Genomic DNA, 57,671 nt, shown 5'->3' with positions numbered 1-57,671 from the left:
TGTGATGCACTCACTTATGTAGAACGCTTCAAGCCGGCAGCGGTGATTGATGTTGCGACCTTAACGGGCGCTTGTGTGATTGCCTTGGGTCATGTGCATAGCGGCTTGTTCTCTGATGATGAGAACTTGGTGAGTGGGCTTACTAAAGCAGGTCATGCCTCGCTCGATACCGTATGGCGCTTGCCTTTGGATGCTGCTTACCATGAGCAACTCAAATCCAATTTTGCGGATGTGGCCAATATTGGTGGGCGTCCTGCTGGCAGCGTTACTGCAGCTTGCTTCTTGTCCCGCTTTACTGAGAAATACAAATGGGCTCACTTGGATATTGCTGGAACTGCATGGAAGAGTGGCGCTGCTAAAGGCTCTACCGGTCGCCCGGTACCGCTGCTAGTGAACTTCTTGCTTGAGCGCAAGTAAGCGTTCTCGTTACCCCTGGATATATATTGAATGGCTCGAATTGATTTTCATAGCAATGTGAGTGACAAGCTGGAATATGCCTGTCGCCTCACGCGCAAGATTTGGAGTGCTACGTCTGAGGGTGAACCGGTGCGCAACATTGTGATGGTGGGCGAGAAGGCTGATTTGCAAAAGTTAAATGAATTACTTTGGTCTTTCAGCGCTACTGATTTTTTACCGCACTGTTTTATTGATGATGAAGCTGCAGCAGAGACGCCGATTGTGTTGATGGATGATTTTGCTTCTTCAGCTCTCCATAATGTTCCGCATGCTGATGTCATGATTCATTTGGGTATGCGCATGCCGGCCGATGTGCCGGCTTTAGTGGTACGCTTTCCTAGAATCGTTGAGGTCGTCACAGTCAATGAGGCAGAACGCTTGGCAGGGCGTGAGCGTTTTAAAGCCTATCGAGAATTAGGTCATGAGTTGCATAACTTTGACCAATCCAAAAGTTAAGATCTATGATGATTCATCCCCAGTTTGACCCTGCAGCTATTCGAATTGGATCGTTTGCGATTCATTGGTATGGCTTGATGTACTTGATGGCCTTTGCTCAATTCTTGCTATTAGGCCGCTTGCGCATTCAATCACCTCGTTATCAAGCATTGGGTTGGACTTATAAGGATCTGGAGGATCTACTCTTTGCAGGTGTGCTTGGGGTGGTGCTTGGTGGACGTTTGGGCTACACCCTGTTTTATATGCCAGGCTTTTACTTATCTCATCCATTGAGTATTTTCAAAATCTGGGAAGGCGGTATGTCTTTTCATGGCGGCTTGCTGGGTGTTCTGGTGGCGCTCTATTGGTTTGCCAAAAAACGCAAAACCACTTTTTTTGTTGTTAGCGATCTAGTTGCTCCTTTGGTCCCATTTGGTTTGGCTTTTGGACGATTGGGAAATTTTATTAATGGAGAGCTATGGGGCAGGCCCACTGATTTACCTTGGGCTATGGTGTTCCCATTGGTGGATTCTGTACCCCGTCACCCATCGCAGATTTATCAGTTGCTTGGTGAAGGTATCTTGCTAGGTATTGCATTGTGGGTTTATGCAGGTAAACCAAGAAGGGTGGGGCAAGTTTCTGGATTCTTCTTGTTGGGTTATGGTATGTGCCGTTTCTTGGCTGAATATGCGCGTGAGCCCGACTCCTTCTTAGGTCTTCTGGGTTTAGGTTTATCTATGGGTCAGTGGTTGTGCGTGCCGATGATATTGTTTGGCATCTATCTCATGACGGCATTCAAATCCAAGAGTAAGTAAGTCATGCTGAATGAAGAGCTCACTTTACGTAAGCTAGAAATACTCTGCTCATTTGTTCGTACTGGCAGCCTATCTAAAACAGCAGAAGAATTACATTTAAGCTCAGTCAGTATCCATAAGGCCTTGCACTCACTTGAGTCTGGTATCGGATGTCCTTTATTTGTCAAAGAAGGTCGCCAATTAAAGGCTTTGCCTGCTGCCATCTATTTGGCAGAAGCAAGCGCTGATTTATTGGGTGATGTAGAGCGCATCCTGAAGAAGACACGGTCTAAGGCTGGGGTAGAGAGCGGGCAAATTCGTTTGGGTTCGATGTACTCTTTGACTGCCAATATTATTCCTAGAGTAATTATGGGCACCAAAATTCGTAGACCTGACTTAGATATTGATTTGTATCTTGGGTCCAACGAGGATTTAATGAAGAAGCTTGGCGAGGGAAATGTAGATGCGGTGGTGATGGCCGTTCCTGTCAGAGATCTTCCTGAGGGCGTCCAGGTAGTGCCTCTCTTTGAGGATCAGTTATTTTTAGCCTCCTCAAAAAACAATAAGCCAGCCGAAGCAAATGTGGATCTGTCTGAATATCGGAATGAGAAATTTCTAACCCTACAAGATGGCTTTGCTACTACTTCGGGGTTTTATGAGGCCTTTCAGCTTGCTGGCTTTAAGCCTGATGTAGTGATGAAGGTTGGGGATATCTTTTCCCTTATGAATATGGTCTCAGGCGACCTGGGAAGATCGCTGTTGCCGGGTAGGGTAAAGGCCTTAATGGGTAATGCAATTGAATTTACCCCCTTGCTGCCAAAATATCAGGTGACCCAACATATCGGCCTCATGTACCTTCAGGCTAATGAATCAAACCCCAATATCCTCGCTCTAGCGGCTGAAACCCGCATGTTGCATCGCAATAATATTTAGACATCAAAATAGATTTATGTTATTCATTAACTTAAAGTTAATGAAATTACACTTTCATTAATTGATTTGACCTTTGCCTGGCTATAAATTAGCTCTCAATCCTTCAGTTTTGGGGACGAATTCTTTGAGAGATATACATGCTTGAAAAGCTAGCAAAAGCCCGTTACTTTTCCCGCGTTACAGGCGCGGTCAATCGACTGATTTCTGAGCGCGGCGAGTCCAATGCTGTGAGCATGGCTGACGATGTCATCAATAGCTACCGCAAACTCTCTAAAGATCAGCATTCAAAATTTTTCAATTTTCTTTTTGAAAAACTCAACCCTGATCCTACTGCAGTCATGGCTGCTGCACAAAACTTTTCAGCTGAAGCTAGCGCGCGTAATTACATTAAATTGCAACGCGTGACAGAGCCGCCAAGGCAAGAGTTGTTTCGTCGCCTCAATCGCGCAACCAATGGAACTGCGGCGCTTGTTGGTATGCGCCGCGACCTCTTGCAAGTGCTTGAGAAGCAGCCTGAGTTAACGGCAGTTGATTTTGACTTACGCCATCTTTTGTCTTCTTGGTTTAATCCAGGATTTTTAAAGATGCATCGAGTGGATTGGAAGTCGCCTGCAGAGATTTTAGAAAAGCTCATTCAGCACGAAGCTGTTCATGCAATTGATGGCTGGGATGACCTGCGCCGCCGCCTGCAGCCTGATCGCAGATGCTTTGCATTCTTTCATCCGCAACTTCCGAACGAGCCCTTAATATTCGTTGAGGTAGCTCTTTTGCCAGAAATTCCAGCGGTTATTACACCGTTGGTAGATAAGAAGGCTGAGACAGTTCATCAAACATCTCAATACAAGGTTGCTGCTTTTTATTCCATCAGTAACTGCGAGCCTGGATTGCGTGGTGTATCCATGGGTAACTTCTTGATTAAGCGCGTTGCTGAACAGTTACATGCGGAATTCCCTGGCATTAAAACCTTTGTAACGCTCTCCCCAATTCCTGGATTTATTGACTGGGTTGCTGCTGGTGCAGATATTGGCGGCGAAAAGACAGGTACCCAGCTCAAGCCGGCGGTTCGCACAGCTCGCGAGCAATCCTTGGAAGTTCTTGGTCTTGTTAATCGCTCTTGGCCTGAACGCTTGAGTGGTGGTTGGCATCCGGACAACGCTACTGAAAAAGAGAAGGCTGCATTACTGTGCCTAGCCAGTATTTACCTAGGCTTAGGTTCTGCTGGTCGTAACGGTAATCCGGTTGCTAAGTTTCACTTGGGCAATGGTGCAAAGTTGCATCAGATTAATTGGGCCGGGGATTTATCCCGCAAAGGTTTAAGGCAATCTGCAGCCCTGATGGTGAACTATTTATACGATCTTTCCGCTGTTGAGGAAAACCATGAGCGCTTTACCCATGGGGAGATTGATTATTCACGTGCTGTAGGCCGTTTAATGCAGGCTTAGAAATATATTTTGGAGGAGAGGCTCTAAAAGCAGAATTCAGAGAGTATTCGCTTTAGAGTATGTGGCAAGGAACCAGGCGCTAAGATCTGGCCATAACAAGAAGTACATAAAAACACTATTAGGAGAACTATATGAGTAATGAATTCAATTCTGGGTCTGATGCGCTCAAGCCAAATGCTTTGCGTCGCCAATTATTGGCGGGATCTGCAGCGCTGCCTTTAGCGGGTATTGTGGGCTATAGTCCTGCATCAAGCGCTCAAGGTGCAACTAAAACCTTGAACATCTCACATCAGTTTCCTGGTGGAACCATTCAGGCGGGCGACTTCCGTGATCGTCTTTGCCGTAAATTTGCTGAGTCAGTTGAAAAGCGCACTAAAGGCGCTTTGAAGTTCCAGGTATACCCAGGTTCATCATTGATGAAAACCAATGCACAGTTCAGTGCAATGCGTAAAGGCGCTTTGGATATCTCATTATTCCCAATGCCATATGCTGGTGGAGAAGTGCCTGAGTTAAATATTGGCTTGATGCCAGCATTGGTTACTAGTTATGAGCAGGCTGCTAAATGGAAGACTGCTGAAGTTGGCAAGATGCTGACCAAAATTTTAGAAGACAAAGGAATTGTTCTCTTAAGTTGGGTTTGGCAAGCCGGTGGTGTGGCAAGCAGAAGTAAGTCAATTGTTCTCCCAGAGGACGTTAAGGGCATGAAGATTCGCGGCGGTAGTCGTGAATTCGACTTGATGCTTAAGGCAGCAGGGGCTTCAGTAATCTCGTTACCTTCAAATGAAATCTATGCAGCAATGCAAACTGGTGCGATGGATGCGGCTTACACATCTTCCACAAGCTTTATGTCATTCAAGTTGGAAGAGTTGGCAAAAGCATTTACTAGCGCACGTCAAAAATCCTATTGGTTCATGCTTGAGCCATTGATGATGTCTAAGCAAATCTTTGATACGTTGCCAAAAGATCAGAAAGATGCCCTTATGGCAGCTGGCGCAGAGATGGAGAAGTTTGGTCTTGAAGCTGCAAAGGATGATGACAAGACGGCGGCCTTGGCATATGCAAGAGCTGGCAGCAAGGTGACTGATGTTGATACAGCGATTGTGGATAAGTGGAGAGCGATTGCTCGAGATAGCGCTTGGAAAGACTACGCAGAGAAGAATGAAAGCTGTGCGGCATTGTTAAGAGCAGCAGAAAAAGTAATCTAAATCATGAATCAACTTTTACAAGCGACAGACCGCTTAATGTCTGGAATGAATAAGCTAATGGTGTTATTTGGATCATTGGCATTGGTAGCTGCTTCAGTCATCTTGAGTTATAGCGTTGCTTCAAGAGCATTTTTCGGAGCAACGACTGATTGGCAAGATGAGGCTGCAGTATTTTGTTTGGTAGGTGCTACTTTCTTGTGTGGTGCTTACGTTCAGCAAATCCGTGGGCATGTAGGCATTTCAGCAGTGTCTACTATGTTGCCTAAAGCAATTAATCGTCTCAGAGTGTTGATTATTGATATTGCCTCTTGCGCTTTCTGTGCATTTTTTGCATGGAAGTCTTGGACTTTATTTCATGAGGCGTGGGTAGACGGTCAAGTGACTTCATCTTCATGGGCTCCACCCCTGTGGATTCCATACATCATGATGTCTATTGGTATGACCTTGTTGGCGTTTCAGATTTTGCTCCAAGCGTTTGGAGATGTTGTTAATCCAGGCGAAGGGGAATAAGTATGTCTATCACAGTACTCGGATTATTGTTTGCAGCGGTTACGTTGCTGGTTATGTTTTCAGGGATGCCCATCTCATTTGCATTGGGCTCAGTAGCAGTTATCTTTATGGTGTTCTTTATGCCTGCATCCTCATTGGATACAGTGACTCAGAACGTCTATGAAGAAATGGCGAGCATCACCTTGCTCTCGATCCCGCTATTTATCTTAAAAGGGGCGGCGATCGGACGTTCGCGCGCCGGCCAAGATTTATACGAAGCTTTGCACGTTTGGCTTGGTAAAGTTCCGGGCGGCTTAGGTGTTGCTAACGTGTTAGCTTGTGCACTTTTTGCTGCAATGGCAGGCTCTAGTCCTGCAACTTGTTCTGCAATTGGTAGTGCTGGTATTCCAGAAATGCGTAAGCGTGGCTATTCACCAGGATTGGCAGCGGGCATTATTGCCGCTGGTGGCACTCTCGGTATTCTGTTGCCGCCATCAATCACAATGATTTTGTACTCAGTTGCTGCAGAACAATCATTGGGACGTTTATTCCTTGCTGGCATTGGCCCTGGCTTGATGTTGGTATTGTTCTTCTCGATTTACACTGTTTACCGCTTCCGCAAGGAATACAACATGGCATTAGAGGCAGTTAAAGTAGGTGCCCCTAGCCAGCCGATCCTTGAGCGTCAAACATACACCATGCAGCAGAAGATGAGTTCTTTGCCGCGCGTATTGCCTTTCTTGGTATTGTTGATTGGCGTCATGATTGCGCTCTACGGCGGCTATGCAACCCCTTCTGAAACTGCAGGCCTTGGTGCAATATTGGCCTTTGCATTAATTGCCGGTATCTACAAAATGTGGCGTATCAAAGATTTGTCGCCATTGCTCAATGCCACCATTAAAGAATCCACAATGTTGATGTTCATTATTGGAATGTCTTTATTGTTTTCCAATGTGATGAGCCATTTGCACCTTAGTCAGTCAGCTGCACAAGCGATTGTTGACCTCGGCTTTGGGCGTTGGGGATTGTTGGCGGCTATTTTGGTTTTGGTCGTGATCTTGGGCTTCTTCTTGCCGCCGGTTTCAATCATCTTAATGACTGCACCAATCTTCTTACCACCACTAAGAGCGGCTGGATTTGATTTGGTTTGGTTTGGAGTGGTGATGACCATCGTGATGGAGACGGGTTTGATACATCCGCCAGTCGGTCTCAATATCTTCGTGATTAAAAACATCGCGCCGGATATTTCTTTGAATGAAATTATTTGGGGTGTATTCCCATTTGTGATCATCATGATTCTCTCTGTAGTGCTGCTCTGCTTCGTGCCAGAAATTGCTACAGGCTTATCTGACCTTGTGATGGGTGTAGCTAAGGTCCATTGATTGCAACATTGATAAAAATATTAGTCTTATAGGAACTTTCATGAATTTATATTCGCTCTTGGAAAAAGGTTTTCCAAAAGATAAAAAAGCATGTGCCCTTGAAACGCATGATGGTCTTTATTACTCTTGGGGTGACCTAGAGGCAGCTACAGCAAAATTCGCTAATTTATTGGCAAGCCTGAAGCTTCCAAAAGGAGCTAGGGTTGCAGTCCAGGTTGAGAAGTCTCCTGAGGCACTTTTTCTGTATCTAGCAACCATTCGTGCGGGCTATGTGTATTTGCCGCTGAATACTGCTTATCAGTCAGCTGAAATTCAGTACTTCCTAGAGAATGCTGAGCCAGCAGTGGTTGTGTGCAGCAGTAAGAACCTCTCTTGGGTTTCTAAGGTAGCTTCTAAGGCTGGTACTAAGCATGTATTTACGCTGGATGAGAACCGTACAGGCACTTTATTAGAGCGCGCAGGAAACCTGAGCGACAAATTTAAAACTGTTCCGGCAAAAGATGATGATCTTGCGGCGATTCTGTATACCTCTGGTACAACAGGACGTAGCAAAGGCGCAATGCTTACTCATAAAAACCTTGGCAGCAATGCACAAGTACTGCAAAAGTTCTGGGGTTGGAAAAAAGGCGATGTATTGCTGCACGCTTTGCCGATCTTCCACGTGCATGGATTGTTTGTAGCAGCACACGGCGCCTTGATTAATGGCAGCAAGATGATTTGGTTGCCGCGTTTAGATACAGCGCAGTTGATTAAGCACATGCCACAGTCCACCGTGATGATGGGTGTACCTACATTCTATGTACGTCTATTGGCTGACAAAGGATTTACTAAAAAAGTAGCAAGCAATATGCGCCTATTTGTTTCTGGCTCAGCACCTTTGCTGACAGAAACATTCAATAGCTTTAAAGAAGTGATTGGTCAGCCGATTCTTGAGCGTTATGGCATGAGTGAGACCGTGATGTTGGTTTCCAATCCATACAAAGGTAAGCGAGTAGGTGGTTCTGTTGGTTTGCCATTGCCTGGCGTTAAGGTTCGTGTAGTTGATGAAGATAACAAGCCATGCAAAGTAAATGAGATTGGCAGTATTCAAGTGAAGGGTCCAAATGTATTTGCGGGCTACTGGCGCATGCCTGAGAAGACTGCTGAAGAGTTCACAAAAGATGGTTGGTTTAAAACTGGCGACGTCGGTCGTTGGGGCGGCGATGCCAATGGTGGTAAAGCACCAAATGATTACTTATGCATTGTTGGCCGCAGTAAGGATTTAATTATTTCTGGTGGCTACAACGTTTACCCGAAAGAGATTGAAAGTTTTATCGATGACATGACTGGCGTTGATGAAAGCGCTGTGATCGGAATTCCACATCCAGATTTTGGTGAGGCAGTGATGGCAGTAGTGGTGCCTAAGGCTGGCGCAAAACTCAATGCAGAAGCAATGATTGCAACTTTAAAAACACAAATTGCAAACTTTAAGATTCCAAAGCGTGTTGAGATTGTTTCTGATTTACCGCGTAATGCTATGGGTAAGGTACAAAAGAATATCTTGCGTCAGCAGTACACGGCTTAATTAAAAACCGAATGCCTTGCGGCTTTCATTAAACATGAAGGCTGCAAGGAAAAACAGCATGATGCCAAAGACTCGTTTGAGTTGACCAATATCGAGTTTTCTGGCCATCTTTGCACCTAAAGGTGCAGTAAAGATACTGACGGTTACGATGCATGCAACCGCAGGTAAATAGACAAAGCCTAAAGAACCTGCTGGGAGATTAGGATTTCCCCAGCTCCCATACATATAGCCAATCGTAGCCGCGGCAGCAATAGGAAAGCCCAGGCCTGATGAGGTCGCCATTGCAGTGTGGGGTTTGACATTGCACCAAAGCATAAACGGCACAGTAATGAATGCGCCACCCGCACCCACAAGACTTGCCAGCGCTCCAGCAAATGTCCCAAAGGAAAATAATCCGAACGCGCTTGGTAATTCTCTGCCTGCCTTGGGCTTCTTATTGATCAGCATCTGGATTGAGGTGTAAACAATAAAGACTGCGAAGAAAAGTGAGAGCCATGAGGTCTTGAGTGCTTCGAATAATTCGCTGCCACCAACCAGTCCACCAAAAATCATTCCGGGACTTAAAGAGGCAACTAGTTTCCAATCAATTGAGCCATGTTTGTGATGTGCCCAGATTGCGGAAGTGGTGGTAAACAGAATGGTGGCCATTCCTGTGGCAATCGCCATGTGCACAATCACTTCTTGGCTAAATCCGAGATGATTAAAAACTAATATCATGAAGGGCACCAGAATCATGCCGCCACCAATGCCCAGTAATCCAGCCAAGTAGCCAGAGATGGCGCCACACAACATCAACATCAAGATATCGCTTAGTAACATGAATTCCCCGCCTTAGCCGCTAGGCCGTCATCCTGAACCCTAAGGTTCAAGGTGGAACGGCTACTCTGTTTCGGGTGCATTAAGAGGCTCAGGGAGTAACCAAGTCTAAGTTGGCACTGTGAACCGTCAAAACGCTCACGCCCACAAGGTAAAGATCGTTCCTGATGCTTGCGCATCGGTTCAAGGAACTATTGGCCTTGGCGAACCAGGCAGGGAAAGGGTTTGCATCAAAGAATCCACTTGATCCTCAAGCTCTCGAATCCGACCCTGAAGACGAGTGACTTCATCAGAGCTCATGTTGGAGGGGGTGCTTTGCTGCGAAGAATTTTTTTGTAAGGTGATGAGGTCACCAGCAATTTTAAGTGCAGCCATCATGCTGGCACGTTCAATGCTGCGATTGCCGCCACTGATGGCCAGTTGAATTTGCTCATCTACCAATACGCATGCTGCACGAAGTAATGGCTCATGTTCTGCACTTGTTGCCAGAGTAATTTTTTGACCGGCGAGACTTACTTCAATGCGTTGTTGGCTCATTGTCATCCTCTAGATTATTTGTTGGAACAACTTCGCCAAGTAGATTGAGTTGGCGACCATCACTCTGCTCAGGCAGGCGACTCAAAATGTGCTGAATACGCTTTTGCGCATCTTCAATCTTATTTTCGAGCTGTACTCGATTTTGATTTAAGTTCTGAACTGCTTCGGCAATCGCCTGAATTTTTCCAGCCAAACGATTGATGGATGCGCATAGCGCATCCATATCTGAGGCTTGGTTGCCAGTGGAAAGAGGTGAGGTCTCATTCATACTGGCATTGTAGTCTGAAAAAAGGGCTTATTTCATGGCGTAACGCAGGCCCACAAATACGTTTGAGCCTGGGGTGTTGTAGCCATAGCTTAATTGGTAGTTCTTATTCAAAACGTTATTCCAGCGGGCAAATACGCTCAGATCTTTCATCAAATCGTAGTTGGCATAGAGATTAAAGATGGTGTAGCCGCCCATGCCAGTGCTTGTGCCCTGAAAATCATCCCTTCGCCCAGAAAAAGTAGCGCCAATACCGGTGGTGAGTTTGAGGTACATGTATTCAGCTGCTAAATTGCCATATTGCTTAGCTTGCTTCACCAGGGTGCTATTGGTACTCTCATTTACTGGATTCTGTTGAGTAAAGGAACCTTTTAGATTAAGCGCAGAAAATTGTGTGGCCCCACTCAAAGTGCTGCCCGTGATTTTGGCGCTAGCTACGTTTGATGCGCAACCAAAAATACCTGTTCCCACCGGGCAGGTGTCAGAGTTGCTCACCTGAATCAAATTGGAAATCGAGTTACTGAAGACAACAATGTGTCCTTCGAGCCCCGATTTCTCATAATGAAGTCCGGCTTCCGTATTCTTGCTTTTCTCAGGAAGAATGGCGGTATTTCCATAGCCTGGATAGTAGAGGTCATTAAATGTTGGCGCCCTGAAACCAGTACCATAGTTCATGTTTGCTCGCCATTCTTTGCTGAAGAAATAGCCATAAGCAGCTGCGCCCGTAGTTTGCGGTCCATAGCCAGTAATACTGTCATTGCGCAGTGAGAAATTGGCGATGTGAGCATCTCTTTTGAGCTGATAGGCAATTGCACCTGAATTGGTATTGCGTGTTTGACTAAAACCTAAAAAAGAGTAGGGCGCCGTCAGGTTATTGAAGTCACCGTTGTTGTAGTCAAGTTGATTGCTTGAAACTTTTTGCGTTTTGCGCTCAGCTAACACTTGCAAGATATCAGCGCCAATCGCGAAATCATTTTGCCAGGTATAAGTATTTTGTCTCTGATTTAGAGTACTGTCATAAGCCGGGTTATCCGGTGTACTGGGTGCGTGATTTAAAGCGGTTCCGGTTTGTGCGGATGCTTGCAGGAGGCTGTGCCAGTTTTCCATTACTTGATTTTTGGAATAAAGGGAATAAGTCCCTAATTGCGAAACTTGGTTTTGAGTTTGTTGATATAAAAACTCTTGCGGGTCAAAGCCAGGTAACTGATTGTTAAGACGGCTATTTAGAAACTGCAAACCAATCTCTTGTCCTTTGCTCCACTCTTGCGATAGCCTGCCAGTAACGCTGTCTTGAACGTAACCCGTTCTGCCGGATGCAGTAAGTCCATCTTTGTTGTTGGGTGCTATGGTATTGAAGCCCATGGAGAGGGTTTGACTAGCTGCCAGAGAGTAGCGAATTTTTTGATTGCCTTCGGTGGAGCCGTTAATACTGGCTTCGCTAATACTGGTGCCGTAGCTACCGTAACCAATAGACGCGCCTACCTTAGCAGGTCCATCGCCTTTCTTGGTGAAAATTTGTACTACACCACCAATAGCATCAGAGCCATAAAGACTACTCTGAGGGCCAAAGACGATTTCAATATGATCGATGATCGTGAGTGGAATCACTGACCAGTTAGTGCCGCCATTAATCGCATCATCAATGCGAATGCCGTCGATTAATACGAGAGTCTGATTATTGGTGGTGCCTCGTAAGAAAACGCTGGCATTAGACCCACCAGTTCCGTAGCTGGAGATAGTTACTCCTTTTTGCCGTTGGAGTAATTCCACTAAGCTGGTTTGCCCGGCTTGCTCAATTTCTTCTGGGCCAATGTAAACGTTATCGGCCAGTACATCGCTGGCTTTGGTTGGCGTCCTAGTGGCAGTGACGATGATGGGGTTAACGGGGTTATAGGTGCTTGCTAAAACTGTTGGTGAGTTGTTTTGCGCAAAGGCACTAATACTAGTAAGTGCGCCCAAAAGGAGGGCGACTTGAGTCTTGCTGAACTGCTGATTCATGATTCACTTTCTGTTATCGATTGCCCAGCTAACTTCCCCGTTAGCTGGGTCGAACAGAATTTCACGTGCAAGAGTTCAGGCGTCAATTGGGCGCAGTATCGAAAAACTCAGCGCTTTCTTGGCGCGCGAAGATCCCCGTCCGCAAAATTCCACCTGTCTTGGCCGGTATCCGGGCTAGTAAATATCAGAATCTGGCCTTCCCATGCGATTGACGCGCACAGTGGCTTTGTCAGATTCCTGACGCCCCAAATAAACCAAAAAGGGCGCATTTACCTACCGTTGCGGGGGCAGCACACGTTTAGTGTTTCCCGTTTAACTTTATTGCACTGCAATAAAGCACCACGACCCTGTCATTCTAGCGGAATAGGAATGCCTGGAGCAGGAATGCACGGCTTTTGGGAGTAAAAAAGCCTACAATAGACGGTCTTGGAGCAAGGATTTATGACCGCATTAGATAAGCACCCCGAAAAAAACCTGATTCGCCTGCAGTTGAGTCAAAACTCGGTCTTAAAAAGCTTGGATACTGCGGCAATGGCTGATTTAGAGCGCCATTTAGAGATTGCCGACCTCAAGAAATCCGAAATTTTGCTCCACCAGGGCGACCACCAGATGGAGCAGTACTTCGTTTTGGATGGCATTCTGAAACGGATTGTTTCGAGCGCGGATGCCAAAGAGATGATTTTGCGTTTTGCCATCGAAAAAGATATTGAAACGAGCTATGCGGCATGGCGCTTGAAGACGGCGGCTCCTTACAGTATTGCCTGTGTTACCAAGGCTCGTGTGGCACGGATGCCGATGAAGAAGTGGGCCGAATTCCTTGAGGAGCACAAGCCCCTTAAGGAGAGCTTTGAGTTTGAGGTAATGCGTCTGATGAGTGAAATCATGGCACACACCATTACCTTGCATATGCTTGATGCCCCAGGCCGAGTAGAGCGTTTCTTGCGTAAATATGAGGATTTGTTCGAGCTTCTCCCAAAGAAGGAGCTGGCCGCCTACTTAAACCTCTCTCCTGAGACTTTAAGTCGCCTCAAAACGAAGCATAAAGAGCTTTTCGTTTAAGCCCTAAAACCTCCGTAATTACAGGATTTAGAGGGAAATTGACCGAAGTCAATGATGATCCTTCCCCCCAAGCCTAATATTCAGTTCAGCCTATGCGGGACACAAAACCCGTTGTGCGATTTATAACTACATTGGAGACGTTAGCGAAAGCTAAATTGCATTAGCTCTACAAGAGCAGACCCGCAATTTTTATACAAATTTCTATGACAACAGATAATCAAAACACACAATTAACCGATGGCTTTCACCTCGTCATTGACGCTTTGAAAGCAAACGACCTCGATACGATTTTCGGCCTCGTTGGTATTCCAATTACTGACTTATGTCGTTTAGCGCAAGCAGAAGGTTTGCGTTTTATTGGTTTCCGTCATGAGCAACACGCAGGTAATGCTGCAGCGATTGCTGGTTACATGACACAGAAGCCAGGTATCTGTATGACTGTTTCTGCTCCTGGATTCTTGAACGGTTTGACAGCACTTGCCAATGCAACTGTGAACTGTTTCCCAATGATTTTGATCTCTGGTTCAAGCGAGCGTGAAATCGTTGACTTACAGCAGGGTGACTACGAAGAGATGGATCAGCTCAACGCAGCTAAGCCATATTGCAAAGCCGCATATCGTATTAATCACATCGAAGATATCGGCATCGGTTTTGCTCGTGCAATCCGCGCTGCTGTTTCTGGTCGTCCAGGTGGTGTTTATTTGGACTTGCCGGCTCAGTTGCTCGCGCAAACAATGCCAGCTGAAGAAGCTAAGAAATCCATTTTCAAAGTAATCGATCCAGTGCCACGTCAAATCCCAGCAGCTGATGCAGTTGCTCGTGCATTAGATGTGTTGAAGGGCGCTAAGCGTCCATTGATTCTTTTGGGCAAGGGCGCTGCTTATGCTCAAGCTGACAAAGAAATTCGTGACTTGATCGAGAAATCAGGCATCCCTTATTTACCAATGTCGATGGCTAAAGGTTTATTGCCAGATAATCACCCGCAATCTGCTTCTGCAGCGCGTTCATTTGTATTAGCTGAGGCTGATGCAGTGTTGTTGGTTGGTGCGCGCTTGAACTGGTTGCTTGCACACGGTAAAGGTAAAACTTGGGGCAAAGAGCCTAAGAAATTTATCCAAATCGATATTCAAGCAAACGAAGTGGATAGCAACGTACAAATCGCTGCACCATTGATTGGTGATATCGGTTCATGCGTTGGTGAGTTGTTGAAAGGTATTTCTGCTGTTCCGAAGCCCAGCGCTGAGTGGATTGCTGCAATCACCGAGAAGAAAGACAAGAACTTAGCCAAGATGGCAGAGACATTGGCTAAAGAAGCAAACCCAATGAACTTCCATGGCGCGTTGCGTGTGATTCGTGATGTGATTAAGAAGAACCCAGATGTGAACTTGGTAAACGAAGGTGCAAACACGCTCGACTATTGCCGTGCGATCGTTGATATGTATAAGCCGCGTAAGCGTTTTGACTCTGGTACTTGGGGCATTATGGGTATCGGCATGGGTTACTCCATCGGTGCCGCAGTAACCAGCGGCTTGCCAACAGTTGCAGTTGAAGGCGACAGTGCATTTGGCTTTAGCGGCATGGAATTGGAAACGGTTTGCCGTTACAACTTGCCAATCACGACGGTTGTATTCAATAACAACGGCGTATACCGCGGAACTGACGTAAACCCAACCGGTGGCGCTGATGTTGCACCGACTGTGTTCGTTAAAGATGCTCGTTACGACAAAATGATTGAAGCGTTTGGTGGTGTTGGTTACTACGTAACTACCCCAGCAGAATTAGAAGCAGCGTTAACAGAAGCGATTGCTGCCGGTAAACCAGCCCTCATCAATGCTGTTATTGATGAAACAGCAGGTACTGAGAGTGGACGTTTAACAAACTTAAACCCATCCACAGCAGCCGCTAAGAAGTAATTAAAAATTAATTAGAAACAAACAAGAAAGACTTAAGGAGAAACACACATGACTAAACCATTAGACGGTATTCGCATTATTGACTTCACACACGTACAAGCAGGTCCTGCATGTACTCAGTTGTTGGCATGGTATGGCGCTGACGTAATTAAAGTTGAGCGTCCAGGCTCTGGCGACGTAACTCGTAGCCAATTGCGCGATATTCCAGGCGCAGATGCTTTGTACTTCACTATGTTGAACGGCAATAAGCGCTCTTTGACCTTGGATACTAAAACTCAAGAAGGTAAAGAAGTTTTAGAGAAGATGATCAAGACTTCTGACGTGATGGTTGAGAACTTTGGCCCAGGCGCTTTGGATCGCATGGGATTCTCTTGGAAGCGTATTCAAGAATTGAATCCAAAAATGATCATGGCTTCTGTAAAAGGCTTTAGCGATGGCCACTCATACGAAGACTTAAAAGTGTATGAGAACGTGGCTCAGTGTGCTGGTGGTGCTGCTTCCACAACTGGTTTCTGGGATGGTCCTCCTACAGTTTCTGCTGCTGCATTGGGTGACTCTAATACTGGTATGCACTTGGCAATCGGTATCTTGACAGCGTTGATGCAACGTCAAAAAACTGGCAAAGGTCAAAAAGTATCTTGCTCAATGCAAGACGCTGTATTGAACTTGTGCCGTGTGAAGTTGCGTGATCAACAACGTTTGGACAAAATTGGTTACTTGGAAGAGTACCCACAGTACCCACACGGTTCATTCACTGACGTAGTTCCACGTGGCGGTAACGCTGGTGGTGGCGGTCAGCCAGGTTGGGTGTTGAAGTGTAAGGGTTGGGAAACAGATCCAAACGCATACATCTACTTCACTATTCAAGGTCACGCTTGGGAGCCAATTACTCGTGCGATTGGTAAGCCAGAGTGGGCAACTGATCCAGCGTACATGACTGCTGAAGCTCGTCAAGACAAGATTTTTGACATCTTCGCAACAATCGAAGACTGGCTCAAAGACAAGACTAAATACGAAGCCGTGGACATTCTCCGCAAGTTCGATATTCCATGTGCTCCAGTTCTCTCAATGAAAGAATTGGCTGCTTCACCAGACTTGCGTAAGAGCGGTTCTATCGTTGAAGTGGACCACAAAGTACGCGGCAAGTATTTGACAATCGGTAGCCCAATCAAGTTCTCTGATTTGGAAATCGAAGTTGGTCCATCACCAGTATTGGGTGAGCACACTGACGAAGTATTGGCTGATCTTGGCTATAGCGCTGATGACATCGCTAAGTTGCATACAGCTAAAGCGGTTTAATAAAAATAATTGTCTGCTTAACTGCAGTTACTTTGAAGGCGCTCCTTGTGAGCGCCTTTTTTATTTCTCAAAAACCCTATAGACTGACTTCATGAAGACAAGTATTGACTTACACCAATTAGTAGAGTGCGTGGGCGATGCCATTATCGTTGCAGATGCTCATGAAAACATCGTGCTGTGGAATCCTGCTGCTACTCGCATCTTTGGATATTCCGAACAAGAGGCTCTTGGTCAAACATTGGATCTCATCGTTCCCGAGCGTCAACGCCAAAAACACAACGAGGGTTACAACCATTCGATGGAGACGGGTACGACCCGTTATGGAACGTCTCTATTAAGGGTGCCTGCGAAACATAAAGATGGGGGCACTATATCTATCGCCTTTACTGTAGGAATGCTATTTGACCCCTCTGGCAAGGCCAATGGGGTGGTGGCCATCATCCGGGATGAAACAGCTCGCTTTGCTGAGGACAGGGCTCTTAAAAAGCGCATTTCCGATCTTGAAAATCCCCAGGCTTAGCCGCATTTAGTCTTGAAGTGATACCAATACAGGCTTAGATGCTGACTGTGCCCAAAAATTGGGCACGCCCTGATTTTCCCTATTTCCCGCTGGTAAAATTGCCTCAATTCAAAATTTCATTCTTATTAGGACTTAAATCATGGCAAAAGCACTAGAAGGGGTCAAAATCCTCGACTTTACGCACGTTCAATCAGGCCCAACCTGTACTCAGTTACTGGCTTGGTTTGGTGCGGACGTAATCAAAGTAGAAAAATCTGGCGAAGGCGATGCGACACGCGGTCAATTGCGTGATATTCCCGATGCGGATAGTTTGTACTTTACGATGTTGAACCACAACAAGCGTTCTATTACCGTGAATACCAAAACTCAAAAAGGTAAAGAAATTCTGGAGCGCTTGATTAAAGAGTGCGACGTATTGGTTGAGAACTTTGCACCGGGCGCGCTCGATCGCATGGGTTTTTCTTGGGAGCGTATTCAAGAACTCAATCCTATGATGATCATGGCTTCTGTAAAAGGCTTTGGTCCTGGCCCATACGAAGATTGCAAAGTGTATGAGAACGTAGCGCAATGTGCTGGCGGCTCTGCATCAACAACTGGTTTTGATGATGGCCCTCCAATGGTGACCGGTGCACAAATCGGTGACAGTGGCACTGGTTTGCATTTGGCATTAGGTATCGTTACTGCACTTTATCAGCGTACACACTCCGGCCGTGGCCAGAAGGTATTGGCAGCAATGCAAGATGCGGTATTGAACTTGTGCCGTGTGAAGTTGCGCGATCAACAGCGTTTAGAGCGTGTTGGCCTGATGCAGGAGTACCCACAGTTTCCGAATGGCGAGTTCGGCGACTCTGTACCCCGCGCAGGCAATGCCTCTGGCGGTGGTCAGCCAGGTTGGATTGTGAAGTGTAAGGGCTGGGAAACTGATCCAAACGCCTATATGTACGTAATCGTTCAAGCTCCAGTATGGGAAGCAATTTGTAAAGTAATTGGTCGTGAAGATTGGATTACCGATGTGCGTTTTGCATCACCAATGGCACGCTTGCCACACCTCATGGAAATTTTCGGCGAGATCGAAAAGTGGACGATGACGATGACTAAGTTTGAAGTGATGGATGTGTTGAATAAGTACGACATTCCATGTGGCCCAATTCTTTCTATGAAAGAAATCGCTGAAGAGCCAGCATTACGTGCAACTGGTACTGTCGTTGAAGTGGATCATCCGATTCGTGGCAAGTACCTTACTGTTGGTAACCCAATCAAGATGTCTGATAGCCCAACCGATGTGACTCGTTCACCATTGCTCGGTGAGCATACTGATGAGATTCTTAGTGAGTTAGGTTACTCAACCGATGAGTTGATTTCTCTTCGTCACGATAAGGTGATCTAAGATGCGGGTTGCTTTGATTGGAAGTGCAGATTTTGGTAAAGCGGCTTTAGATGCTTTTTTAGATCGTGGCGATGAAGTCGTTGCTGTTTTCTGTCCACCTGATAATCCCAAATCAAGCAAACCCGAAGTCTTAAAAGAAGCAGCGCTAGCGAGGGGCTTAACCCCCTTGCAGTTCGCATCACTAAAGGGTCCAGAGGCTGCACAGGCCATGATTGATGCCAATGCAGACATCTGCGTGATGGCTTACGTCATTCAGTTTGTGCCGCAAGAGCTCTGCAAGATTCCAAAGCACGGCACTATTCAGTACCACCCATCCTTGTTGCCTAAATATCGCGGTCCAAGTGCCATTAACTGGGCAATCGCATTAGGTGAAGAGAAAACTGGCCTCACTATTTTCCGTCCATCCGATGGTTTAGATGAAGGCGAAGTAATTTTGCAAAAAGAAGTAGTCATTGGGCCTAACGACACATTAGGCAAGATCTACTTCGATCATTTATTTCCAGTTGGTGTTAAAGCGCTACTCGAAGCTGCTGACTTAGTAGTGGCAGGTAAGCATCAAGAAATCGTTCAAGATGAATCACAAGCCAACTACGAAGGTTGGTTTGATGCAAACGCTGCGCAGATTCATTGGGCAACGCATATCAGTCAAATTTATAACCTGATTCGTGCATGTAATCCAGCACCTGGTGCGTGGACGAAGTTTGGTGAACAAAAAGTACAGATCTACGATTGCCATAAGCATGTTGCTGCTACATTCGGCGCCGTCAAAGGCAAGCCTGGAGAAGTAACTCAGATCACACTAGATTCATTCTTCGTCACCTGCCACGGCGGACAGATTGAAGTCCTCAAAGCTAAAGGCGCTGCAGGTAAGGTCACTGGCGCTGAGTTGGCTAAAGAGTTAAATCTAGAGGTAGGGCAGTTCTTTACGCTTTAAATCCTGTCGCATAGGATTACTTTTGTTGGTTTTGTAAAGACCAAGACCTTCTGTTTTGTATAATTTCGAACAGAAAATATCGCCATAAATTACAAAATGATTAAATATATTAAAGCCTTGCTCCTTCTTTCAATTGGCTTGCTTGGAGCAGCTTCTAATGCTCAGTCCACAAATCAATGGGCAGGCTTTACTGCGAGCGGCGGAATTATTGGTACAAATTCATATGGCGAACAATATTATGGTGCTGCCACCGGTTCTGTTGTAGATCCAATTCTGAATAACACTGTTAGCGTTAACTTAACTGGTGAGGTTGTAGCGCCTTACAGCTGCCTTGGTAATAGTAGTTGTTCACGATGGTCTATAGGGGCGGGCGCTCCTGCAAGTTATATTTCTTCCCCATACGTTACCGTGGCTCCATCTACATCAACGAATCTCATTGCGCAAACTGGTGGAGGTGTTGGCTCTTACGCTTCTCACACACTCTCGTTTAGTCGTCCAGTCTCAAATGTGGTGATGTCAATTTATTCATTGGGTCAGCCGGGTTCACTATCCGCATATACATTTACACAGCCATTCACTATTCTTAATACCGCAGCTTGCTCCTCCGGAAATAACTGTTTATACGCAACAAATAATAATTTGACGCTAAACGGCCAAGAGGGTGCTGGTACTATTTTATTTAAAGGGCTGTATTCAAGTATTAGCTGGACCGTAACAGTACCCGAGGACTTTAGCGGTTTTAACTTTGGAATCTCGGGCGTTCCTTATGTATTTCCACCAGCAATATATACAGTGGCGCCCGGCTCAACTACTACAGTTACCACCCCGATCACTGATGACACAGCCTCAGGAGGTCTCGGGGTGCAGGGCGGCGGCACATTAAATTTAAGTGCTGTTAATACGTATACCGGGCCTACCGCTGTAGATGCTGGTTCTACATTGGCTATTGCTGGGTCAGGCTCGATTGCAAACTCTACTAGTGTGACCAACAATGGCACTTTAGATATTACGAATGCGACAAGCAGGGTTAGCGTTCAGACATACACCCAAGGGTCTTCAGGCAAGTTATTGATGACAGCTAACCCAAATAGCTTTCAGCAATTAAATATCAACGGCAACGCAACATTGGCTGGTTCTTTATCACTCAATGCTTCACCAGGAAAGTATGTCGTCGGCAAATACACTCTACTAACTGCTACAGGTGGAGTTGTGGGGGCTTTTGGCAGTTTAAGTACCAACTTATCGGCTTATACCAATTCAGCATATGGATTAACTTACGATGCTAATGATGTGTATCTCACAATCGCTGCTGGCCCAAATGCAATTGATACTCAGCTCTCACTTGTGAATAGCGTCTCAGCCCTTCAGAATATCTACACTCTTCAGAACTCAGTCATTGCCAATAGTTTTTTTTATGACTGTAAGGAATTTGGCGCTAATAATATTTGTATCTCTGCCGGTGGTCGCAATACTGCTGTGCAAGCAGCGAATGGGCTAAACAACACCAGCGGTCTATTGATTGCGGCTTATCGTCCCTATCAAAACTATCGTTTAGGCGCCTATATTGACCAAAATCTTTCTGTTAATAACGCAGGCTCGGTAGTGAGTCTAGGTAATAACACGCCAGTGATTGGCTTGTTTGGCGCATGGAATCAGCGCTTAGATGGCACTGGGACAGAGATTAAAGTTGCAGCAGCCTATGGCCAAAAGAACACCACTATTACAAGACAAATTGTTGGTGCTTCAGAACCAGGTTCAGGATCATCGCAATTAAATAGTCAAGGCGCGCAAGTCACTGCTAAATATGGATTTGCAGTATTGCCTGAGGTCATTGTTTCACCTTATGTTGGTATGCGTTACACCCAAAATAATATGGGGGGCTACACAGAAGGCACATCAGCAACAGTCACCACGCCATTAACTTACAGCGCTCTCAATACAAATGCCACTACGGCATTAGCAGGAGTGGGAGCTTCATATCGTTTTATTCCTAAGGCCACACTATTTGCAAGCGCGGGCGTCGAATCGGATACCAATACCGCTAATGGCACTTACTCTGCTTCTGGACTAAATGGTCTGACACCAATTAACTTTAATGCTAATCCAGTTAAAACAAGGCCTACTGCTACGTTAGGTGCCTACTACGATGTCGAAAAGAATCAGCGCATTGGTATCACCGGCATTTATCGTCAGGAGCCATTTCAGACTGTATCCACTACGACCGTTATGGCGACTTATACAGTTGGCCTTTAAAAAATGAAGTTAATCAGCTCTGCTAAGCGCGCTCTATGAAGTGCGATTGGATTGCTGAATGTGGCATCACTAATAACAATAAATCCATTGGTGCCACCAATTCTGGGGTCTGATTATGATGCCATTAATTTCTATGCTGGCAATGCAGTTTTGACGATCCCAGCAGGTATATTTATTTCGTCTGTTTTGCTACAAAGCTCGAATAACCAAGTATTCATTATTGAAGATTGAGTATCCGAGTGAGTAGGTAATCCGTTTTTATCTACCGGAGTAGATGAGTTACTTAGATTTTTTGAATGCCCACATAAGTATAGGTAATAAAAAGCCCCGCAGTGCGGGGCTTTTTTGACAGCATTTTTTAATGCGATTACGGGAATACGGCAAGGTAAGGCGTTGTTGGTGCTGGTCCCTTGTATACGCCCAAGACATTCTTTTCAAATACAGTATTCGCAGAGGTAATCTCAGCGCCCGGGAAGGCAAAGTTTGTCCACACCGGTGTGCCAAAGCCTCCAGAGGAGTTGCGACTTACTTGAGCTAGTGCTGCACCAGTTGGGTATGTTGAAGCGGTTTGAGCCCAGTCAATTGAAAGATAGTAACCACCCGCGTTATCTGTGGTGATACCTTCGACGTGTGAAACCTTGGAGGTGGTCAAATCATTGTTATAAAAGAGCGGGGTGAAATTAGAAAACCCAGCGCTTGGACTCCAGTCAACTATGTAGCCCGTCGATAAACCATTCTCCCCAATCACCTTGCTATATCCACCGACGATGGTGTAATTATTGAGGCTGGAGTTATACCAAATACCATATGCAGTAATGCTTGCTGCACCACCGGTAACTACGCTAAGTGGAATCTCGGTATAGGTATAGGTACTCGGGTTGGTTGGGTTGCTACCTATAGCCATAATAAATGCATGACTAGCGAAATCCAGTGTGGTGTTGTAGTTTCCGACAACATAGCCATTCATATTGCTATGTGCAATAGTGCTGCTGACCGTTCCTCCTGCTGGAGCAGTAGGCAAAATTTGAGTGTAAGTCCCGGATCCATCTAGGGCGCCTTGGTAAAGCAGACCGTATGCTGTAGTTACGCCAGGTAAATTGTAGTTTCCAACCACTACGATAGTTCCAGGACTTGTCCCACCATTGGGGCCGTAAAAGTTCAGACCTGAAGAAGTATCGCTTCCTCCACCTGCTTTATTAATTGTCTTGGCTGGACCAATTTTATTCCAGCTATTTACGCCAGGGATCAATAGAGGGCCGCGATAGAGTAAGCCGTAATTGGTTGTGGGTGTAGTAGTGGTATCCATATTGATACCTGTAAGGAAGACATCGGTAGAGTTGCCAACACCTCTTACGCCGGTAATTTCAGTGGATCCCGCTGGCATATATGGCTCGGTGAAGTATTGAATGCTTGCGGTTGCTGGGGTTGAAGATGAAGAGCTTCCGCCACCACATGCAGTAAGCGCTCCAGTAGCTCCAAGTACGCCAATGCCTTTGAGTGCGAGACGGCGATTTACGTTAATAGTATTCATATTGACCTTGTAGAAATTATTTAAGGAGGATATAGACTATCGCCCCATTGGAGTTGGGAGACCCAGAGATTAAATCTCTAGGTTATCAATCAAACGTGTTTTGCCAAGCTTAGCGGCTGTCAGAATGACGAGTGGCTCACCAGCTTGCAATTGCTCGTTTGATGCTGGCGCTAAATCGCATTGTTGACGAATGGCAATGTAGTCTGGTTGCCAGCCACGTTTCGCTAAAGAAGCAACAGCAGCTTTTTCGATCTCGGAAATAGATTGGCTGTTGCGATCCTTTAGTTGGATGACTCGCTCCCGAACTTCTTTGAGCGCCTTCATTAACTCTGGTGCTTCAGCGCGCTCTTCCACAGAGAGGTAGCCGTTGCGGGAGGAGAGGGCAAGGCCATCTTCTGCGCGAATGGTTTCACCAGGAATAATTTCTACTGGCAAAGCAAATTGCTTGGCCATCTGACGAATAATCATCAACTGCTGGTAATCTTTTTTACCAAACACAGCAACCTTAGGCTGCACACAAGAAAAGAGTTTGAGAACAACGGTACAAACGCCTTTAAAGAATCCAGGGCGGAACTCGCCTTCGAGAATGTCGCCCAACTGCTGCGGTGGATCAACTCGGTACTCTTGCGGTTGTGGGTAGAGATCTCGCTCAGTCGGTGCAAAGAGGATGTAGACACCTTCTTTTTCCAGCTTATCAATATCCGCCTGCATCGTGCGCGGGTAGCTGTCAAAATCTTCATTAGGACCAAACTGCAAACGGTTCACAAAGATACTGGCCACTACAGGGTCGCCATGTTGTCTTGCCAAGCGCATCAAAGATAGGTGACCTTCATGAAGGTTGCCCATAGTCGGCACAAATGAAGCGCGGTTTTGACCTCTTAGATGGTCGCGTAATTCTTGTATGTCGCTAATGATTTTCATGCAACAGGGGTATAGGCGAGGCGCACATAAATTGGCGCATACGGCTCGGCTTGAGTAATTTCTACCAAGGCTTCGCGTGAGAGCTCAAGCATCGCAATGAAGTTTACGATCACTACGGGGATGCCTTTGCCAGATTTAATAGCATCTTCAAATAACTCACTGAACTCTACAAATTTAGTGCTTTGCAGGCGACGCAAGATACGTGTCATGAAGTCGCGCACAGATAATTCTTCGCGCGTAATAGTGTGATGCTGAGTCAGTTTGGCACGGTGGAGCACATCACGCCATGCCATCTGCAAGTCTTCTACGTTGACATCTGGCCAAGCAATCGCAATGGTGGTATCTACGTAGCCGTGCGCAACCTGGAAGTCGCGACCTTGTTGTGGAATTTGATCGAGCTCTTGAGCAGCAAGCTTCATGCGCTCATACTCTAAGAGGCGACGCACTAATTCTGCGCGTGGATCTTCAACTTCTTCCTCGCTATCTGCTTTCTTCATTGGCAGGAGCATGCGAGATTTAATTTCAATCAACATGGCAGCCATGAGCAAATACTCAGCAGCCAGCTCTAGATTGTGATGACGAATTTGATCGATGTAGCTAAGGTACTGTTGAGTAACCTGCGCCATCGGAATGTCGAGAACATTAAAGTTCTGCTTACGAATCAAATACAGCAATAGATCTAAAGGACCTTCAAAAGCCTCTAGAAAAACTTCTAGAGCATCTGGTGGAATATAAAGATCGGTGGGGAGCTTAAAAAGCGGCTCGCCATAAAGTTTGGCGAACGCTTCCGACATGCCATCGGTAACCGATGGGGTGCTGTCTAGCAAATCTGAGATTGGCTGAGCGCTAGGCTCATTGCCTTGATTAGTCATTCGAGTACACGTAAGCGCGTTGCTTGAGTTTTGCCTCTTTGGCGCGACGCTGGTCTTCAACGCTCAATGGCTCTTTATCCCAAAGGAGGGCGCGACCGGCTTGCTGTTCAGCCTCGAGGTTTGGATGCTCGGTTTTGAGTTCAGTTAAGAACTGGGTGATTTCAGATTGATATCTTGCCATAGCATTTCCTATAATACTCAATAAATTCAATAACTTATGAAATTAATTCGAAAAGTTATCTAGGGACTACAACCGCCATTATAGGTGCTTTTTAGGGGGCTTTTTACAAGTTTGCAGCCAGCAAAGCCTCAATTTGAGGTGCTTCCACTCGGGTCATCAGGTGCTTGTAAGGCTTGATGGGGTTCTTGCTGGAAAGCGGAGTATTGATGTCCGTCCAAGAAAGGGGAGGCAAGGCGAAGAATTCTTCAACTCCAGCTGCTACCTGAGGAATAACCGGCTTCAGATAGAGACTCATCATCCGGAAGGCTTCTAAAGTGATGCTGCAGACTCTTTGCAAATCCGCTTCACGTTCCGGATCTTTGGCGATTTCCCAGGGCTTATTCTCATCCACAAAGCCATTTACTTTATCGGCGAGTTCCATTACGGTGCGCAGTGCTTTTGCGAATTCGCGTCCCTCATAGAGTTCTGCAATTTTTTCACTACTTGCTGCAATTTCTTTGAGGAGTGGATCGTTCATCGCCTCATCAGAAACAACGCCACCAAATCGTTTTACCAAGAAGCCAGCGCTGCGGCTTGCAATATTGATGTACTTGCCGAGTAGATCGCTGTTTACGCGTGCAACAAAGTCCTGAAGATTTAAATCTAAATCTTCCATACTGTCATTGAGTTTGGTTGCAAAGTAATAACGGAACCACTCTGGATTAAAGCCGCATTCGATCACGCTGTTTGCGGAAATCAAAGTACCACGTGATTTACTCATCTTCTCACCATCAACGGTCAAGAATCCATGAGCAAATACATTGGTCGGAGTGCGATAGCCAGAAAACTTTAGTGTTGCTGGCCAAAATAAGGTGTGGAAATATAGAATATCTTTACCAATGAAATGGTATTGCTCAGTGGTGGTATCTGGCTTAACCCACTCGTCAAAATTAAGACCTTTAGACTGGCAATAATTGAGAAAGCTAGCGTAGTAACCAATCGGGGCATCAAGCCACACATAGAAGTACTTGCCTGGCGCATCGGGGATCTCAAACCCGAAATACGGGGCGTCGCGGGAGATATCCCAGTCGCCCAACTTGCTTTCACCGGGCTGACCAACCCATTCTTTCATCTTATTGCGAGCTTCAGGCTGCAAGGGTGTTTTTACTTGAGTCCACTCGCGTAAGAACTCTTCGCAGCGTGGATCAGATAACTTAAAGAAGTAGTGATCTGAAATCTTTTTGATTGGTGTTGCACCGCTCACTACCGAGAAGGGATTCTTTAAATCCGTAGGTGAATACGTCGCACCACATTTTTCACAGTTATCACCATATTGATCTTTAGCGCCGCACTTAGGGCATTCGCCTTTGATAAAGCGATCCGGCAAAAACATTTCTTTAACGGGATCGTAAGCTTGCTCAATCGCGCGCTTCTCAATTAAACCTGCATCGCGAAGCTTGATATAAATATCTTGCGACAGCTTTTCATTCTCAGGGCTATCGGTCGTGTAGTAGTTATCAAATGAGATGAGGAAGTTATCAAAGTCACGCTTATGTTCTTTCCAAACATTAGCGATCAGTTCCTTTGGTGTGAGGCCTTCTTTTTCAGCACGCAACATGATGGGGGTGCCATGGGTGTCGTCGGCGCCAACGTAGTGCACTTCATGGCCACGCATTCTTTGAAAGCGAACCCAGATATCAGTCTGCACGTATTCCACCAAATGACCGATATGGATCTGACCATTGGCATACGGTAGGGCGGAAGTAACAAGAAGGCGGCGTTCAGAACTGCTCATGTAATGCGGACTTAAATAAGAAGGTTGGTAAGAAAGTTAAATACGTTAAATAGGGTGCAGAGCTCAATTATGCTGGCTTATGCAGTGATTTTAGTCTGCGGTTAAAGTAAAGCTCCCCGGAGTCTTACTAAACCCCGATAAACTTCAGTTCAGCCCGATTTTAGAGAGTATTTATGGCAGCAAAACCGACCATTCAGATGTCCTGTGCCTCCGTGCCCGTGGTGCATGAGGTTGAGGTCATGGATGAAATGGGGCGCCTTAAAAAGACCCATATTCCTGGTGAGCGCCCCTTAACCATTTATCTGGACAAGCGCGAGGTTGTGACACTCATGACCTTGGGAAGCGCTCCAGAAGCCTTGGTCCTGGGTTATTTGCGTAACCAGCGCCTCGTGGAGTCGCCGGATGATATTGAGAGCATTCAGGTGGATTGGGAAACGGATTCAGCAGCGGTGAAAACCCGCCGGAGTACCGTCGATATTGATGCGCTGACCAGCAAGCGGGTAGTGACGACTGGTTGCGGCCAGGGAACGATGTTTGGCGGCTTGATTGAAGAGATGGATGAGATCCAGCTTCCTGATGGGCCGGCACTATCCCAGGAGGCAATAGTTGCTTTAATTGACTCGATTCGGATGCATGACACGATCTATAAGAAGTCCGGCTCAGTCCATGCCTGCGCTGTCTTTGAGCGAGACGGTAATGAAGGGGTCCAACTTTTACATTTCATTGAAGATGTGGGTCGACATAATGCGGTCGACTCGATTTCTGGCCTGATGTGGCTCGCCAATAAACCGGGTAAGGATTTGATTTTCTTTACCACCGGTCGCCTGACCTCCGAGATGGTGATTAAGGGGGCTCAGATGGGCGTCCCTTTCCTCCTAACCCGCTCTGGAGTGACCTTGATGGGTCTTGAGCTGGCACGCAAAACCAATCTCACCATCCTCTCCCGCTGCTCCGGTAAACACTTTGAGATCTATAACGCCCCGGAGAGGGTCATTTTTACCCAAAAACCCCAATAAATTCGTGGGCAGGTGAGGGCGAAGGTTTTACAATTCGGCCATGACTATTAAATCTGACCACTGGATCCGCCGCATGGGCGAGCAAGGCATGATCAGCCCATTTGAACCTGGGCAAGTTCGCCAAGACGCCGCCGGTAACAAAATCGTAAGTTATGGCACATCAAGCTATGGCTATGACATTCGTTGTGCAGACGAATTCAAGATCTTTACCAACATCAATAGCACCATCGTTGATCCAAAGAATTTTGATGAGCAATCGTTTGTCGACTTCAAGGGCGATGTTTGCATCATTCCACCAAACTCATTTGCATTAGCAAGAACAGTAGAGTATTTCAAGATTCCTCGTAGCGTATTAACCGTTTGCGTTGGCAAGAGTACTTATGCACGCTGCGGAATTATTGTGAACGTGACTCCATTTGAGCCTGAGTGGGAAGGTTATGTCACTTTAGAGTTTTCAAATACCACGCCATTGCCTGCAAAGATTTATGCGGGTGAAGGGTGTGCGCAAGTACTCTTCTTTGAGAGTGATGAAGTGTGTGGAACATCATATAAAGATCGCGGTGGTAAGTATCAAGGTCAGCGGGGCGTTACCCTGCCTAAGACCTAAGCTATTACGGTAGTGCGTAAATTTCTATTTAATCGCCGTCCTGCACGGATTAATTTAGAAGATTATCGCGCCACACTCTCGCGCTCCGAAATGGCGCGCCCAGAGAATAATTTCTATCATTGGCTGCTAGGTACCACCTGGACTAGCTTTATGTTGCTAGTTGTTTTTGTATATCTCGGTACAAACCTTTTATTTGCTTTTGCTTATATCGCATGTGGGGATGGCGCTATCACTAATGCTCGACCGGGCTCATTGTTGGATGTCTTTTTCTTTAGTGTGCAAACGATGGCAACCATCGGATATGGCCGAATGACTCCGGTTGGTAGTTGGCCTAATGCGATTGTGACTTTTGAAGCGTTCTTTGGAATTGTCTACTCTGCATTAACCACTGGTTTGGCGTTCGCACGCTTTACCCGGCCGACTGCAGGAGTGCGCTTCTCTAAAGTAGCTGTAGTGGGTAACCATGACGGCGTAAAAACATTTAAGTTTCGCGTGGCTAATGATCGTAGTTCACATATTGTTGAGGCGCAGCTACGATTGTGGCTCATTGCAGAAAGTATGACTAGCGAGGGTGAGCGTTATCGTAGATCTGTGGAGTTGCAGCTCCATCGTTCAGAGAGTCCAGTATTTTCTTTAACTTGGACAGCGATGCACAGTATTGATGAGTCAAGCGCATTAAAGGACTACTTAGGTAAAACAGTACTTGAGCGCCAATGGCATTTGCTCATTACCTTTACGGGCTACCATGAGAGCTTAGCCAACCAGGTTTATGCGCGCCATGTTTACTTGCCTAAAGATGTACAGCAAAATGCGACATTCATCGATATAGTCACAGCATTACCAGGCGGCGATCGAGTAATTGATCTAACCAATTTTGATAAGTGGGTTCCGAATACATCGGACAAGTTAGCAGGGGAGTATTTATGAAATTTCGTTTCCCAATCATCATCATTGATGAGGACTTCCGCTCCGAAAATATTTCGGGTTCGGGAATTCGTGACCTCGCTGAGGCGATTGAGAATGAAGGTATGGAGGTTATTGGCTTAACTAGCTATGGTGACCTGACTTCGTTTGCGCAGCAAGCTTCTCGTGCATCCTCATTCATTGTCTCAATTGATGATGAAGAGTTTGATTCTGACTCTGAAGATAATGATCTTCCAGCCTTAAATAACTTGCGTGCTTTTATTACTGAAGTACGTAAGCGTAACGAAGATATTCCGATCTTCTTGTATGGCGAGACACGCACATCACGTCATATGCCAAACGACATCTTGCGCGAGTTGCATGGCTTTATTCATATGAATGAAGACACCCCAGAATTCGTGGCACGTCACATTATTCGTGAAGCTAAGGTTTATTTAGATTCATTAGCGCCGCCATTCTTCCGCGCATTAACTAACTACGCTTCTGAAGGCTCGTATTCATGGCATTGCCCAGGCCATTCCGGTGGCGTGGCTTTCCTAAAGAGTCCCGTGGGTCGTATGTTCCATCAATTCTTTGGTGAGAATATGTTGCGTGCCGACGTCTGTAATGCCGTTGAAGAGTTGGGTCAGCTTCTAGACCATACCGGCCCAGTCTTGCAGAGTGAGCGTAATGCTGCCCGCATCTTTAATGCTGACCATTTGTTCTTCGTCACCAATGGCACATCCACTTCAAACAAAATTGTTTGGCACTCAACAGTTGCCCCTGGTGACGTCGTCTTGGTTGACCGTAACTGTCATAAGTCAGTCATTCATTCCATCACCATGATGGGCGCAATCCCTATCTTCTTAATGCCTACCCGTAACCACTTGGGCATTATTGGACCAATTCCGAAAGAAGAGTTTGAGTGGAAGAATATCCAAAAGAAAATCGATGCCAATCCATTTATTAAAGATAAAAACGTAGTGCCTCGCGTGATGACTTTGACGCAAAGTACCTATGACGGCATTGTTTACAACGTTGAGATGATTAAAGAGATGCTTGATGGCAAAGTGGATTCATTGCATTTTGATGAGGCTTGGTTGCCGCATGCCGCCTTCCATCCTTTCTACAAGGATATGCATGCCATTGGTTCAGATCGTAAGCGCACCAAGAAGAGTTTGATGTTTGCAACGCAGTCTACCCATAAGTTACTCGCTGGTTTATCCCAGGCATCACAGGTATTGGTACAAGACGCAGAAGACACTAAGTTGGATCGTGATTGCTTTAATGAAGCCTATTTGATGCACACCTCAACTAGCCCACAGTACGCGATTATTGCTTCCTGTGACGTTTCAGCTGCCATGATGGAATCTCCTGGGGGCACAACGCTAGTCGAGGAGTCAATTGCTGAAGCTATGGACTTCCGCCGCGCTATGCGCGAAGTGGACGACAAGTTCGGCGCTGATTGGTGGTTCAAGGTTTGGGGCCCAGATCATTTGGCTGAAGAGGGTATTGGCGAGCGCTCCGATTGGGTTCTTGAGCCATCAGCTGCATGGCATGACTTTGGCAAGCTCGCCAAAGACTTCAATATGCTCGACCCTATTAAGGCTACTGTGGTTACGCCTGGATTGGATATTGAGGGAAACTTTGGCTCTATGGGTATTCCAGCCAGCATCGTCACTAAGTATCTTGCTGAACACGGGGTGATCGTAGAGAAGTGCGGTCTCTACTCATTCTTCATCATGTTCACGATCGGCATTACCAAGGGTCGTTGGAATACGCTCGTTACTGAATTGCAACAGTTTAAAGATCACTTTGATAAAAATGCACCACTCTGGAAAGTATTGCCAGAGTTTGTCGCTAAGCATCCACGCTATGAGCGCGTAGGCTTAAAAGATATCTGCCAGCAAATTCATGAGTTCTATAAGAGTCGTGATGTAGCGCGTATGACTACCGAGATGTATACCTCCGATATGGTTCCCGCCATAATGCCTTCAGAGGCTTGGGCGAAGATGGCGCATAAGCAAGTGGATCGCGTGCCATTGGATCAGTTGGAGGGACGTGTAACGGCAATGCTTGTTACTCCATATCCTCCTGGTATTCCATTGCTAATTCCAGGCGAGCGCTTTAATAAGCGCATCATTGACTACCTCTACTTCGCAAGAGACTTCAATGAGAAGTTCCCTGGATTTGAGACGGATATCCATGGGCTTGTTAAAACCAATGTCGATGGTAGGAGTGAGTATTACGTCGATTGTGTCAGGCAAGAGCGCGACATAACACTTTGATCTATATCGTTTTTTAGTCCCAGAACCCCGCTTTTGCGGGGTTTTTTACATGCACTCAATTTGGGCAGTCTTTATCCTTGTACGATATATAGAACAAGTCAAAGATTGTCATGAGAGTCATTAATTTTTCCGATGCTAGAAATCAATTTAAACAAGTCATTGATCAGGTAGTGGCTGATTGCGATGTTGCTGTGATCTCGCGCAGAGACGCGGAGGATGCTGTAGTGATGTCCTTGAATACCTATAACAGCATGATGGAAACATTCCATTTATTAAAATCTCCGGCTAACGTGAAGCATTTGGAGAAATCATTAGCGCAATATCGCAAAGGACAGACCAAAGCAAAGGCTCTGTTGGATGCTTAGTAGGCTAGTGTGGACAAATGCAGCGTGGTCTAACTATCTTTACTGGCAGGGGCAGGATAAGAAAACCTTAAAGCGCATTATTGTTTTAATTAAAGATGCTTTAAGAAATCCCAAAGAGGGAATCGGAAAACCTGAAGAGCTTAGAGAGAGTCTGTCAGGATTTTGGTCTAGAAGAATTGATGATGTTCATCGCCTGGTATACGCCATTGAAAAAGATCAGTTAGTCATTATTGCTTGCCGTTATCACTACGAGTAATTCAGTGCTCTTCAATAAGGAATAGTTGCTCCCTATAATAAATGAGGCCCCTAGGGGCCTCATTTATTAATGCTTGAGCGGTTTCTATTTCAGCAATACCGATGGTGATGCTGGGATGCTTCCCGGAATTTTCTGCAACGACATAAATTGGGATAGTAGCTTAATGGCGAGCGGTGAATAGCCGTTGTTTTGGCTTGGGATGCTGTAGACACTACCATCCAAGCCTTCAATGGTTGAAAAGGGTCTTGTTTGAGGCTTATCCTTATCGACTACTAGCAATGCATGCTCATTCGAGGTCTTTTTATTACTGTTAAAAGTAGTGGCTGTTGGGGGTAGCGTCAGCATATAAGGTGGATCAGCTAATTGGGCTTTCACTACCTGGCCTAGGAACTCAAATATATTATTTGTTGAGCGTATCCGAATTTCAGCCTTGGGCAGTGCTTTCTTAGTGAGGTTGCCCTTCTTTAGCTCTTGTGCCAGCGTTTCTTGGCAGAAGAGCTCATCGCCAAACTCTTCCCGAACAAAGTTTTCGTACTTATTAGCATTGATGCAGAGTTTATATTTTTTTGATACTTGAATTGGTTGAAATGTAAGCTCAGAGGGTGAGCCGACTTTTTGCAAAATGATATCTGCGCTCTTCATGGCTTCAAGCGCATTACTTCCAAAATTTGCCTTAAGAGTGCTCATGCTTGCTGGAGGGCCAATCTTTTGGGAGGTATCTACCAGGTAAGCACCAAGACCGTAGCCAATTAATTTATAAAGTCGCTTTTGAAACTCTGGATAGTCAGGTCTTAGCGGGTTGTTGATCAGATAAGTTTGCGAGCCGTCAGGCTGAGTAATAATAATTTCGTCAACTACTAGACTGAGTAGAACTTCTTTCGGTATATGGTTGTGTTCAAAATACTTAACCATCTCTACTGGCAGTTCACTTAAGTAGCCCTTCCAAAATACTGCGTTATCTAAAGAGGATTGGGTGAAGTTAAATGTATTGCCAACTGAAAGCGATACTCCGGGGGTGATGCTATTTAATCCACCATTGATTGGAAGATAGCTGGCGTTGTAAGGCAGAATGCCGCCCGAGAAAAATGCGCTGGCATATGGAGTTGCAGTAATGGAGCCCGAGCCGTTGATTGTTGGCATATCTAAAAAACTCACTGGACGATCTTCAGAGGAGCGCAAAATATTCTGAAAAATCATATTGATTTGATATTGCTCGAGCGTATTGGCATATTTTGCCGACATCGCGCTGAAGTCAGGGGCTGTTGCTGATCCACACCCGCTTAGCACGAGGGGTAATATCCATAATGGAAGCGTCTTGCTAATTAAGGAAGGGAAGTTCATTTTGTTAACCATTTTGAATTTTCCCTAGCGTAATGGATTTTTAAGACAAAGACCCACTCTTGGCACGAATTTGGGAAAAACCCCTCCTTTAATTGAAGTAGGATGCTACTTGATTGGCTTATCCAGTTGAAATGTCACTGGAGCATCCTCATCCTCTTTGCTTGAGGGTGCATCTGATTTACCCTCTTCGCCGCCTGTGAAATTAAAGTCTTGGCTCTGAACAACGGTAGCGGGTTTATCTAGGAGTGTCGTCACGAGGGCGGGGAATACCATCACCAATACAACCATCACTAGTTGCAAGCCTACCCAAGGTAGTGCACCCCAATAGATATCACTACTTTTCACCTCCTTAGGCGCAACGCCTCTCAGATAGAAGAGTGCAAAACCAAATGGTGGGTGCATAAATGAGGTTTGCATATTTACGCACAGCATCACACCAAACCACACTAGCGCAGCGCTCGCTGCGGCTTGAGGATTGCCATTCATCGAATCGAGTAATACTGGTGAGAGGAGTTTGACGGCTACTGGTGCCAACATCGGCACAACGATGAAGGCAATCTCAAAGAAGTCCAGGAAGAAGGCTAAGACGAAAACAAATAAATTTACAACGATTAAGAATCCAATCCAGCCGCCAGGTAGATTGGAGAAAAGTTCTTCTACCCAGAAGCCGCCATCCACACCTTGAAAGACAACAGAGAAGCAGGTTGATCCAATCAAGATGAACACCACCATAGCTGTAATGCGCATGGTGTTCTGATAAGCCTCTTGTACCAATCCTTTCAGATTGGGGATGCTTGCTCTACGAAGCCAGGCTAATAGTAGGGCGCCCATGGCGCCCATCGCACCGGATTCTGTAGGGGTGGCAATACCAGTCATGATCGTACCGAGCACTAGGAAGATCAGTACCGCAGATGGAATGATTCCCATCAGGCATTTCTTCCAAAGCGCCCAACCTTTTAGCGTGAGATCGCTTGCTGGCACTGGTGGAAGATAGTCAGGGCGAACACGACTTAAGAAGAAGGTGTAGAGGGCAAAGAGTCCAATCTGCAAGAGAGATGGTCCCCAGGCGCCTAAATACATACTGCCTACATCAGCGCTGCCACTTTGCGTTTTGAGTTGATCTGCCAAAACAATTAATACCAGCGATGGCGGCACCAGTTGAGTAATCGTTCCGGAAGCTGCTAAAACGCCTGTGGCGTAGCGCATGTTGTAGCCGTAACGCATCATCACTGGCAGGGAGATCATCGCCATAGCGATCACCTGAGCAGCTACAGTGCCAGTAATCGCTCCCAAGATAAATCCGACGATGATGACCGAGTATCCTAGGCCGCCACGTACGCGTCCAAAAAGTTGCCCCATCGAGTCGAGCATCTCTTCTGCAAGACCACAGCGCTCTAAGATGGCGCCCATAAAGGTGAAGAAGGGAATGGCTAGCAGTAGATCATTAGCAAGAACGCTACCAAAGATGCGCTGCGGAATAGCTTGTAAAAAAGGCATTCCAAAGAAGCCTTCGCTAATCGCAATAGCCGAGAAAAATAAACCAGCAGCCATGAGTGAAAAAGCGACCGGAAAGCCAATCAACATAAAGACGATTAGCCCGCCGAACATTAATGGCGGCATCCACTCTAATGGAATCATTGCATCGGCTTTTCGTATTGAAGGTCTTCGGCAGGCAAAGTGATTTTGCCTTGCAGGGCACCGACACGTTTAATGATTTCTGAGAGGCCTTGAAGGCTCAGCATGAAAAAACCAAAGGGCACTACGAACTTAATGGGATAGCGCGCTAAACCGCCAGAGTTCAGTGAGTGCTCCATCACCAACCACGATGGATAAAAGAGTGTGGTCCAGGAGAGCCAGGCAAATAAGAAGCAGGCAGGCATTAAAAAGAAAACCAAACCAAAGAGATCAACCCACAAGCGCCCACGAACAGAGAGCTGGGAATAAATTAAATCTACTCGAACATGTTCGTTGCGTTTGAGTGTGTAAGAGGCGCCGAGCATGACTGCGGCAGCAAAGAGATACCACTGAAGTTCTAAGGGCCAGTTGTTACTGATATCTAAGCCGTATCGAAGTAGAGCGTTGAGCGCAGATACAACGCAAGACAGCAAAATCATAACGCTGGCTGCCTTGCCCAGAAACTGGTTTACGTAATCAATACCTGCAGAGAGTTTGGACCAAAACCCCATGCCTTTTAGAGGTCTGCGCGACCCCGTTTGATAGCAGCAAGCACCTGGGCTGGAGCGGTGCCACCAGCATGTTGACGTGATTGAACGGAGCCATCTACGGTGAGGAGGGCAAATACATCATCACTAATCATTTCAGGGCGATTGTCTAAGCCACAAGCAAAGCGCAACTCAGAAAGACTTAAGTCAGTCAGCATGCAGTTTCTGCCTACGCAAGCCTTAACAGCATGAGCAACTGCTTCGTGCGCATCGCGGAAAGCCAAACCTTTTTTCACTAAGTAATCAGCCAAGTCGGTTGCTGTTGCAAAACCTTCTTCAGCAGCTTTCTTCATTACCTCGGCCTTAACTTCAATGTGAGGAATCATGTCGGCAAAAATACGCAAGGTATCTTGCACGGTATCAACTGCATCAAACAATGGCTCTTTATCTTCTTGGTTATCTTTGTTGTAGGCGAGTGGCTGACCTTTCATTAAGGTCAATAAAGAAATCAAGTCGCCATAAACACGTCCGGTCTTGCCGCGCGCTAATTCTGGAACATCAGGGTTTTTCTTTTGCGGCATGATTGAGCTGCCAGTGCAGAAGCGGTCCGGTAGATCAATAAAGCCAAAGCGAGGACTAAGCCACAGGATCAGCTCTTCAGAAAGACGTGAGACATGCATCATCAAGATCGATGAGAAGGCGCAGAACTCAATCGCAAAGTCACGATCTGATACGGCATCCAAAGAGTTGTTGCAGATGCCGTCAAATCCTAAGGCCTTAGCCACTTGCTCGCGATCGATAGGGTAGGTTGTACCAGCCAATGCAGCCGCACCTAGAGGTAAGCGATTAAAGCGAGCGCGCAAATCTGCTAAGCGACTTGCATCACGGCTAAACATTTCGAAGTAAGCCATCAAGTGATGACCAAAGGTAATCGGTTGCGCTACTTGTAAATGCGTGTGACCAGGCATGATAGTAGATGCATGCTTTTCAGCTAAATCCAAAAGTGCCAGACGTAAAGTTTTGAGGGTGACCGCAATGTCATCCACGCTGCCACGTAACCAGAGACGCAAATCGGTTGCTACTTGGTCATTGCGTGAACGGCCGGTATGCAAACGTTTGCCAGCATCGCCTACTAATGCAGTAAGGCGTGCTTCGATGTTGAGGTGTACATCCTCAAGCGCCAATTGCCACTCAAATTGACCGGATTCGATTTCACTCTTAATTTGAGTCATGCCCTTTTGGATATCGGCTAAATCTTGTTGGCTAATGATCTTTTGGGTGGCCAACATTTGGGCATGCGCCAAGGATCCGACGATATCGACCATGGCAAAGCGTTGATCAAAGCCAATAGAAGCGGTATAACGCTGAACAAGTTCGTCGACAGGTTCGGCAAAACGGGCCGACCAAGCTTGGGCTTTGTTGGCTAAGGAATTATTTGATGAGCTCATAAACACAGTATATTGGTGTAGGTCTTTGATTATTTTAAATGTTATGTCCCAAACCCTGAATTCCTCCCCATCAGACGCCCCAAAGCGCCTCGTAATCGCCTCCCGTGAAAGTCGCCTCGCCATGTGGCAGGCTGAGCACGTCCGGGATTGCCTCAAAAAGCTCTATCCAGGCTGCGATGTCCAGATTTTGGGGATGACTACCCGTGGGGATCAGATTTTGGACAGAGCCCTCTCTAAAGTGGGTGGCAAAGGCCTTTTTGTGAAAGAGCTCGAAACAGCTCTAGAGGATGGTCGAGCAGATCTGGCAGTTCATTCTCTGAAGGATGTTCCGATGGTGATGCCTGAGGGTTTTGATCTCTCTTGTGTCATGGCTAGGGAAGATGCCAGAGACGCCTTTGTTTCGAATGACTATGCAAGCCTAGAAGAGTTGCCACACGGTGCAATCGTTGGCACCTCGAGCTTGCGACGCGAATCAGTACTTCGTGCCAAGTTTCCGCATCTCGTTATTCAACCTTTGCGCGGTAATTTAGATACCCGCATGGGTAAGTTAGATAAAGGCGAGTATCAAGCCATTATTTTGGCTGCTGCCGGACTAAAGCGTTTAGGTTTGGAGTCACGCATTCGTGCATTCTTACCTTGCGATCCTTACACTCCTGCTGCAGGTCAGGGTGCCTTAGGTATTGAGACTTTGAGCAAGCATCCCAATATCAAGCAATGGCTTGCCCCATTAAATGATTTACCTACTTTATTTGCTGTTTCTGCTGAACGCATGGTTTCGCGCCAGCTTGGCGGTTCGTGTGAGGTGCCATTGGCGGCCCATGCGGTGTGGGATCAGAACCAAATGCGTATTCGTTCCTTCGTTGCTAGTACTGATGGCAAAGCGATTTGCCTGGCACAGGGAGGTGGGGCAGTGCAATCGGTTGAGGATGCAGAAGCCTTGGGACTTGCCGTTGCAAAAGACTTGCTGGCACAGGGCGCTGCAGATTTAATACCCAAAATTGCTAAGTAACCAAAAGCCAAAGAAAAAGTAGCCATTTAGCATGAGTACTAAAACGATTGTTGTCACCAGACCTAGTGGTCAGGCACGTCAATTGGTTGAGGTACTCAGTCGTGCCATTGAAGCAAGCGGTGTCGGTAAGCGTAGTCTCCCAGAAATTCTTTCTTTACCTTTATTAACTATCGTTCCTAAATCAGATGAACATTTGGCTGACCATATCGCCACTGCTCTCACTGACGCTAACCTTGCTATCTTTGTAAGTCCTAATGCCATTGAAAGTGTGATGCGTTTACTGGAGCGGGGTTGGCAAGATTTTTCTAAGAAGATTATTCCGATTGGTGTGATGGGCGGCAGTAGTCATCTAGCGCTAAAAAATCATGGTATCGGATTAGAGGAGAAGCCGACACCCATCATCATTCCCAAGAGTAACGAAAGTTGGGATTCAGAAGGTTTGTGGAAAGAGCTTCAGACTCTACAGTGGGATTGGCAGAATAAAAAAGTAGTGATCTTCAAAGGCGAGGGCGGCCGTGATTGGCTGGCCGACACTTTGAAAAAGGCAGGCGCAACAGTAGAGGTCATTTCAACCTACACGCGCGTACCTTTGGATCTTGATAACCCTTCCTGGCAACTGGTCAGAGAAATGGACCTAAGTAAATCACTTTGGCTACTCACCTCCTCGGAAGCGGTGCGCTATCTGGGCGAAGTGATGAAAGATCAATTTACCCAAGGTTTGAGTGCCGCTAGTGCTTTATGTCCACATCACAATATTGCGGATGCGGCAGAGATGATTGGGTTTGGTGAGGTTTTTACTAGCGAGCCAGGCGATGAAGCTTTGGTGAAGTCAACCTTAGCTTGGCTGACAATCTAAAACTTGAAGCAAATAACTAGAACTTTGCAGCCTCTAGTAGGGCAGGCAAAAAGATTTCATTTACCAAGATTGGGCGACCCTTTAAACGATAGAGGGTGCGTCGTGCCCACAAGGGTGAGCTCACATCAGAAAAGTGCTTAGAGCATCGTTTCCATAGCTCATTGCTTTTATCTAGGCGAGCAATGTCACGCGGCGGTTTTGCTTTGGAATGCTTGCGGGTTTTACTGAATAAGACGGCACCTAAAGGCTTTGTGCCTAAACGCAAGATCCCATGATTACTACCGCTAGAGCTCAATGTTGGAATGACGCTATGTGCCATGACCAATGGAACTCCATTGGAACAAAGCAATACTTCACGTACTCTGCAGCGTCTGAGCTTGAAATGAAAATAGCGACTTTCGTCGCTATTGAGTGATTGAGGGCGGTCACGCAAAACCTGAACTTCTAGTTTTTGCCCAATTGCTTTCTCAATTTTTTGGGTGAGAGACCCGGTATCGCTTAGCCAAGGTTGCCACTCGCGTGGAGCCCGATGGATTTCACCGGAACCGACTCGATTCCATGCAGAACGGAGACGATTACGGTGAACCATTTTTAGCTACCGCTAAAGCTACGACGTTGACCGCCGGCCTTTGGTTTAGCAAAACGCGGACCACCTGCAGGGCGTGAGTCACCAGAGCGTGCTGGACGTGAGTCAGCAGAACGCGCAGGACGTGAGTCAGCTGAGCGAGCTGGGCGTGAATCGTCTGAGCGACCACCAGCATTGCCGCCGCCTGAACCGCCACCACCAAAGCGAGACTCTGAACGAGCGCCTGAGCCATAACGACCGCCACCACCGCCAGAGCGATTGCCACCAAAGCCGCCACCAGAACGACCGCCACCACCAGGGCGACCACCACCAGAGCGATTGCCGCCACCGCCACCACCAAAGCTTGGCTTGGCTTGTGGCTCAAGACCAGCGATGACTGAAGCAACGATATCTTGCTGTGTGAAGCGTTCGATATTGCGGATCTTTGCGCGATCACGATGCTCAACCAAAGTGATAGCAACACCATTGCGACCGGCACGACCTGTGCGACCGATGCGGTGCGTATAGTCTTCTGGTTTCATTGGCAAGCCAAAGTTAATCACGTGACTGATACGTGGCACATCGATACCGCGAGCCGCTACGTCGGTTGCAACCAAAATCTTGGTGTGACCTTTACGCAAAGACTCGAGACGGCGCATACGAACAGCTTGAGGCATTGCACCATGAAGTGCAGTTGCTTCGTAGCCATTAGCACGCAATGTGTCAGCGATTTTTTCGCTTTCAACTTGAGTGCTTGCAAACACAACCGCTTGATCCAAATCAGCATCAGCCAAAATGTGCTCGAGTAATTTATGCTTGTGTGACATGCTGTCAGCCCAATGCAACTTCTGTTCAATGTTGGCGTGCTTTTCACCTGCATGAGCAAGTTCAATACGCTTGGCATCTGTAGTCAACTCATTTGCTAAAGACATAATCTTTGGCGCGAAAGTTGCAGAGAACATCAAAGTTTGGTTACGGCCTGCGCAACGCTTATCAATTGCCTCGAGGTCGTCAGCAAATCCCATGTCAAGCATGCGATCAGCTTCGTCGATAACGAGTTGTTTAACATCATCTAAGCGAATTGCTTTGCTGTCACATAAGTCGAGTAAACGACCTGGAGTGGCAACAACTAACAATGCACCTTTCAATGCCTGGATTTGCTTGCCGTAAGGCATGCCACCCATCACAGTTGCGATACGGATACCCTTCATGCCGCGAACTAAATTCACTGCATCGGCGGCAACCTGTTGAGCCAATTCACGAGTAGGGCAGAGCACTAACACTTTAGGTTGTGCGCGACCTGGTACAGGTGAGTTGTTCGGGTTGTCTTCGATGAGTTGATTAATCAAAGGCAATAAAAAGGCTGCGGTTTTACCGCTACCGGTTTGGCTGCTGACCAATAAGTCACCACCAGCTAAGGCTGCAGGAATAACCTGAGCTTGCACGGAAGTGGCTTGGGTATAACCCAGTTCAGCAACGTTTTTAAGGAGTGATGCCGCTAGGGCGAAATTCTGGAATTCAGTTCCAGTGCTCTTTGAGTCTTTCGACTCAATTTTAGTTTCTTTAGAAAAAGTCATGCTATTGCACATCCCCTTTAAGGGATGTCTCCGTATGTTGCACCCATGGTTTTTTATAGGGTGCGATGGTCAAAGGCATCGACCATCAGACAAGCGGCAGCGCGTTTTGTGACTTCTATGTTTATGACTTCTAAACGGTACGCTGAAATAGAGCTGGGGGGCGATGAATCAAATTGCTTAAAAAAGCTTCCTATTATGGCATTTCAAGCGCGTAATTACAAGGGTTTTCCCGAATTAATCAATAAATGGAGGGATAAAGCCGCATCTGATGCGCTTAGTCATTCAAGTATTGCTTGTTTGACTCTTTATTTGAGATAACGCAAAAGCCACTCAGTTATTTTTCCATATGGAGGGCGCGCTGTTTTGGTTCCCTTAAAGAAATTCAAGCCAAAGAAGCCGCGTACTTCCAGTATGGATTTTTGATGGCTGAACGTATCAAAGCCAGCCTTACCGTGGTAACTGCCCATACCGCTGGCGCCAACGCCGCCAAAAGGTAAGTCCTCGATGGTGATGTGTAGGAGCGTGTCATTAACAGTAACGCCACCAGAGCGAGTTTCATTTAAAACACGCTTCATATTCTTTTTATCTTTACCAAACCAATACAAGGCTAGTGGATTGGGTTTGTTATTGACGTAAGCGATTGCTGCAGAAATATCGGCAGCAGCCACAATCGGCAAAATAGGTCCAAAGATTTCTTCGTGCAGAATGCGGGCTTCTGGCGGAACATTTACTAGTGCAATCGGTTCAAATGGTCTTGCGCCAGCACCAGGGTTGTTGAGCAAAGGAATTACTTTTGCGCCACGATCTAATGCATCGCTCACTAAATGTTGCCAGTACTCCAACTGTCTTTCATCAATTGGACCCGTTAATTCTGCGGGATTGCTAAATTGGGTTTGGGCTGCAGCTTGTAATTCAGTAATGAATTCATCTTGCATGCTTGGTTCAAGCAAAACATAGTCTGGGGCAATACAGGTTTGTCCGCCATTCAATAACTTGCCGTAAATAATTGAGGAGGCAGCGTCTTTCAATTTGGCGCTCTTATCAATAATGACAGGTGTTGTACCGCCCAGCTCCAGGGTCACAGGTGTGAGGTTTTCTGCCGCAGCGCGCATCACCTTTTTCCCGATGGCACCAGAGCCAGTAAAGAAAAGGTGTTCAAAAGGCAGGGCAGCAAATTGTTCCGCCACTTCTGGGCCACCTGTCGTGACGCAAAACTCGCTAGGGTGGAAATATTCCTGAATCAAGCTAGCAATAAATCCTGAAGTACGTGAGCTACGCTCAGAAGGTTTGAGCCAAACACGATTACCAGCAGCAAAAGCGGCGATTGCTGGAATGAGTGCTAATTGAACCGGATAATTCCAGGGGCTCAAAATACCAACTACACCGAGTGACTGACTTTGAACCCAAGCTTGTGAAGCGCCCATGTGAAAAGGAACTTCTCGTTGCTCTGGCTTCATCCACTCTTTGAGGTGCTTACGCGTGTGCTTGCATGCTTGATAAATCATCTGACATTCAGCAAGTCGTGTTTCTATAGAGTTGCGCACTCCAAAGTCAGCCATCAGGGCTTTGCAGATCTTCTCTTCGTTTGCTTCAATCATTTTTTCAATGCGAGCAATCCGATCTAACCTCACTTCAATCGTAGGGTTTGGTTCTGCAGCGTAGGCTGCTTTCATTTCGTCGAGCTGGATAGTAAAGCGATTCATAGTGGATTAATAGTTGGCAGGCATTGGAATAAGGCATTAGGATAAAGCCATGGAAACAAATTTAGATAAAAATGAACCCCATCTAGAACGTGCCACCTTGGGTGGAGGCTGTTTTTGGTGTCTTGAGGCGGTTTATCAGCAAATTACTGGGGTTAAATCCGTGGTTTCTGGCTACGCCGGAGGCGCAAGACCCAACCCGACCTATGAGGCTGTTTGTGCTGGTGTATCGGGCCATGCCGAGATTGTCGACATTCTGTTTAACCCAGAAATAGTGTCATTTCGAGATCTGCTAGAGATCTTCTTTGTGATTCATGATCCAACCACTCTCAATTACCAGGGGAATGATCATGGCACGCAATATCGCTCAGTTATTTTCACGCATAGTGAGGAACAGACCAAAATTGCACATGAGGTCGTCAAGGAGCTTGAGGATTCAAAAATCTATTCAAATCCAGTGGTAACGCAGATTGATGCTGCGCCAATAATTTACCCAGCTGAGGAGTATCACCAGAATTATTTTGTGCAGCACCCCAATCAGGGCTACTGCATGGCAGTTGTTGCGCCTAAGCTTGCAAAATTTAGGGCGAAATTTAAATCGCTCATTGCGCCCCAGTACTCCTGAGTTGTTGCAATACGCGAGTAATGAAGGAGACTAGGGGGCTAGACGATTTACTCGCCACTCGAGACCTTCAAGCTTGTAGTGCATGCGGTCATGCAGTCTCGAAGGGCGACCCTGCCAGAATTCAATTTCAGTAGGATGTAGGCGGTAACCACCCCAATGCTCTGGACGTGGGGGCGCATCACCAAACTCATCTTTGAAACGCTTTTCGGCTTCTTCCAAGAATTCACGATTCGGGATGGCGGTACTCTGAGGTGATGCCCAGGCACCAATTCTGGAGGCTGCCGGACGGGAGTGGAAGTACTCGTCGCTTTCAGTGGCGCTCACACGCTCTACAACACCCTGAATGCGCACTTGACGTTCTAATTCATGCCAATGAAAGAGCAAGGCAGCCTGAGGGCGTATGGCCAAGTCTCGACCTTTTTGGCTCTGATAGTTGGTAAAAAAGGTAAAGCCGTTTTGATCTGCGCCTTTTAGTAAGACAATACGGGCTGATGGATTTCCAGCTTGGTCTGCTGTTGCTAGGGTCATGGAGTTGGGTTCTGGGCACTCTGCTTTCACGGCTTGATCAAACCAAAGCTTAAAAAGCTGCAGAGGGTCATGTGGAACCTCAGTCTCTGAGAGTTGACCGAAGGTATAGTTTTTGCGGAGTTGTGCAATGGAGTCCATTTATTCAGTATAAAGAGAAGCTATGGCAGAAGACAAGGCAGAAGGTAAGGCAGAGGGCAGCTTAGAAAATCGACGTTTTGGCGGAGTTTCACGACTCTATGGACCAGAGCTGCGCGAGCGCTTTCTGAATGCAACGGTAGTGGTGGCTGGCCTAGGGGGCGTTGGATCCTGGGCGGCTGAAGCCTTGGCGCGTACTGGTATCGGACACCTTGTTTTAATTGATTTTGATCATATTGCCGAGAGTAATACCAATCGTCAGTTGCATGCCTTGGAGGGTCAGTACGGCAAAGCAAAAGTCGAGGCGATGACTCAGCGTATATTACAAATCAATCCAGAGATCAAACTCACTTCTTGCGATGAATTCTTAGAGCCTGAAAATCTCGATCAACTGATTCCGGCAGATGCATTTGTATTAGATGCTACCGATTCAGTGCAAACCAAAATTGCTTTGTCAGTTTGGGCGGTGGCAAATAATCGGGCTTTAGTGATGTGTGGTGCTGCTGGTGGGAAGTCAGATCCAACTTCAGTGCGCTGTGACGATCTTTCGCGTACAGAGCAAGATGCTTTGTTAGCTAAAGTGCGTCAAGGGCTTAGGCAGGATCATGGCTTTTCTAGAAACCTCAAGAAAAAAATCGGCATACGTGCGATCTACTCCCACGAGCCAAGGGCTGGCGCTTCTAGCGGAGGCCTAGCCTGCTCTGGTTATGGCTCAACCGTCATGGTGACTGCTGCTTGTGGCCTGGCTGCTGCAGCAGAAATTCTGAGTCTCATCTCGGCACAATAAGCTTTTCTCAAAAAGCGCCATAAATCCTTAAGGGGATTCCCTGTAGGAAATTACTGATTCTTTTGCAGTCAGTAATTATTTAATCAAAACTAAACGTTGATTTTAAAGACATTTCTTTATTTATCTAAATAGTTTTATTCATTTAGTTACTTTAGTAATATTTCTGCTCTAGTGCATATCCCTAGTCCTCCCTAGACTTTGCTTCGTTGGTAAATCGCCAACGACAAATCGAAAGGAGGTCTCTCTTGCAGACTGAACACACTGGCTTAAAGCGTCATCTCAAAGTACGTCATATTCGTTTGATGGCCTTAGGCTCAACAATCGGTGTCGGATTATTTCTTGGATCAGCAAGCGCAATTCAAATAGCCGGCCCATCTATTCTTTTGGGGTATCTGCTTGCAGGCATTGTTGCTTTTATTGTTCTGCGCACCTTGGGTGAGATGGCAGTTCATGAGCCTGTAGCAGGCTCTTTTGCGGCATATGCCAATACTTATGTTGGCCCATTGGCGGGCTATATGGTGGGTTGGGGGTATTGGACCTATTGGATCGTCGTTGGAATTGCGGAAGTCACTGCCGTAGGTATCTACATGGGAATTTGGTTTCCTGAGACACCGCAATGGGTTTGGGCGCTTTCCTCCATTGTGATGATGGGTTTGATTAATCTCATTGCAGTCAAAGTATTTGGCGAATTTGAATTTTGGTTTGCACTGATTAAGGTAGTGGCCATAGTCGCAATGATTGCGCTGGGTGGTTCCGTTATCTTATTTGGCTTTACCAATGACTGGCAGCCAATTGGTCTGAGTAATTTATGGCAACACGGCGGCTTCTTTCCAAATGGTATCAGCGGTATGTTGCTCTCACTCCAGATGGTGCTGTTTGCTTACGTCGGCATAGAGATGATTGGCCTTTCTGCGGGTGAAGCTGAGAGCCCACAAAAAACCATTCCGATGGCAATTGATTCTCTGGCTTGGCGCATTCTGATTTTTTATATGGGAGCCATCCTAGTCATTTTGGCAATATTCCCATGGAATCAAGTGGGTCAACAAGGCAGCCCCTTTGTGGTGATGTTTGAACGACTGGGTTTACGAGAAGCAGCAGGCTTAATCAATTTTGTCGTGATCACTGCAGCGCTGTCATCTTGTAATGCCGGCATCTTTAGCGGCGGACGTTTGTTGTATTCCTTATCGTCTAATGGTTACGCCCCTAGATCATTTGCAAAGCTTTCTAAGTACGGCGTTCCTCATCGGGCGGTGATGACTACGGTCGCAGTGTGTATGTCAGGTGTGGTTCTGAACTACTTTGTGCCTGACAAAGCCTTTCAATACATGATGGCTGCCGTGACCTTTATTGGTTTGATGGTGTGGATTGCAATCTTAATTACGCAGATTAAATTCCGTCGCTCCTTATCTAATTCCCAAGTAGCTGAGTTGGCCTATAGAGCTCCTTGGTGGCCCTATTCCTCGTGGTTTGCTCTGGCATTTATCGGTTTAGTTGTGGTGCTGATGGGCTTTCATGAGGATGCACGGATCGCATTAATAGTCGGGCCGTGTTTATTGAGCGTGTATCTCGTGATGTTTTATGTCGTGGGCTTACATCGCAAAACTGCAATCCAGCATGACTTTAAATAATAGGAGATAGCAATGATTATTGGCGTACCTCAAGAAGTTAAAAACAATGAGTTCCGAGTCGGTTTAACACCGGGCAATGTCAGTGGACTTTGTAAGCAGGGACATTCTGTTCTGATTCAGCGTGGCGCTGGTGAGCAGATTGGTTTGAGTGATGAATCTTATCGAATTGCCGGTGCCAGCCTAATTAATAGTGCAGCTGAAGTGTTTCATAAGGCTGAGATGATTGTGAAGGTCAAAGAGCCCCAGGCGCAGGAATGTGCGATGCTGCGCGAGGATCAAATTCTGTTTACTTACTTACATCTGGCTCCAGATCCACAGCAGACTGAGGCTTTGCTGCAATCAGGTGCAACTTGTATCGCATATGAAACCGTTACGGCTATGAATGGTGCTCTGCCTCTCTTGGCGCCCATGAGTGAAGTGGCGGGGCGTATGTCTATTCAGGCTGCTGCATCACATTTAGAAAAGACTAATGGTGGTTTGGGGGTCTTGATGGCTGGAGTGCCTGGAGTCTCTCCAGCAAAGATTGTCATTTTGGGCGGTGGGGTAGTGGGTCGCAATGCATTGCAAATGGCAGTCGGTATGGGTGCCGACGTTTGCATCTTTGATCGCGATATTGATCGCTTGCGTCAGATTGATATGTTCTATGGCAATCGAGTCAGAACATTTTATTCGGATAGCTTATTGATCGAGCAAGAAGTGTGTGAGGCTGATGTCGTGATTGGGGCGGTCTTGTTGCCTGGTGCACAAGCTCCTAAATTAGTAACTCATGACATGATCAGAAAAATGAAGTCGGGATCGGTAGTGGTAGACGTAGCGATTGATCAAGGTGGCTGCTTTGAGACATCCAAACCTACAACACATGCAGACCCAACCTTTGTAGTGGATGGCGTGTTGCACTATTGCGTTGCCAATATGCCAGGGGCGGTGGCAAGAACATCTACTTTTGCATTAACCAATGCGACTTATCCCTTTGTAGAGGCCTTGGCTAATCGCGGAGTGATGAAGGCTCTCTCTATCGATCACCATTTGCGCAATGGCTTAAGCGTACACAAAGGCATTCTGACTTCTAAACCCGTTGCGTTGGCACAGGGCCTAGACTTTGTCGTGGCTGAAGAGCTTTTGGTCGCATAGCGCAGTAAATGTAGTGTTTGTCTGGTCTGGTGGGTTAGGAGATTTAAACTATCTCTAATATATGTAATGCGCAAGCAATTGCAAAACCTACTGGACCAAGTCAAATATGGATTTTTCTGCTTTAACGCTTTCTGCTGGAGTGGTTGCTTTAGCAGAGATGGGCGATAAGACCCAATTACTTTCCTTGATGCTCGCTGCTCGCTATCCTAAGCAAGCATTAGCAATTATTGCCGGTATCTTTATCGCTACGATTGCGAACCATGCTTGTGCTGCATTCCTGGGGCATTGGTTAACAACCTTAGTTTCGCCTGATGTGATGCGCTGGATTTTAGGTTTGAGTTTTCTGGGAATTGGTTTGTGGTTATTGGTACCAGATCATATTGATGATGCGGCTGGATCCAAGGTTGCTGACAAGACTTTTCAGGTCTTTATGTTGACCGTAGGCCTCTTCTTTTTGGCTGAGATGGGGGACAAGACGCAAATTGCAACAATTGCTCTAGGCGCTCGTTATGACGATGTCGTTTCGGTAACGGTTGGCACCACATTGGGGATGATGTTGGCTAATGCTCCTGCAGTCTGGATTGGTCAGAAGTTCACGAAACGCATGCCAATTAAGTGGGTGCATGCGGTTGCTGCCATAACCTTCATTGCTATAGGCTTGGCTACCCTAATTTGGGCTTAAGCTAGAGATGCAGCGAGTCTTCCAGCCAAGACTTAAAATAGGCTTATGAAAACTGATCTCCCACAGAGCTTTCGTCGGCTCGAATACCTCCCGCCCGTCTATAACTTCGATCAAGTTGAGCTAGACATCGCATTAGATCCAGCCAGAACGATTATTAAGAGTCGCATTGAGGTTTTGCCGGGCAAAAGCTTTACGCCAGGTGCACCTCTAGTTCTGGTGGGGCATGAGCTTGAGTTCGTGAGTTTGCGTATTAATAGCCAAGCGCATCGCCATTTTGAATTAACACCAGAAACACTGACGATTCATTCTTTACCTAATGAGGGTCAAGAAAAATTTGTTGTGGAAATTATTTGCGTTTGTGTGCCCGAGAAAAATACCACTCTGATGGGCTTATATGTTTCTAATGGAAACTTCTTTACTCAGTGTGAGGCAGAAGGTTTCAGAAAGATTACTTATTTCTTAGACCGTCCAGATGTGATGGCGCGCTATCGTGTGACCTTGCGTGCTCGTGAGGCGGAGTGCCCAGTCTTATTGTCTAACGGCAATTTACTCAATACAGAAAAACTTCCAAATGGTTGGCATAGCGCGACTTGGGAAGATCCGTTTCCGAAGCCATCCTACTTATTTGCCTTGGTGGCTGGTAAGTTGGAGTGTATTGAAGAAACCATTACCACTAGCAGTGGCGCTAAGAAGCTCTTGCAGATCTGGGTTGAGCCACATGATCTGAAAAAGACTCGCCATGCCATGGATTCTTTGATTGCCTCGATTCATTGGGATGAGAAGCGCTTTGGCTTAGAGCTGGATTTAGAGCGTTTCATGATTGTGGCGGTGAGTGATTTCAATATGGGCGCGATGGAGAACAAGGGCTTGAATATTTTCAATACCAAGTTTGTTCTTGCGCAACCAGAAACCGCTACTGATGCAGACTTTGCGAATATTGAAAGCGTTGTAGCTCATGAATACTTCCATAACTGGACTGGTAACCGCGTTACTTGCCAGGATTGGTTCCAGCTATCACTTAAAGAGGGTTTAACCGTCTTTAGAGATCAAGAGTTTTCTGCTGATCAAATGGGCAGCGAATCCGGTAGGGCAGTGAAGCGCATTGAAGATGTGAGATTGTTGCGTCAACTGCAGTTTCCGGAAGATGCGGGTCCGATGGCGCATCCGATTCGTCCGGATGAGTATCAAGAAATTAATAATTTCTATACCGTTACGGTTTATGAGAAGGGCTCTGAGGTTGTTAGGATGTACCAAACCCTTTTAGGTAAAGACGGTTTCCGCAAGGGTATGGATCTGTACTTCAAGCGTCATGATGGGCAAGCAGTTACTTGCGATGATTTCTTGATGGCGATGGCTGATGCCAACGGCAAAGATCTGACTCAGTTTAAGAATTGGTATAGCCAAGCAGGCACCCCAAGGGTTAAGATGCAAGAGCATTACGATGCCGTTAAAAAACAGTATCGACTGACATTGACGCAAACTTGTGCGCCTAGTCCAGGTCAGCCAGAGAAGAAGCCTTTTCATATTCCGCTGAAGATACGTTTGCTTACTAAGGCAAATGATCAACAAGAGCAGTTGCTGGAGCTAACGCAAGCAAGTCAAACCTGGACTTTTGACAATATCGAAGAGCGCCCAGTACTTTCGATCAACCGAAATTTCTCAGCACCGATTAATTTGGATTTTGAGCAGTCTGAGGCGGATCTTCTAACCTTGTTCTCAAGCGATGATGACGCATTTAATCGCTGGGAAGCTGGTCAGAAGTTGGCGATGCAAATGATTTTGAATAGCCGTCTCCCAGATGCACAGTTGATTGAGGCTTATCGCAATATCCTATTGGATCCTAATTTAGATCCAGCCTTTAAGGACCTTGCCTTAACTCTGCCTGCAGAGTCTTATTTGTATGAGCAATGCACAAGTGTTGATCCCCAGAATATCTTTACCGCGCGCCGTGCTTTCCGTAGGGAGATTGCTAAACAACTCCAGTTGGAGTGGGCCGCCTTGTATCAACAAATGCAAACGCCTGGACCATTCAAGTCGGATGGAGTAGGTTCCGGTAAGCGTGCACTTAAGAACCTGGCATTGAGTATGTTGCTCGAAGCTGCTCCAGCAGTGTGGGCTCCAATGGCCGCCAATCAATACCAAACTGCTGACAATATGACCGATCGTTATGCTGCTTTATCAGCATTGGTAGTGCACGGTGCAAAGCAGGCAAAAGATTGCTTGATTGATTTCTACAATCGCTTTGCTAATGATGCTCTGGTGATTGATAAGTGGTTTGGCTTGCAATCAAGTCGCCCACCAGTAGATGGCGCGGAATCTACGCTGGCTGAAGTGAAGAAGCTACGTGAGCACCCAGCCTTCAAGTTAAATAACCCCAACCGAGTGCGCAGCGTCATCCATTCCTTCTGCGCTAATAATCCGGCGAGCTTTCATCAGGTTGACGGCAGTGGTTATGAGTTTTGGGCGGATAGCGTCCTAGCGCTTGACCCAATCAATCCTCAGGTAGCTGCACGCCTGGCAAGGGCTTTGGACCGCTGGCGTTTGTTTGCCCAACCCTACCAAGATCGTATGAAAGCTGCGCTAGAGCGGGTTTCAGCGTGCCAAACACTCTCTCCGGATGTGAGGGAAGTGATTGGTAAGGCGCTGGGTAATTAAATTTAACGTGGGATATCTTTCATTTCAGGAGCCATACCCCCTAGGGCTACAAGTTTTTTAGTGGCCTGTAATCGAACAAGGGTTGTAATCGCCTCATTAATTAGGTCGCCAGGGCTAAGTTGTGGGTCGAAATACTTCATGGCATCCCGGATTAATTCGTCATTAACATTGACCAACATTATCAAAACCCCTGTTTAAAAGTGCGTAAATTCGTGGCTCTAAGTCATAAATTATGACGGCACTCAAGAACAGGGCAAAATAGACCCTAATTTCAATAGAGCTTTGGAGAAATATCTTTGTCCTCAAGTACCCATATTAATTTCAAGCAATATTTGACCTCTACTAAGCCGGCGGGTGCCGTCATTCCTGCTGGATTGCAAGATTTACTGACTGCAGTTGTTAATACCTGCTCAACTCTCAGTCATGAGGTAGCGCAGGGTGCCTTAATTGGTTTGCTGGGATCAGCGGGGACTGGCAACGTACAAGGCGAAGTTCAACAAAAGCTCGACATCATTGCAAACGATTTATTGATCGATGGCGTTAAGGGTTGTAAATCACTTGCTGGTCTAGCTTCTGAAGAGATGGAATTGCCAGTTCCAGTTCAAGGCACAGGTGACTACTTGCTCTTGTTTGATCCGCTCGATGGCTCATCCAATATTGATGTAAACGTTTCGATTGGAACTATTTTTTCTGTTCTCAAAAAGCAAGATCCAAGCGCGCCTTTGCAAACTTCTGATTTCTTGTTATCAGGACGTCATCAAGTAGCAGCAGGTTATGTGGTCTATGGCCCGCAAACTACGATGGCATTAACCTTAGGTGATGGCGTAGTGATGTTTACTCTGAATAAAGTCACAGGCGAGTTCTTGCTCATCAAGGATGCGGTAAAGATCTCTCACTCAACCAAAGAGTTTGCAATCAATATGTCCAATATGCGCCACTGGGCTGACCCGGTGCGTCGCTATGTTGAAGAGTGTTTAGCGGGCGTGAGCGGTACGCGCGATAAAGATTTCAATATGCGTTGGATTGCCTCAATGGTGGCCGATGTACATCGTGTTTTATCTCGTGGCGGAGTCTTTATGTATCCATGGGATCAGCGTGAACCTAATAAGCCAGGTAAGTTACGCTTGATGTATGAAGCTAATCCCATGAGCTTTTTGGTAGAACAAGCTGGTGGCGCTTCTACCAATGGCACAGATCTGATTATGGATTTGCAGCCAACCGATCTTCACGAGCGCGTCTCCGTGATGTTGGGATCCAAGGAAGAGATCGATCGCATTCAGCACTATCATTTATAAGTAGAGTCTCATCTCCAATAAAAAACCCAATCAAGCGATTGGGTTTTTTATTGTCCTGAAGATAATTCAGAGGAAAGGGGGCTTACCGTTGTTACGGCTTTACCTTTTCCTTAAGGTAGGCAAGGGACTCTTCCACCTGGTCAATCAAGATCAAGCAAATGTCACCAGGCGAGAGGCCATTTAAAGCGGTATCTATTGCCTTGAACTCACCATGAATTTCTTGCACTTCTTTTGCCTTGGTGGCGCCAACCAAGCCTTCTTGCAGTAGGCGTAATACCTCACCATCTTCACGACCGCGTTGGCAGGCATCTTGATAGAGAATCACATTATCAAAAGCATTGCCAAGGATGCGGGTTAGATCACGAATATCTTCATCGCGACGATCGCCGGCACCGCTAATCACGACATGGCTCTTCTTGGGCTTCATGGCCTCGACCGCGCTAGTAAGAGCGCGCATTGCATCAGGATTGTGACCGTAGTCGGCAATCACCGTAGCGCCATTGTGTTGAAACTGGTTAAAGCGACCCGGTACTGAATTAGGATCGCTTTCAAAGCTATGAAGACCGCGAGCAATCTTTTCAGCATCCAAGCCTAGAGCCCAGGCTGCACCAATGGCAGCCATTGCATTCTCAACCTGGAAGCCAAGGACACCATTTTGGGTAAGAGGGATCTCGCTTACAGGGAAGCGATACATGACGCGTGAACCCTTAGACGCAACAATGTATGTGCCATCAAAGAAAATCACTTTCTTATTTTTAGCGCGGTGTGCAGTAATGACTGGGTGATGTTGATTTTGTGCAAAGAAGATTACTCGACCCGAGCATTTGTCACCCATCTTCGCAACCATTGGGTCGGCAGCATTTAAGACAGCTGCGCCAGTAGGGGCTACGTTCTGTACAATGACGCGCTTGAGAACTGCTAAATCTTCAACGCTTGTAATGTAATTGAGGCCAAGGTGATCACCTTCACCAATATTGGTAACGACTGCAACCTCACAGCGATCAAAGCCTAAGCCTTCACGCAGCAAGCCACCGCGTGCAGTTTCAAGAACGGCAGCATCAACATCTGGATGCATTAATACATTGCGGGCACTCTTAGGGCCGCTGCAATCACCGGTGTCGATGAGGCGATGATTGATATACACGCCATCGGTGCCAGTCATACCAACACGTAGACCAGTTTCATTTAATAGATGAGAGATGAGGCGAACAGTGGTGGTTTTGCCGTTAGTGCCGGTGACAGCTACTACCGGAATGCGTCCGTCTTCACCTGGCGGGAACATCATATTGATGATGTCTTCACCAACAGGGCGTCCCTTGCCATAGGAGGGCTTCAGGTGCATGCGTAAACCGGGGGCAGCATTAACTTCAACAATGCCGCCACCTTGTTGCTCTAAGGGTTTGTAAATACTTTCACAAAGGATATCTACGCCAGCAATGTCCAGCCCAATCATTTGCGCGGCCGCAACAGCGCTTGCTGCGACATCTGGATGAACATCATCAGTCACATCAGTCGCAGTGCCACCAGTACTCAAGTTGGCATTGTTGCGCAGTAAAACGCGTTCACCAGTCTTCGGTACATATTGCGGAGTAAGGCCATTACCAGCGAGGTGAGCAAGCGCAATATCGTCAAAGCGAATCTTAGTTAGGGCGGTGGCATGACCATCGCCACGCAATGGGTTCTTATTTTCTATTTCAACCAGTTCAGCAACGGTATGGGTGCCGTCACCAACCACTTGTGCAGGCTCGCGGCGAGCAGCTGCTGAAAGGCGATTGCCGACTACGAGTAAGCGGTAGTCAGCACCGGGTAGGTAGCGCTCAACAATGGTTTCACGACCAAAGGCTTGAGTTACGATAAAGCCAGCACGCACTTCTTCTTCAGTTTGAATGTTAGCAACAACACCTTTACCTTGATTGCCGTCTTTTGGCTTGAGCACAATTGCCCCACCAATCTTTTGCGCAGCACGCCAAGCATCATCAGCGGTTGTTACTACTTCACCAATCGGTACTGATACGCCTGCTGCAGCCAGTAAATTCTTAGTAAGTTCTTTATCCTGGGCGATCGCTTCGGCAATTGCGCTGGTATCGCTAGTTTCAGCAGCTTGAATGCGCTTTTGTTTACTGCCCCAACCAAACTGCACCATGCTGCCTTCAGTCATACGTCGATAAGGGATATTGCGCTGGACAGCGGCATCAACAATAGAGCCAGTACTTGGACCAAGGCGGACATCTTCGTACAGTGCTTCTAATTCAGAGAGAGCTGCGGCTAGATCAAAAGGCGCGTCATTGAGGGTTGCCTGAATTAAAGCAAAGCCAAAGTCAAAGGCCATACGTCCAACAACTTCTTCGGTGTATTCAACAACAACTTGATAAACGCCGGTATCTACAGTTTGTACGGTGCGACTAAAAGTGACAGGGCAGCCTGCTTGCGCTTGAAGGCCCAAAGCTGCGTGCTCTAGAGCGTGGGCAAGCGACAGCACTTCATTGTGGCCGCCGCGACGCATGCTACCCAGTTGCGGAAAGCGCTCACGAATCTTGATTTCAAATTGAGGGATCAAGTCGATAGAGCGCTCTGACTCATCACAAGAAACGATTGCTTCCAAGGCAGTGTGGCGGCTCCATAAATTTGGGCCGCGCAACATACGAATACGGGTAATTTCCAATTAAGCCCCTGTAGCGGTAGTGGCATCAGGCACAAATGTTTCTGCGCCTGCTTCAATAACATTAAAAGGAATATCTAGAGCCCAGGCTGCAGCAATTGCTGCCCCTAAATTCATAGTCTTCCAAGGAGAAGTGCTGTTAGCTTCTGAGTGACGTGGAACGGGGATGGATTTCTGATCCAACTTGCCGGACTTCAGAGTAATTTGCTGTTTGCCAATGGCAACTGCGCGACCACCATTAGCTAAATGATTTTTAACGATCTCCGAGTCAGGATTTTCGCTAAAGAAGATTACTTGACCATCACACAATTCAGCCATTTGCACGCACATTGCATCATCGGCATTTAAAACAGCTACGCCCGTTGGTAATACGACATCGACCTGGGTGCGGACAACGCTAAAGACCTGGTCTTCATCATAAATTGCGTATTGTGGGAAGTTTGCCTTTGGATCGGCATTGAGCACGACACCAACTTGACAGCGATCGTAGGCTAAACCTTCAATCAACATTGACAGGTGATTGTTTTCAATTACAACCGCCTCTACTGCACGGTTCAGTAGGGTGCGACGGGCATTCTCCCAATTGGATGCATTGGAATTTGGAATGGCGCGATTGCCAAAAAATAAGCCTTTACTGCAAGACAGTCCAACGTACACATTGGTAAGGCGTAAAAAGTGGGCGATCATTTCTGCAACAGGCGTTTTACCGCGCTCACCGCATACGCCTACTACTGGAATACGGAAATCTGCTCCAGGCGGGAAGAGGTGATTGGCAATTTCTTTACCCACAGGCTGAGGTTTACCACTTGCTGGTTTTAAGTGCATCAATAAACCGGGGCCAGCATTGACTTCCACAATAGCCGCATTTTGATCAGCAAGAGGCTTGCTGATGTCTTGGGCTACTAAGTCAACCCCTGCGATTTCTAGGCCAACTACACGAGCAGCTAATGCAACTTGACTAGCTACATCAGGATGAACCAAATCAGTGACATCAAATGCAACGTTACCATTGCTTTGAATCAGTACTTTGTGATCCGCAGCTGGCACACTTTCACCAGTTAATTTTTGGCGTGCTAACTCTAACTCGACAGCAGAATCAATCCGTACTGGATTGAGGGGATGTTCTTCAGCGGTGCCACGACGTGGGTCAGAGTTAATCTGAATCTGAATGAGTTCATAAATAGTATGTTTGCCATCACCAGTAACCCAAACAGTTTCACCTTTTGCAGCAGCAACTACTTTGTTGCCAACAACCAATAAGCGATGCTCATCACCAACGATGTGGCGCTCTACCAATACTTCGCTACCTTCGTCGATTGCAACTGCATAAGCAGCTTCAATTTCTTGTTGGGTATAGAGGTTGATAAAGACACCGCGGCCATGGTTGCCATCGATTGGCTTTACTACTACCGGTAAACCAATGTCTTGCGCAGCTTCCCAAGCATCATCAGGGCTAGTTACTGTTCTGCCCTCCGGGGTAGGCACGCCAGCACTACGTAACAAGCTCTTGGTTAAATCTTTATCTCTCGAAATCGTTTCTGCAATAGCGCTTGTTTGATCAGTCTCCGCAGTCCAAATGCGGCGTTGTTTGGCACCATAACCCAACTGCACTAAATTACCTTCGGATAAGCGAATGGAGGGAATGCCGCGCTCTTCAGCTGCATTCACAATGCACGCAGTACTTGGGCCGAGCAAAAGGTCGTCGCCCAGTTCACGTAAATTTTCAATAATAGTTTGAGCTTCCGCTACGCAATCTTTATTGTCTTGCGCTAGGGCAAGATATAAGTCGCGAGCGTATTTAAGCGCGGTGAGTGTGACTTCTTCATTGATGGCGCTAACCATCACCTTGTAAACACCACGTCTGTCACCATCACGCGCTTTGCCAAACCCACCAGGAATACCGGCTAAGTTTTGTAGCTCTAAAGTGAGGTGTTCAAGGATGTGGGCAGGCCAAGTGCCTTCTTCAACGCGCTTTAAAAATCCACCAGCTTCACCATAGCTGCAGCGATGTTCAACTAGGCTAGGGAGTGCTTTGACAAGGCGGTCATAAAAACCGGGAATGAGGTTAGAGGGGTAGTCCTCTAAATCGCCAATATCTAGCCATACCTCTATAACGGGGTGGTAGGTCCACATATTGGGGCCACGGAGATGTTTAACGCTCAGAATCTCGATGGATTTATCTAGTAATTGGGGCATATGCAGTGTTGCGATGGCCGGCGCCAAGGTTTTGGCGATGGCGCGTCAGACAGTCTCTCTGTTTTAGTTGTTATTGAAAAACTCACAAAATTAGCAAAAATACATAAAAAGGCCTACTTAGACAATTTAACGGCTTTTGAGCCTCTAAAGTTGACAGAGGCAATAAATCTAAATAATTCACCTCCACTATACTTTTATGGTCAATGAAGCCACAAATCCTACCTTTTGCCCCCGTGCTACCAAGTGATTGGCAGGCTGTTTTAGGGGCTGAAAACTCCCTAGTAAAGAGTCCTGAAG

At 46.6% G+C, this 57,671-nt stretch carries 52 protein-coding genes, 1 other RNA gene, 2 pseudogenes and 1 riboswitch (2 of these 56 only partly in view); of the genes and pseudogenes, 34 read left to right on the top strand and 21 right to left on the bottom strand.

The features are described 5' to 3' along the window. From ICN18_RS06715 to ICN18_RS06675, 9 genes are all read left to right on the top strand, one after another. On the top strand, positions 1–417 hold the 3' end of the coding sequence (locus tag ICN18_RS06715) for a leucyl aminopeptidase (protein ID WP_439650819.1). 1,188 nt of this gene lie to the left of the window's left edge; the window shows 417 of its 1,605 coding nt (coding positions 1,189–1,605); its start codon lies beyond the left edge, outside the window; the stop codon is at positions 415–417. 30 nt (positions 418–447) lie between these two features. After that, positions 448–912: a DNA polymerase III subunit chi gene (locus tag ICN18_RS06710; protein ID WP_216189735.1), complete on the top strand. Its 465-nt coding sequence runs from the start codon at positions 448–450 to the stop codon at positions 910–912. Between the two features lie 5 nt (positions 913–917). Further along, positions 918–1,706 (top strand): prolipoprotein diacylglyceryl transferase, encoded by a 789-nt coding sequence (gene lgt, locus ICN18_RS06705; protein WP_216189734.1) that lies wholly within the window; start codon positions 918–920, stop codon positions 1,704–1,706. A gap of 3 nt (positions 1,707–1,709) precedes the next feature. Then, positions 1,710–2,618 (top strand): LysR family transcriptional regulator, encoded by a 909-nt coding sequence (locus ICN18_RS06700; RefSeq protein WP_216189733.1) that lies wholly within the window; start codon positions 1,710–1,712, stop codon positions 2,616–2,618. A 137-nt stretch (positions 2,619–2,755) separates the two neighbouring features. Further along, the gene (locus tag ICN18_RS06695; RefSeq protein ID WP_216189732.1) at positions 2,756–4,060 is read left to right on the top strand and encodes a malonyl-CoA decarboxylase domain-containing protein; all 1,305 of its coding nucleotides are present in this window, start codon (positions 2,756–2,758) and stop codon (positions 4,058–4,060) included. A 131-nt stretch (positions 4,061–4,191) separates the two neighbouring features. Next, positions 4,192–5,265 (top strand): TRAP transporter substrate-binding protein DctP, encoded by a 1,074-nt coding sequence (gene dctP / locus ICN18_RS06690; RefSeq protein WP_216189731.1) that lies wholly within the window; start codon positions 4,192–4,194, stop codon positions 5,263–5,265. Positions 5,266–5,268: 3 nt separating this feature from the next. Continuing rightward, the gene (locus ICN18_RS06685; RefSeq protein ID WP_216189730.1) at positions 5,269–5,775 is read left to right on the top strand and encodes a TRAP transporter small permease; all 507 of its coding nucleotides are present in this window, start codon (positions 5,269–5,271) and stop codon (positions 5,773–5,775) included. Between the two features lie 2 nt (positions 5,776–5,777). Next, the gene (locus ICN18_RS06680; protein WP_216189729.1) at positions 5,778–7,136 is read left to right on the top strand and encodes a TRAP transporter large permease; all 1,359 of its coding nucleotides are present in this window, start codon (positions 5,778–5,780) and stop codon (positions 7,134–7,136) included. Positions 7,137–7,176: 40 nt separating this feature from the next. Further along, positions 7,177–8,700: a malonate--CoA ligase gene (locus ICN18_RS06675; protein ID WP_216189728.1), complete on the top strand. Its 1,524-nt coding sequence runs from the start codon at positions 7,177–7,179 to the stop codon at positions 8,698–8,700. On the opposite strand, the gene ICN18_RS06670 is transcribed toward ICN18_RS06675, so the two are convergent. The 5 genes and pseudogenes from ICN18_RS06670 to ICN18_RS06650 form a co-directional block, all read right to left on the bottom strand. Next, on the bottom strand, positions 8,701–9,519 hold the full coding sequence (locus ICN18_RS06670) for a sulfite exporter TauE/SafE family protein (RefSeq protein WP_216189727.1): 819 nt from the start codon (positions 9,517–9,519) through the stop codon (positions 8,701–8,703). Further along, positions 9,520–9,738: non-coding RNA, 6S RNA (gene ssrS, locus ICN18_RS06665), on the bottom strand. Positions 9,739–9,825: 87 nt separating this feature from the next. Next, a pseudogene (locus ICN18_RS10520) lies at positions 9,826–10,053 on the bottom strand (cell division protein ZapA); the annotation flags it as partial. Next, positions 10,034–10,321: a hypothetical protein gene (locus ICN18_RS06655; RefSeq protein WP_216189726.1), complete on the bottom strand. Its 288-nt coding sequence runs from the start codon at positions 10,319–10,321 to the stop codon at positions 10,034–10,036. The gene ICN18_RS06655 and the pseudogene ICN18_RS10520, both read right to left, overlap by 20 nt. 27 nt (positions 10,322–10,348) lie before the next feature. Further along, positions 10,349–12,316, bottom strand: coding sequence for a TonB-dependent receptor domain-containing protein (locus ICN18_RS06650; RefSeq protein WP_216189725.1), 1,968 nt, complete (start codon positions 12,314–12,316; stop codon positions 10,349–10,351). Positions 12,317–12,459: 143 nt separating this feature from the next. Continuing rightward, positions 12,460–12,675: riboswitch (cobalamin riboswitch) on the bottom strand. Between the two features lie 82 nt (positions 12,676–12,757). Between ICN18_RS06650 and ICN18_RS06645 the strand changes: the two genes are divergently transcribed. From ICN18_RS06645 to ICN18_RS06610, 8 genes are all read left to right on the top strand, one after another. Beyond that, on the top strand, positions 12,758–13,375 hold the full coding sequence (locus tag ICN18_RS06645; RefSeq protein ID WP_216189724.1) for a Crp/Fnr family transcriptional regulator: 618 nt from the start codon (positions 12,758–12,760) through the stop codon (positions 13,373–13,375). A gap of 203 nt (positions 13,376–13,578) precedes the next feature. Further along, entirely contained in the window at positions 13,579–15,288 is a 1,710-nt protein-coding gene (gene oxc, locus ICN18_RS06640; RefSeq protein WP_216189723.1) for an oxalyl-CoA decarboxylase, read from the top strand. Positions 15,289–15,336: 48 nt separating this feature from the next. Further along, positions 15,337–16,587: a formyl-CoA transferase gene (gene frc, locus ICN18_RS06635; protein ID WP_216189722.1), complete on the top strand. Its 1,251-nt coding sequence runs from the start codon at positions 15,337–15,339 to the stop codon at positions 16,585–16,587. Between the two features lie 91 nt (positions 16,588–16,678). Beyond that, a complete protein-coding gene (locus tag ICN18_RS06630; protein ID WP_216189721.1) occupies positions 16,679–17,107 on the top strand; it encodes a PAS domain-containing protein in 429 nt (142 codons plus the stop codon). Positions 17,108–17,246: 139 nt separating this feature from the next. Next, complete coding sequence (gene frc / locus ICN18_RS06625; RefSeq protein WP_087908557.1) at positions 17,247–18,494, top strand: formyl-CoA transferase; 1,248 nt, start codon at positions 17,247–17,249, stop codon at positions 18,492–18,494. A 1-nt stretch (position 18,495) separates the two neighbouring features. Beyond that, positions 18,496–19,428, top strand: coding sequence for a methionyl-tRNA formyltransferase (locus ICN18_RS06620; protein WP_216189720.1), 933 nt, complete (start codon positions 18,496–18,498; stop codon positions 19,426–19,428). Positions 19,429–19,524: 96 nt separating this feature from the next. Next, on the top strand, positions 19,525–21,681 hold the full coding sequence (locus ICN18_RS06615; RefSeq protein ID WP_216189719.1) for an autotransporter outer membrane beta-barrel domain-containing protein: 2,157 nt from the start codon (positions 19,525–19,527) through the stop codon (positions 21,679–21,681). 60 nt (positions 21,682–21,741) lie between these two features. Further along, a complete protein-coding gene (locus tag ICN18_RS06610) occupies positions 21,742–21,912 on the top strand; it encodes a hypothetical protein (RefSeq protein ID WP_216189718.1) in 171 nt (56 codons plus the stop codon). 136 nt (positions 21,913–22,048) lie between these two features. Here the strand turns inward: ICN18_RS06610 and ICN18_RS06605 are convergent, their stop codons facing one another. From ICN18_RS06605 to metG, 5 genes are all read right to left on the bottom strand, one after another. Further along, positions 22,049–23,212, bottom strand: coding sequence for a hypothetical protein (locus ICN18_RS06605; protein ID WP_216189717.1), 1,164 nt, complete (start codon positions 23,210–23,212; stop codon positions 22,049–22,051). 69 nt (positions 23,213–23,281) lie between these two features. Continuing rightward, positions 23,282–24,133 carry a pantoate--beta-alanine ligase gene (gene panC / locus ICN18_RS06600; protein WP_216189716.1) on the bottom strand — a complete coding sequence of 284 codons (852 nt, stop codon included), beginning with the start codon at positions 24,131–24,133 and terminating at the stop codon, positions 23,282–23,284. After that, positions 24,130–25,005: a segregation and condensation protein A gene (locus ICN18_RS06595; protein ID WP_216189715.1), complete on the bottom strand. Its 876-nt coding sequence runs from the start codon at positions 25,003–25,005 to the stop codon at positions 24,130–24,132. The genes panC and ICN18_RS06595 overlap by 4 nt, the downstream gene beginning before the upstream one ends. Further along, complete coding sequence (locus tag ICN18_RS06590; RefSeq protein ID WP_215357447.1) at positions 24,998–25,186, bottom strand: DUF3460 family protein; 189 nt, start codon at positions 25,184–25,186, stop codon at positions 24,998–25,000. Before ICN18_RS06590 ends, ICN18_RS06595 begins: the two co-directional genes overlap by 8 nt. Before the next feature lie 103 nt (positions 25,187–25,289). Then, complete coding sequence (metG, locus tag ICN18_RS06585) at positions 25,290–26,960, bottom strand: methionine--tRNA ligase (RefSeq protein ID WP_216189714.1); 1,671 nt, start codon at positions 26,958–26,960, stop codon at positions 25,290–25,292. Between the two features lie 173 nt (positions 26,961–27,133). On the opposite strand from metG, the gene ICN18_RS06580 reads away from it, so the two are divergent. From ICN18_RS06580 to ICN18_RS06555, 6 genes are all read left to right on the top strand, one after another. Beyond that, positions 27,134–27,976, top strand: coding sequence for a formate dehydrogenase accessory sulfurtransferase FdhD (locus ICN18_RS06580; protein WP_216189713.1), 843 nt, complete (start codon positions 27,134–27,136; stop codon positions 27,974–27,976). A gap of 40 nt (positions 27,977–28,016) precedes the next feature. Then, entirely contained in the window at positions 28,017–28,583 is a 567-nt protein-coding gene (dcd, locus tag ICN18_RS06575; RefSeq protein ID WP_071464932.1) for a dCTP deaminase, read from the top strand. A gap of 12 nt (positions 28,584–28,595) precedes the next feature. Further along, positions 28,596–29,510, top strand: coding sequence for an ion channel (locus ICN18_RS06570; protein WP_216189712.1), 915 nt, complete (start codon positions 28,596–28,598; stop codon positions 29,508–29,510). Beyond that, positions 29,507–31,774, top strand: coding sequence for an arginine/lysine/ornithine decarboxylase (locus ICN18_RS06565; RefSeq protein WP_216189711.1), 2,268 nt, complete (start codon positions 29,507–29,509; stop codon positions 31,772–31,774). Before ICN18_RS06570 ends, ICN18_RS06565 begins: the two co-directional genes overlap by 4 nt. Before the next feature lie 110 nt (positions 31,775–31,884). Then, entirely contained in the window at positions 31,885–32,139 is a 255-nt protein-coding gene (locus ICN18_RS06560) for a type II toxin-antitoxin system Phd/YefM family antitoxin (RefSeq protein ID WP_216189710.1), read from the top strand. Continuing rightward, positions 32,132–32,395, top strand: coding sequence for a Txe/YoeB family addiction module toxin (locus ICN18_RS06555; protein ID WP_216189709.1), 264 nt, complete (start codon positions 32,132–32,134; stop codon positions 32,393–32,395). The genes ICN18_RS06560 and ICN18_RS06555 overlap by 8 nt, the downstream gene beginning before the upstream one ends. A gap of 84 nt (positions 32,396–32,479) precedes the next feature. On the opposite strand, the gene ICN18_RS06550 is transcribed toward ICN18_RS06555, so the two are convergent. From ICN18_RS06550 to argH, 4 genes are all read right to left on the bottom strand, one after another. Further along, positions 32,480–33,736 carry a hypothetical protein gene (locus ICN18_RS06550; RefSeq protein ID WP_216189708.1) on the bottom strand — a complete coding sequence of 419 codons (1,257 nt, stop codon included), beginning with the start codon at positions 33,734–33,736 and terminating at the stop codon, positions 32,480–32,482. A gap of 105 nt (positions 33,737–33,841) precedes the next feature. Then, a complete protein-coding gene (locus ICN18_RS06545; protein WP_216189707.1) occupies positions 33,842–35,374 on the bottom strand; it encodes a TRAP transporter large permease in 1,533 nt (510 codons plus the stop codon). Continuing rightward, positions 35,371–35,922, bottom strand: a complete 552-nt coding sequence (locus tag ICN18_RS06540) for a TRAP transporter small permease subunit (RefSeq protein ID WP_216189706.1) — start codon at positions 35,920–35,922, stop codon at positions 35,371–35,373. The genes ICN18_RS06545 and ICN18_RS06540 overlap by 4 nt, the downstream gene beginning before the upstream one ends. A gap of 5 nt (positions 35,923–35,927) precedes the next feature. Next, positions 35,928–37,346, bottom strand: a complete 1,419-nt coding sequence (argH, locus tag ICN18_RS06535; RefSeq protein ID WP_216189705.1) for an argininosuccinate lyase — start codon at positions 37,344–37,346, stop codon at positions 35,928–35,930. Positions 37,347–37,389: 43 nt separating this feature from the next. On the opposite strand from argH, the gene hemC reads away from it, so the two are divergent. Next, the gene (gene hemC, locus ICN18_RS06530; RefSeq protein WP_216189704.1) at positions 37,390–38,355 is read left to right on the top strand and encodes a hydroxymethylbilane synthase; all 966 of its coding nucleotides are present in this window, start codon (positions 37,390–37,392) and stop codon (positions 38,353–38,355) included. Between the two features lie 31 nt (positions 38,356–38,386). Then, the gene (locus tag ICN18_RS06525; RefSeq protein ID WP_216189703.1) at positions 38,387–39,211 is read left to right on the top strand and encodes a uroporphyrinogen-III synthase; all 825 of its coding nucleotides are present in this window, start codon (positions 38,387–38,389) and stop codon (positions 39,209–39,211) included. A gap of 16 nt (positions 39,212–39,227) precedes the next feature. On the opposite strand, the gene ICN18_RS06520 is transcribed toward ICN18_RS06525, so the two are convergent. Next, the gene (locus ICN18_RS06520) at positions 39,228–39,800 is read right to left on the bottom strand and encodes a chorismate--pyruvate lyase family protein (protein WP_216189702.1); all 573 of its coding nucleotides are present in this window, start codon (positions 39,798–39,800) and stop codon (positions 39,228–39,230) included. Positions 39,801–39,802: 2 nt separating this feature from the next. Beyond that, positions 39,803–41,353, bottom strand: a complete 1,551-nt coding sequence (locus ICN18_RS06515) for a DEAD/DEAH box helicase (RefSeq protein WP_216189701.1) — start codon at positions 41,351–41,353, stop codon at positions 39,803–39,805. 24 nt (positions 41,354–41,377) lie between these two features. Here ICN18_RS06515 and ICN18_RS06510 point away from each other — a divergent pair, with 24 nt between their 5' ends. Then, positions 41,378–41,671 carry a hypothetical protein gene (locus ICN18_RS06510; RefSeq protein ID WP_216189700.1) on the top strand — a complete coding sequence of 98 codons (294 nt, stop codon included), beginning with the start codon at positions 41,378–41,380 and terminating at the stop codon, positions 41,669–41,671. Here ICN18_RS06510 and ICN18_RS06505 read toward each other — a convergent pair. Further along, positions 41,659–43,056: a coniferyl aldehyde dehydrogenase gene (locus tag ICN18_RS06505; protein ID WP_216189699.1), complete on the bottom strand. Its 1,398-nt coding sequence runs from the start codon at positions 43,054–43,056 to the stop codon at positions 41,659–41,661. The genes ICN18_RS06510 and ICN18_RS06505 overlap by 13 nt on opposite strands. Before the next feature lie 49 nt (positions 43,057–43,105). Between ICN18_RS06505 and msrA the strand changes: the two genes are divergently transcribed. Next, positions 43,106–43,678: a peptide-methionine (S)-S-oxide reductase MsrA gene (gene msrA / locus ICN18_RS06500; RefSeq protein ID WP_216189698.1), complete on the top strand. Its 573-nt coding sequence runs from the start codon at positions 43,106–43,108 to the stop codon at positions 43,676–43,678. A 30-nt stretch (positions 43,679–43,708) separates the two neighbouring features. Here the strand turns inward: msrA and pdxH are convergent, their stop codons facing one another. Continuing rightward, on the bottom strand, positions 43,709–44,344 hold the full coding sequence (gene pdxH / locus ICN18_RS06495; RefSeq protein WP_216189697.1) for a pyridoxamine 5'-phosphate oxidase: 636 nt from the start codon (positions 44,342–44,344) through the stop codon (positions 43,709–43,711). Between the two features lie 22 nt (positions 44,345–44,366). On the opposite strand from pdxH, the gene ICN18_RS06490 reads away from it, so the two are divergent. From ICN18_RS06490 to pepN, 5 genes are all read left to right on the top strand, one after another. Then, positions 44,367–45,128: a tRNA threonylcarbamoyladenosine dehydratase gene (locus ICN18_RS06490; protein WP_216189696.1), complete on the top strand. Its 762-nt coding sequence runs from the start codon at positions 44,367–44,369 to the stop codon at positions 45,126–45,128. A 245-nt stretch (positions 45,129–45,373) separates the two neighbouring features. Next, the gene (locus ICN18_RS06485; RefSeq protein WP_216189695.1) at positions 45,374–46,756 is read left to right on the top strand and encodes an amino acid permease; all 1,383 of its coding nucleotides are present in this window, start codon (positions 45,374–45,376) and stop codon (positions 46,754–46,756) included. Positions 46,757–46,768: 12 nt separating this feature from the next. Further along, positions 46,769–47,887, top strand: a complete 1,119-nt coding sequence (gene ald / locus ICN18_RS06480; RefSeq protein ID WP_216189694.1) for an alanine dehydrogenase — start codon at positions 46,769–46,771, stop codon at positions 47,885–47,887. A 106-nt stretch (positions 47,888–47,993) separates the two neighbouring features. Continuing rightward, the gene (locus tag ICN18_RS06475; RefSeq protein ID WP_216189693.1) at positions 47,994–48,569 is read left to right on the top strand and encodes a TMEM165/GDT1 family protein; all 576 of its coding nucleotides are present in this window, start codon (positions 47,994–47,996) and stop codon (positions 48,567–48,569) included. Positions 48,570–48,614: 45 nt separating this feature from the next. Then, positions 48,615–51,224 carry an aminopeptidase N gene (gene pepN / locus ICN18_RS06470; protein WP_216189692.1) on the top strand — a complete coding sequence of 870 codons (2,610 nt, stop codon included), beginning with the start codon at positions 48,615–48,617 and terminating at the stop codon, positions 51,222–51,224. 2 nt (positions 51,225–51,226) lie between these two features. Here pepN and ICN18_RS06465 read toward each other — a convergent pair whose 3' ends face one another. Further along, entirely contained in the window at positions 51,227–51,403 is a 177-nt protein-coding gene (locus tag ICN18_RS06465; RefSeq protein WP_255532126.1) for a type II toxin-antitoxin system VapB family antitoxin, read from the bottom strand. Between the two features lie 117 nt (positions 51,404–51,520). Here ICN18_RS06465 and ICN18_RS06460 point away from each other — a divergent pair, with 117 nt between their 5' ends. After that, positions 51,521–52,519: a class 1 fructose-bisphosphatase gene (locus ICN18_RS06460; protein ID WP_255532125.1), complete on the top strand. Its 999-nt coding sequence runs from the start codon at positions 51,521–51,523 to the stop codon at positions 52,517–52,519. Between the two features lie 91 nt (positions 52,520–52,610). Here the strand turns inward: ICN18_RS06460 and cphA are convergent, their stop codons facing one another. Then, positions 52,611–55,181 (bottom strand): cyanophycin synthetase, encoded by a 2,571-nt coding sequence (gene cphA / locus ICN18_RS06455; RefSeq protein ID WP_216189690.1) that lies wholly within the window; start codon positions 55,179–55,181, stop codon positions 52,611–52,613. Between the two features lie 12 nt (positions 55,182–55,193). Next, positions 55,194–57,374 (bottom strand): annotated as a pseudogene (locus tag ICN18_RS06450) (cyanophycin synthetase); the annotation flags it as partial. Positions 57,375–57,577: 203 nt separating this feature from the next. On the opposite strand from ICN18_RS06450, the gene ICN18_RS06445 reads away from it, so the two are divergent. After that, on the top strand, positions 57,578–57,671 hold the start of the coding sequence (locus ICN18_RS06445) for a cyanophycin metabolism-associated ABC transporter (RefSeq protein WP_216189688.1). The gene runs 2,273 nt beyond the window's last position; 94 of the gene's 2,367 nt are visible here — the first part of the coding sequence; the start codon lies at positions 57,578–57,580; the stop codon falls past the right edge of the window.

Origin of the sequence: Polynucleobacter parvulilacunae, from assembly GCF_018881715.1 — a bacterium.
Taxonomy (GTDB): domain Bacteria; phylum Pseudomonadota; class Gammaproteobacteria; order Burkholderiales; family Burkholderiaceae; genus Polynucleobacter; species Polynucleobacter parvulilacunae.
This window is presented reverse-complemented; position numbering and strand designations above follow the sequence as displayed.

What these genes read in the sequence shown, in the direction of transcription:
- ICN18_RS06645 (WP_216189724.1), top strand. Translation starts at nt 12,758, where the DNA reads ATGACCGCATTAGATAAGCACCCCGAAAAAAACCTGATTCGCCTGCAG.
- msrA (WP_216189698.1), top strand. Translation starts at nt 43,106, where the DNA reads ATGGAAACAAATTTAGATAAAAATGAACCCCATCTAGAACGTGCCACC.
- frc (WP_216189722.1), top strand. Translation starts at nt 15,337, where the DNA reads ATGACTAAACCATTAGACGGTATTCGCATTATTGACTTCACACACGTA.
- ICN18_RS06615 (WP_216189719.1), top strand. Translation starts at nt 19,525, where the DNA reads ATGATTAAATATATTAAAGCCTTGCTCCTTCTTTCAATTGGCTTGCTT.
- ICN18_RS06465 (WP_255532126.1), bottom strand. Translation starts at nt 51,403, where the DNA reads ATGTTGGTCAATGTTAATGACGAATTAATCCGGGATGCCATGAAGTAT.
- ICN18_RS06710 (WP_216189735.1), top strand. Translation starts at nt 448, where the DNA reads ATGGCTCGAATTGATTTTCATAGCAATGTGAGTGACAAGCTGGAATAT.
- ICN18_RS06700 (WP_216189733.1), top strand. Translation starts at nt 1,710, where the DNA reads ATGCTGAATGAAGAGCTCACTTTACGTAAGCTAGAAATACTCTGCTCA.
- ICN18_RS06675 (WP_216189728.1), top strand. Translation starts at nt 7,177, where the DNA reads ATGAATTTATATTCGCTCTTGGAAAAAGGTTTTCCAAAAGATAAAAAA.
- pdxH (WP_216189697.1), bottom strand. Translation starts at nt 44,344, where the DNA reads ATGGACTCCATTGCACAACTCCGCAAAAACTATACCTTCGGTCAACTC.
- ICN18_RS06545 (WP_216189707.1), bottom strand. Translation starts at nt 35,374, where the DNA reads ATGATTCCATTAGAGTGGATGCCGCCATTAATGTTCGGCGGGCTAATC.
- dcd (WP_071464932.1), top strand. Translation starts at nt 28,017, where the DNA reads ATGACTATTAAATCTGACCACTGGATCCGCCGCATGGGCGAGCAAGGC.
- ICN18_RS06680 (WP_216189729.1), top strand. Translation starts at nt 5,778, where the DNA reads ATGTCTATCACAGTACTCGGATTATTGTTTGCAGCGGTTACGTTGCTG.
- ICN18_RS06525 (WP_216189703.1), top strand. Translation starts at nt 38,387, where the DNA reads ATGAGTACTAAAACGATTGTTGTCACCAGACCTAGTGGTCAGGCACGT.
- ICN18_RS06595 (WP_216189715.1), bottom strand. Translation starts at nt 25,005, where the DNA reads ATGACTAATCAAGGCAATGAGCCTAGCGCTCAGCCAATCTCAGATTTG.
- pepN (WP_216189692.1), top strand. Translation starts at nt 48,615, where the DNA reads ATGAAAACTGATCTCCCACAGAGCTTTCGTCGGCTCGAATACCTCCCG.
- frc (WP_087908557.1), top strand. Translation starts at nt 17,247, where the DNA reads ATGGCAAAAGCACTAGAAGGGGTCAAAATCCTCGACTTTACGCACGTT.
- ICN18_RS06650 (WP_216189725.1), bottom strand. Translation starts at nt 12,316, where the DNA reads ATGAATCAGCAGTTCAGCAAGACTCAAGTCGCCCTCCTTTTGGGCGCA.
- dctP (WP_216189731.1), top strand. Translation starts at nt 4,192, where the DNA reads ATGAGTAATGAATTCAATTCTGGGTCTGATGCGCTCAAGCCAAATGCT.
- metG (WP_216189714.1), bottom strand. Translation starts at nt 26,960, where the DNA reads ATGAGCAGTTCTGAACGCCGCCTTCTTGTTACTTCCGCCCTACCGTAT.
- ICN18_RS06565 (WP_216189711.1), top strand. Translation starts at nt 29,507, where the DNA reads ATGAAATTTCGTTTCCCAATCATCATCATTGATGAGGACTTCCGCTCC.
- ICN18_RS06655 (WP_216189726.1), bottom strand. Translation starts at nt 10,321, where the DNA reads ATGAATGAGACCTCACCTCTTTCCACTGGCAACCAAGCCTCAGATATG.
- hemC (WP_216189704.1), top strand. Translation starts at nt 37,390, where the DNA reads ATGTCCCAAACCCTGAATTCCTCCCCATCAGACGCCCCAAAGCGCCTC.
- ICN18_RS06670 (WP_216189727.1), bottom strand. Translation starts at nt 9,519, where the DNA reads ATGTTACTAAGCGATATCTTGATGTTGATGTTGTGTGGCGCCATCTCT.
- ICN18_RS06510 (WP_216189700.1), top strand. Translation starts at nt 41,378, where the DNA reads ATGTCTCCGTATGTTGCACCCATGGTTTTTTATAGGGTGCGATGGTCA.
- oxc (WP_216189723.1), top strand. Translation starts at nt 13,579, where the DNA reads ATGACAACAGATAATCAAAACACACAATTAACCGATGGCTTTCACCTC.
- ICN18_RS06620 (WP_216189720.1), top strand. Translation starts at nt 18,496, where the DNA reads ATGCGGGTTGCTTTGATTGGAAGTGCAGATTTTGGTAAAGCGGCTTTA.
- panC (WP_216189716.1), bottom strand. Translation starts at nt 24,133, where the DNA reads ATGAAAATCATTAGCGACATACAAGAATTACGCGACCATCTAAGAGGT.
- ICN18_RS06695 (WP_216189732.1), top strand. Translation starts at nt 2,756, where the DNA reads ATGCTTGAAAAGCTAGCAAAAGCCCGTTACTTTTCCCGCGTTACAGGC.
- ICN18_RS06475 (WP_216189693.1), top strand. Translation starts at nt 47,994, where the DNA reads ATGGATTTTTCTGCTTTAACGCTTTCTGCTGGAGTGGTTGCTTTAGCA.
- ICN18_RS06540 (WP_216189706.1), bottom strand. Translation starts at nt 35,922, where the DNA reads ATGGGGTTTTGGTCCAAACTCTCTGCAGGTATTGATTACGTAAACCAG.
- ICN18_RS06555 (WP_216189709.1), top strand. Translation starts at nt 32,132, where the DNA reads ATGCTTAGTAGGCTAGTGTGGACAAATGCAGCGTGGTCTAACTATCTT.
- ICN18_RS06605 (WP_216189717.1), bottom strand. Translation starts at nt 23,212, where the DNA reads ATGAATACTATTAACGTAAATCGCCGTCTCGCACTCAAAGGCATTGGC.
- ICN18_RS06685 (WP_216189730.1), top strand. Translation starts at nt 5,269, where the DNA reads ATGAATCAACTTTTACAAGCGACAGACCGCTTAATGTCTGGAATGAAT.
- ald (WP_216189694.1), top strand. Translation starts at nt 46,769, where the DNA reads ATGATTATTGGCGTACCTCAAGAAGTTAAAAACAATGAGTTCCGAGTC.
- ICN18_RS06550 (WP_216189708.1), bottom strand. Translation starts at nt 33,736, where the DNA reads ATGAACTTCCCTTCCTTAATTAGCAAGACGCTTCCATTATGGATATTA.
- ICN18_RS06515 (WP_216189701.1), bottom strand. Translation starts at nt 41,353, where the DNA reads ATGACTTTTTCTAAAGAAACTAAAATTGAGTCGAAAGACTCAAAGAGC.
- ICN18_RS06560 (WP_216189710.1), top strand. Translation starts at nt 31,885, where the DNA reads ATGAGAGTCATTAATTTTTCCGATGCTAGAAATCAATTTAAACAAGTC.
- ICN18_RS06490 (WP_216189696.1), top strand. Translation starts at nt 44,367, where the DNA reads ATGGCAGAAGACAAGGCAGAAGGTAAGGCAGAGGGCAGCTTAGAAAAT.
- ICN18_RS06520 (WP_216189702.1), bottom strand. Translation starts at nt 39,800, where the DNA reads ATGGTTCACCGTAATCGTCTCCGTTCTGCATGGAATCGAGTCGGTTCC.
- ICN18_RS06580 (WP_216189713.1), top strand. Translation starts at nt 27,134, where the DNA reads ATGGCAGCAAAACCGACCATTCAGATGTCCTGTGCCTCCGTGCCCGTG.
- ICN18_RS06630 (WP_216189721.1), top strand. Translation starts at nt 16,679, where the DNA reads ATGAAGACAAGTATTGACTTACACCAATTAGTAGAGTGCGTGGGCGAT.
- argH (WP_216189705.1), bottom strand. Translation starts at nt 37,346, where the DNA reads ATGAGCTCATCAAATAATTCCTTAGCCAACAAAGCCCAAGCTTGGTCG.
- ICN18_RS06590 (WP_215357447.1), bottom strand. Translation starts at nt 25,186, where the DNA reads ATGGCAAGATATCAATCTGAAATCACCCAGTTCTTAACTGAACTCAAA.
- lgt (WP_216189734.1), top strand. Translation starts at nt 918, where the DNA reads ATGATGATTCATCCCCAGTTTGACCCTGCAGCTATTCGAATTGGATCG.
- ICN18_RS06505 (WP_216189699.1), bottom strand. Translation starts at nt 43,056, where the DNA reads ATGAATCGCTTTACTATCCAGCTCGACGAAATGAAAGCAGCCTACGCT.